The organism is Bacteroidota bacterium (genome assembly GCA_016720935.1).
Lineage (GTDB): Bacteria > Bacteroidota > Bacteroidia > AKYH767-A > 2013-40CM-41-45 > JADKJP01.
Genome location: JADKJP010000007.1, coordinates 922,745 through 980,415 on the forward strand (window position 1 = coordinate 922,745; position 57,671 = coordinate 980,415).

57 protein-coding genes, 2 tRNA genes and 2 pseudogenes (2 of these 61 running past the window's edge) are annotated in these 57,671 nt (G+C 39.9%); 21 read left to right on the forward strand and 40 right to left on the reverse strand.

Features of this window, described 5'->3' with window-relative positions; all coding sequences use genetic code 11:
* Nucleotides 1-12, reverse strand: the beginning of a protein-coding gene (locus tag IPP86_17840; protein MBL0140364.1) for a hypothetical protein. Its footprint begins 585 nt before the window's first position; only the first 12 of its 597 coding nucleotides appear in the window; it begins with the start codon at nt 10-12; its stop codon lies off the left edge, out of view.
* A gap of 675 nt (nt 13-687) precedes the next feature.
* On the opposite strand from IPP86_17840, the gene IPP86_17845 reads away from it, so the two are divergent.
* The 3 genes from IPP86_17845 (at nt 688) to IPP86_17855 (ending at nt 2,796) form a co-directional block, all read left to right on the forward strand.
* Nucleotides 688-1,065 carry a hypothetical protein gene (locus IPP86_17845; protein MBL0140365.1) on the forward strand — a complete coding sequence of 126 codons (378 nt, stop codon included), beginning with the start codon at nt 688-690 and terminating at the stop codon, nt 1,063-1,065.
* A gap of 411 nt (nt 1,066-1,476) precedes the next feature.
* Complete coding sequence (locus IPP86_17850) at nt 1,477-1,875, forward strand: hypothetical protein (GenBank protein ID MBL0140366.1); 399 nt, start codon at nt 1,477-1,479, stop codon at nt 1,873-1,875.
* A 15-nt stretch (nt 1,876-1,890) separates the two neighbouring features.
* Nucleotides 1,891-2,796 carry a WYL domain-containing protein gene (locus tag IPP86_17855; GenBank protein ID MBL0140367.1) on the forward strand — a complete coding sequence of 302 codons (906 nt, stop codon included), beginning with the start codon at nt 1,891-1,893 and terminating at the stop codon, nt 2,794-2,796.
* A gap of 18 nt (nt 2,797-2,814) precedes the next feature.
* Here IPP86_17855 and IPP86_17860 read toward each other — a convergent pair whose 3' ends face one another.
* From IPP86_17860 to IPP86_17940, 17 genes are all read right to left on the reverse strand, one after another.
* On the reverse strand, nt 2,815-3,957 hold the full coding sequence (locus IPP86_17860; GenBank protein ID MBL0140368.1) for an AAA family ATPase: 1,143 nt from the start codon (nt 3,955-3,957) through the stop codon (nt 2,815-2,817).
* A gap of 526 nt (nt 3,958-4,483) precedes the next feature.
* Nucleotides 4,484-4,645: a hypothetical protein gene (locus IPP86_17865; protein ID MBL0140369.1), complete on the reverse strand. Its 162-nt coding sequence runs from the start codon at nt 4,643-4,645 to the stop codon at nt 4,484-4,486.
* Nucleotides 4,646-4,895: 250 nt separating this feature from the next.
* Nucleotides 4,896-5,291 (reverse strand): hypothetical protein, encoded by a 396-nt coding sequence (locus IPP86_17870; protein MBL0140370.1) that lies wholly within the window; start codon nt 5,289-5,291, stop codon nt 4,896-4,898.
* Nucleotides 5,292-5,440: 149 nt separating this feature from the next.
* Entirely contained in the window at nt 5,441-5,704 is a 264-nt protein-coding gene (locus IPP86_17875; protein ID MBL0140371.1) for a hypothetical protein, read from the reverse strand.
* A gap of 99 nt (nt 5,705-5,803) precedes the next feature.
* Nucleotides 5,804-6,688 carry a DUF11 domain-containing protein gene (locus IPP86_17880; GenBank protein MBL0140372.1) on the reverse strand — a complete coding sequence of 295 codons (885 nt, stop codon included), beginning with the start codon at nt 6,686-6,688 and terminating at the stop codon, nt 5,804-5,806.
* A gap of 32 nt (nt 6,689-6,720) precedes the next feature.
* On the reverse strand, nt 6,721-7,329 hold the full coding sequence (locus IPP86_17885; protein ID MBL0140373.1) for a hypothetical protein: 609 nt from the start codon (nt 7,327-7,329) through the stop codon (nt 6,721-6,723).
* A 349-nt stretch (nt 7,330-7,678) separates the two neighbouring features.
* A complete protein-coding gene (locus IPP86_17890) occupies nt 7,679-8,407 on the reverse strand; it encodes a hypothetical protein (protein ID MBL0140374.1) in 729 nt (242 codons plus the stop codon).
* A 717-nt stretch (nt 8,408-9,124) separates the two neighbouring features.
* Nucleotides 9,125-9,484 (reverse strand): response regulator, encoded by a 360-nt coding sequence (locus IPP86_17895; GenBank protein ID MBL0140375.1) that lies wholly within the window; start codon nt 9,482-9,484, stop codon nt 9,125-9,127.
* A gap of 105 nt (nt 9,485-9,589) precedes the next feature.
* The gene (locus IPP86_17900; GenBank protein MBL0140376.1) at nt 9,590-10,324 is read right to left on the reverse strand and encodes a hypothetical protein; all 735 of its coding nucleotides are present in this window, start codon (nt 10,322-10,324) and stop codon (nt 9,590-9,592) included.
* A 134-nt stretch (nt 10,325-10,458) separates the two neighbouring features.
* The gene (locus IPP86_17905) at nt 10,459-10,731 is read right to left on the reverse strand and encodes an agmatine deiminase family protein (GenBank protein MBL0140377.1); all 273 of its coding nucleotides are present in this window, start codon (nt 10,729-10,731) and stop codon (nt 10,459-10,461) included.
* The gene (locus IPP86_17910) at nt 10,704-11,327 is read right to left on the reverse strand and encodes an agmatine deiminase family protein (GenBank protein MBL0140378.1); all 624 of its coding nucleotides are present in this window, start codon (nt 11,325-11,327) and stop codon (nt 10,704-10,706) included. Before IPP86_17910 ends, IPP86_17905 begins: the two co-directional genes overlap by 28 nt.
* A gap of 29 nt (nt 11,328-11,356) precedes the next feature.
* Complete coding sequence (locus IPP86_17915) at nt 11,357-11,566, reverse strand: hypothetical protein (protein ID MBL0140379.1); 210 nt, start codon at nt 11,564-11,566, stop codon at nt 11,357-11,359.
* Nucleotides 11,567-11,652: 86 nt separating this feature from the next.
* Nucleotides 11,653-12,231, reverse strand: a complete 579-nt coding sequence (locus tag IPP86_17920) for a hypothetical protein (GenBank protein ID MBL0140380.1) — start codon at nt 12,229-12,231, stop codon at nt 11,653-11,655.
* A 381-nt stretch (nt 12,232-12,612) separates the two neighbouring features.
* The gene (locus tag IPP86_17925) at nt 12,613-12,921 is read right to left on the reverse strand and encodes a hypothetical protein (GenBank protein MBL0140381.1); all 309 of its coding nucleotides are present in this window, start codon (nt 12,919-12,921) and stop codon (nt 12,613-12,615) included.
* Nucleotides 12,922-13,068: 147 nt separating this feature from the next.
* Nucleotides 13,069-13,632: a hypothetical protein gene (locus IPP86_17930; GenBank protein ID MBL0140382.1), complete on the reverse strand. Its 564-nt coding sequence runs from the start codon at nt 13,630-13,632 to the stop codon at nt 13,069-13,071.
* Nucleotides 13,633-13,763: 131 nt separating this feature from the next.
* Nucleotides 13,764-14,171: a hypothetical protein gene (locus IPP86_17935; protein MBL0140383.1), complete on the reverse strand. Its 408-nt coding sequence runs from the start codon at nt 14,169-14,171 to the stop codon at nt 13,764-13,766.
* A gap of 22 nt (nt 14,172-14,193) precedes the next feature.
* The gene (locus IPP86_17940; GenBank protein MBL0140384.1) at nt 14,194-14,886 is read right to left on the reverse strand and encodes a WYL domain-containing protein; all 693 of its coding nucleotides are present in this window, start codon (nt 14,884-14,886) and stop codon (nt 14,194-14,196) included.
* Nucleotides 14,887-15,592: 706 nt separating this feature from the next.
* On the opposite strand from IPP86_17940, the gene IPP86_17945 reads away from it, so the two are divergent.
* Complete coding sequence (locus IPP86_17945; protein MBL0140385.1) at nt 15,593-17,761, forward strand: DUF2779 domain-containing protein; 2,169 nt, start codon at nt 15,593-15,595, stop codon at nt 17,759-17,761.
* A gap of 353 nt (nt 17,762-18,114) precedes the next feature.
* On the opposite strand, the gene IPP86_17950 is transcribed toward IPP86_17945, so the two are convergent.
* The 11 genes from IPP86_17950 to IPP86_18000 all read right to left on the reverse strand — a co-directional run bounded on the left by IPP86_17950 (nt 18,115) and on the right by IPP86_18000 (nt 27,596).
* Nucleotides 18,115-18,582: a hypothetical protein gene (locus tag IPP86_17950; protein MBL0140386.1), complete on the reverse strand. Its 468-nt coding sequence runs from the start codon at nt 18,580-18,582 to the stop codon at nt 18,115-18,117.
* Between the two features lie 47 nt (nt 18,583-18,629).
* Nucleotides 18,630-19,610: a hypothetical protein gene (locus tag IPP86_17955; GenBank protein MBL0140387.1), complete on the reverse strand. Its 981-nt coding sequence runs from the start codon at nt 19,608-19,610 to the stop codon at nt 18,630-18,632.
* Nucleotides 19,607-19,960, reverse strand: coding sequence for a hypothetical protein (locus IPP86_17960; protein ID MBL0140388.1), 354 nt, complete (start codon nt 19,958-19,960; stop codon nt 19,607-19,609). Before IPP86_17960 ends, IPP86_17955 begins: the two co-directional genes overlap by 4 nt.
* A 504-nt stretch (nt 19,961-20,464) precedes the next feature.
* Nucleotides 20,465-20,977, reverse strand: a complete 513-nt coding sequence (locus IPP86_17965) for a hypothetical protein (GenBank protein ID MBL0140389.1) — start codon at nt 20,975-20,977, stop codon at nt 20,465-20,467.
* 62 nt (nt 20,978-21,039) lie between these two features.
* The gene (locus tag IPP86_17970; GenBank protein ID MBL0140390.1) at nt 21,040-21,846 is read right to left on the reverse strand and encodes a hypothetical protein; all 807 of its coding nucleotides are present in this window, start codon (nt 21,844-21,846) and stop codon (nt 21,040-21,042) included.
* A 12-nt stretch (nt 21,847-21,858) separates the two neighbouring features.
* Complete coding sequence (locus tag IPP86_17975; GenBank protein ID MBL0140391.1) at nt 21,859-22,836, reverse strand: hypothetical protein; 978 nt, start codon at nt 22,834-22,836, stop codon at nt 21,859-21,861.
* 5 nt (nt 22,837-22,841) lie between these two features.
* Nucleotides 22,842-23,048 (reverse strand): hypothetical protein, encoded by a 207-nt coding sequence (locus IPP86_17980; protein MBL0140392.1) that lies wholly within the window; start codon nt 23,046-23,048, stop codon nt 22,842-22,844.
* Nucleotides 23,049-23,055: 7 nt separating this feature from the next.
* Nucleotides 23,056-25,494, reverse strand: coding sequence for an Hsp70 family protein (locus tag IPP86_17985; GenBank protein ID MBL0140393.1), 2,439 nt, complete (start codon nt 25,492-25,494; stop codon nt 23,056-23,058).
* Between the two features lie 240 nt (nt 25,495-25,734).
* Nucleotides 25,735-26,214: a hypothetical protein gene (locus tag IPP86_17990; protein ID MBL0140394.1), complete on the reverse strand. Its 480-nt coding sequence runs from the start codon at nt 26,212-26,214 to the stop codon at nt 25,735-25,737.
* A gap of 44 nt (nt 26,215-26,258) precedes the next feature.
* Nucleotides 26,259-26,627: a response regulator gene (locus tag IPP86_17995; protein ID MBL0140395.1), complete on the reverse strand. Its 369-nt coding sequence runs from the start codon at nt 26,625-26,627 to the stop codon at nt 26,259-26,261.
* Between the two features lie 183 nt (nt 26,628-26,810).
* Nucleotides 26,811-27,596 (reverse strand): hypothetical protein, encoded by a 786-nt coding sequence (locus tag IPP86_18000; GenBank protein MBL0140396.1) that lies wholly within the window; start codon nt 27,594-27,596, stop codon nt 26,811-26,813.
* A 1,225-nt stretch (nt 27,597-28,821) separates the two neighbouring features.
* Here IPP86_18000 and IPP86_18005 point away from each other — a divergent pair.
* The 3 genes from IPP86_18005 (at nt 28,822) to IPP86_18015 (ending at nt 31,508) form a co-directional block, all read left to right on the forward strand.
* Entirely contained in the window at nt 28,822-29,715 is an 894-nt protein-coding gene (locus tag IPP86_18005; GenBank protein MBL0140397.1) for a MerR family transcriptional regulator, read from the forward strand.
* 7 nt (nt 29,716-29,722) lie between these two features.
* Nucleotides 29,723-29,914, forward strand: coding sequence for a hypothetical protein (locus IPP86_18010; GenBank protein ID MBL0140398.1), 192 nt, complete (start codon nt 29,723-29,725; stop codon nt 29,912-29,914).
* Between the two features lie 400 nt (nt 29,915-30,314).
* Nucleotides 30,315-31,508 (forward strand): recombinase family protein, encoded by a 1,194-nt coding sequence (locus IPP86_18015; GenBank protein ID MBL0140399.1) that lies wholly within the window; start codon nt 30,315-30,317, stop codon nt 31,506-31,508.
* Here the strand turns inward: IPP86_18015 and IPP86_18020 are convergent.
* The 3 genes from IPP86_18020 to IPP86_18030 all read right to left on the reverse strand — a co-directional run bounded on the left by IPP86_18020 (nt 31,471) and on the right by IPP86_18030 (nt 33,798).
* Nucleotides 31,471-31,542, reverse strand: a tRNA-Glu gene (locus IPP86_18020). The two genes, IPP86_18015 and IPP86_18020, sit on opposite strands and share 38 nt — an antisense overlap.
* Before the next feature lie 70 nt (nt 31,543-31,612).
* Complete coding sequence (locus IPP86_18025) at nt 31,613-32,308, reverse strand: hypothetical protein (protein ID MBL0140400.1); 696 nt, start codon at nt 32,306-32,308, stop codon at nt 31,613-31,615.
* A 17-nt stretch (nt 32,309-32,325) separates the two neighbouring features.
* The gene (locus tag IPP86_18030; protein ID MBL0140401.1) at nt 32,326-33,798 is read right to left on the reverse strand and encodes a proline--tRNA ligase; all 1,473 of its coding nucleotides are present in this window, start codon (nt 33,796-33,798) and stop codon (nt 32,326-32,328) included.
* A 123-nt stretch (nt 33,799-33,921) separates the two neighbouring features.
* Between IPP86_18030 and IPP86_18035 the strand changes: the two genes are divergently transcribed.
* Nucleotides 33,922-35,694, forward strand: coding sequence for a hypothetical protein (locus IPP86_18035; GenBank protein MBL0140402.1), 1,773 nt, complete (start codon nt 33,922-33,924; stop codon nt 35,692-35,694).
* A 109-nt stretch (nt 35,695-35,803) separates the two neighbouring features.
* Nucleotides 35,804-37,258: an outer membrane protein transport protein gene (locus IPP86_18040; GenBank protein MBL0140403.1), complete on the forward strand. Its 1,455-nt coding sequence runs from the start codon at nt 35,804-35,806 to the stop codon at nt 37,256-37,258.
* 72 nt (nt 37,259-37,330) lie between these two features.
* On the opposite strand, the gene IPP86_18045 is transcribed toward IPP86_18040, so the two are convergent.
* From IPP86_18045 to IPP86_18060, 4 genes and pseudogenes are all read right to left on the reverse strand, one after another.
* Complete coding sequence (locus IPP86_18045) at nt 37,331-37,717, reverse strand: four helix bundle protein (protein MBL0140404.1); 387 nt, start codon at nt 37,715-37,717, stop codon at nt 37,331-37,333.
* 168 nt (nt 37,718-37,885) lie between these two features.
* Complete coding sequence (locus IPP86_18050) at nt 37,886-39,379, reverse strand: tetratricopeptide repeat protein (GenBank protein MBL0140405.1); 1,494 nt, start codon at nt 39,377-39,379, stop codon at nt 37,886-37,888.
* A gap of 63 nt (nt 39,380-39,442) precedes the next feature.
* Nucleotides 39,443-40,202: pseudogene (locus IPP86_18055) on the reverse strand (hypothetical protein).
* A gap of 315 nt (nt 40,203-40,517) precedes the next feature.
* Complete coding sequence (locus IPP86_18060; protein MBL0140406.1) at nt 40,518-41,612, reverse strand: Nif3-like dinuclear metal center hexameric protein; 1,095 nt, start codon at nt 41,610-41,612, stop codon at nt 40,518-40,520.
* A gap of 83 nt (nt 41,613-41,695) precedes the next feature.
* On the opposite strand from IPP86_18060, the gene lpxK reads away from it, so the two are divergent.
* From lpxK to IPP86_18120, 12 genes and pseudogenes are all read left to right on the forward strand, one after another.
* Nucleotides 41,696-42,799 (forward strand): tetraacyldisaccharide 4'-kinase, encoded by a 1,104-nt coding sequence (gene lpxK / locus IPP86_18065; GenBank protein ID MBL0140407.1) that lies wholly within the window; start codon nt 41,696-41,698, stop codon nt 42,797-42,799.
* Nucleotides 42,800-42,879: 80 nt separating this feature from the next.
* A complete protein-coding gene (locus IPP86_18070) occupies nt 42,880-44,277 on the forward strand; it encodes a choice-of-anchor B family protein (GenBank protein ID MBL0140408.1) in 1,398 nt (465 codons plus the stop codon).
* Between the two features lie 70 nt (nt 44,278-44,347).
* Entirely contained in the window at nt 44,348-45,454 is a 1,107-nt protein-coding gene (locus IPP86_18075) for an AhpC/TSA family protein (protein ID MBL0140409.1), read from the forward strand.
* A gap of 111 nt (nt 45,455-45,565) precedes the next feature.
* Nucleotides 45,566-47,344, forward strand: coding sequence for a M1 family metallopeptidase (locus IPP86_18080; GenBank protein ID MBL0140410.1), 1,779 nt, complete (start codon nt 45,566-45,568; stop codon nt 47,342-47,344).
* Nucleotides 47,322-48,626, forward strand: a complete 1,305-nt coding sequence (locus IPP86_18085; GenBank protein ID MBL0140411.1) for a hypothetical protein — start codon at nt 47,322-47,324, stop codon at nt 48,624-48,626. The genes IPP86_18080 and IPP86_18085 overlap by 23 nt, the downstream gene beginning before the upstream one ends.
* Nucleotides 48,627-49,381: pseudogene (locus IPP86_18090) on the forward strand (UDP-2,3-diacylglucosamine diphosphatase).
* A 128-nt stretch (nt 49,382-49,509) separates the two neighbouring features.
* A complete protein-coding gene (locus tag IPP86_18095) occupies nt 49,510-49,959 on the forward strand; it encodes a hypothetical protein (protein ID MBL0140412.1) in 450 nt (149 codons plus the stop codon).
* Nucleotides 49,960-50,270: 311 nt separating this feature from the next.
* Nucleotides 50,271-50,344: transfer RNA gene (locus tag IPP86_18100), tRNA-Asp, on the forward strand.
* A gap of 49 nt (nt 50,345-50,393) precedes the next feature.
* The gene (locus IPP86_18105) at nt 50,394-50,645 is read left to right on the forward strand and encodes a GIY-YIG nuclease family protein (GenBank protein ID MBL0140413.1); all 252 of its coding nucleotides are present in this window, start codon (nt 50,394-50,396) and stop codon (nt 50,643-50,645) included.
* A gap of 186 nt (nt 50,646-50,831) precedes the next feature.
* The gene (locus tag IPP86_18110; GenBank protein ID MBL0140414.1) at nt 50,832-51,080 is read left to right on the forward strand and encodes a GIY-YIG nuclease family protein; all 249 of its coding nucleotides are present in this window, start codon (nt 50,832-50,834) and stop codon (nt 51,078-51,080) included.
* A gap of 294 nt (nt 51,081-51,374) precedes the next feature.
* Nucleotides 51,375-51,626 (forward strand): GIY-YIG nuclease family protein, encoded by a 252-nt coding sequence (locus tag IPP86_18115; GenBank protein MBL0140415.1) that lies wholly within the window; start codon nt 51,375-51,377, stop codon nt 51,624-51,626.
* Between the two features lie 106 nt (nt 51,627-51,732).
* Nucleotides 51,733-51,984, forward strand: a complete 252-nt coding sequence (locus IPP86_18120; GenBank protein MBL0140416.1) for a GIY-YIG nuclease family protein — start codon at nt 51,733-51,735, stop codon at nt 51,982-51,984.
* A gap of 220 nt (nt 51,985-52,204) precedes the next feature.
* Here the strand turns inward: IPP86_18120 and IPP86_18125 are convergent, their stop codons facing one another.
* From IPP86_18125 to IPP86_18140, 4 genes are all read right to left on the reverse strand, one after another.
* Nucleotides 52,205-53,206 (reverse strand): hypothetical protein, encoded by a 1,002-nt coding sequence (locus tag IPP86_18125; GenBank protein ID MBL0140417.1) that lies wholly within the window; start codon nt 53,204-53,206, stop codon nt 52,205-52,207.
* A 489-nt stretch (nt 53,207-53,695) separates the two neighbouring features.
* A complete protein-coding gene (locus IPP86_18130; protein MBL0140418.1) occupies nt 53,696-54,706 on the reverse strand; it encodes a hypothetical protein in 1,011 nt (336 codons plus the stop codon).
* Nucleotides 54,707-55,015: 309 nt separating this feature from the next.
* Nucleotides 55,016-55,927 (reverse strand): metallophosphoesterase, encoded by a 912-nt coding sequence (locus IPP86_18135; protein ID MBL0140419.1) that lies wholly within the window; start codon nt 55,925-55,927, stop codon nt 55,016-55,018.
* Between the two features lie 46 nt (nt 55,928-55,973).
* Nucleotides 55,974-57,671, reverse strand: the 3' portion of a protein-coding gene (locus IPP86_18140) for a 3-hydroxyacyl-CoA dehydrogenase/enoyl-CoA hydratase family protein (GenBank protein ID MBL0140420.1). 372 nt of this gene lie beyond the right edge of the window; the window shows 1,698 of its 2,070 coding nt (coding positions 373-2,070); the start codon falls outside the window, past its right edge; the stop codon is at nt 55,974-55,976.

The following is a 57,671-nucleotide window of genomic DNA, read 5'->3' on the forward strand; positions in this document are numbered from 1 at the left end:
AGTGTTTTTCATAGGCACGTATTTTTAACATCACTTTTTTCAGGTTATTTACCTGTAGTAAAGCATAAAATAGACTAATGAACAAAGGTATATATATTTTCAGGAAGTCAATTTTCATACTACATATTTTTCCACACTACGACACCTTTTGTCGCTCACTTACCTACTTTTGTATTCGTATTTAATAACCCTCGTTCAATTGAACCATTCATACTGATTCTACCTCTAAAATAGAACGCAATGGGTACCACGAACCATTTGGAAAATCAACCGAGGGACAAGCTGCTCGGAGAGCTAAAGAAGGCAGGAAAGGATTATGAAGATGCCCACTTCCACAACTTACTGCTGTTAAAGAAGTACGGACCGAACCTATTTGAAGACGACGGGACAATCGTCACGTTCTGTAATAGCAAAGAGTACCGTCGGCCCGGTCGAACTTTCATCCTGAATACCATTAAGCACTTTGAGTCGAAGGACGAACCGGCATGGTACAGGGTCTGCGCCAAACTAAAGCTCGTACTGGATTGTTACGATGAAAAGTTTGTAAATAAAAAGTCACAGGAAAATTCCTGAGACTTTTTATTTACATCATCGATTTCTTTGCGACATATTTTGTCGTCAGGAAAGAGTATATTTGTGTTGCCAATTATTTCACCTATTTGAATAACTAATCTAATTCCTAAAACTGTGCTCGATCTGAAAAAATACCAAAACATCCTTGATGCAAATAAAAAAAGAAATGATATAGAGTATGCTCCAGACCATAAATCTCCTGATGATAATGAAGGCATAGGATTTGCACTTGACAGACCAATTGTTCCTGAAATATGGAATCAGTTAAGTTTAAAAATTCTATTCATACTTAAAGAGACTTATGGCATGGACGGATGTGACACTTGCAAAATAATGGGGAATCCCGACAAATTTAACGACTCCAAAACTAACCTGCAGATTTCTAAAGTCTCCTATTGCATTCACGAAACGATAGCAAATGGAGTTGTCCCGTCTGTTGAAAATACAAATAACTTGAGCCTCGGCACCTTAAAAGAATCATTTTCAAAATAGCGATAGTTGAAGTTAAAAAAACATCTGGCGAAACCACAAGTAACGATAGTATAATTCGAGATCATTCGCGATTCAATAAGGAATTTCTTTCTCAACAAATACAACTTATAAATCCGCAAATAATTATTTGTGGTGGCTTGGTAACTTGGCATGCTCTAACTCTCGACTCTGGTTTGTTTGATCGGCAAATATTTAATCTTACTGACGATCGTAAGGCATATAAGTGCAGAGAACAAGTTATTTATAATGGTTACCACCCATCCTTTTACAAATTCAAGCCTGTTGAAGTGGCAACCACAATATATAATCTCTGGAAAATAGTTAACTGAAATTTTCTTTAGATTAATGATTATTACCTAAGTCGATTATGGTTATTTAACGCTGACGCTAGTTTTCAATTTTTAAAAGCAAATGTCAACTTTCAAAACAACCCTCGAACAAAGAGTTCAGCAAATTCTTCCTGATCTGTTGGAACGGGAAAAAGAGGTACGGATAAATACCAAAAGTTTCGTTTATTCCGGGTTGAGTGAAGTGGATTTGTCGGCTTATCAGGTTGCATTCCTGGAGTTATTTTTCGAGAACCGTGACGAACTATTCAAGGACATAAACAAAGAACTCGATGCCTTTTTCCTGAACCATGAAGAATCGAAAGGAGCAACATTTGAAGGTCTAATCCTTCCGTCTGACAATTCGAGTGAATGGAGCTACAGGATCGGGCTGATGAACGGTTCGGACACAAGGTCTTTTCTGAACTTTCATTTTATGGAATGGACATTCGTAAACCACGATTATATTTGTGAACCCGCTTGAAAATACAAACAACACATGTCCAATACCAAACGTCGCTTCTTCCTTCGCTACATCGCCATCATACAGAAACTCCGTTCCGGGGAGGCGTCTTTCGAAGATATAAAAAAGATGGTTTCAAATCAGAACGAGATCAGCGGGGAGGAATTCGAACTCTCCAAGCGCACCTTCCAGCGTGACCTGAACGATATCCGTACCATTTTCAACATTGACATCCGTACCAACAACCGCAACAATTATTACATCACGGAAGAGGAAGGTGACACCCTCCGTTCCCGCATGCTGGAGACCTTCGATCATTTCGATCTGCTCTACAGGGCAAAACACAAGTCGAAGTATATCTTCTATGAAAAAAGGACACCTGCCGGTACAGGCAACTTTTACCTATTCCTCCATGCCATCCACAATCGCCTCCTCGTTCGTTTCAAACACGAGAAATTCTGGCAAGACGGCTTCACGGAAAGAGTGGTGGAGCCTTATGCCCTGAAGGAAAGCCACCACCGCTGGTACCTGCTGGCCCTGGACAGGAAAGACGGAAAAGTAAAAACCTTCGGCATGGACAGGATCTCTGACGCAGAGACGACCCGTGAAAAATTCAGGTATCCCAAAGAACTCAATGTAGAGGAGATGTTCAGGTATTCATTCGGGATCATGACCGATGAAAAGAGCAAACCCGTCGAGATCGTCCTTTCCTTTGATCCCGAAGAGGGCAAATACGTCCGCTCCCTTCGCCTCCACGACTCCCAGGAAGTCCTCGTGGATTCCAAAGAAGAATACCGTATTCGTCTTACCATGTACATCACTTTTGACCTGGTCAAGGAATTACTTTCCTTTGGCAGTACGCTCACTGTTCTGTCGCCCAATAAACTGAGGACCGAAATGACGGAACAATTCGAAAAAGCATTGGTGAATTACAAGAGCTGAGTTTTTCCGTTTCTGATTTCAGGCCGCTGCATCCTGACCCACCTGGAAGCCAATGGGCCTTTTGACCTCCACCAGGTTATTCGTAAAATTCTCTCGGGTATTGTAGATCTCGGCCAATGTCATCGCGCCGGACACCGGATGATCTGCCACACCCAGCCTTTCAAGCAAGCGCCCCGACTTCATCGCATCCAGCGCATTGAACTCGTACGCCGCGATGAGCCTGCCTTTGCGCAACAGGGCGCTATCGACATTGCTGATTTTCGTATTGAACGTACAGATCACCTGTATGCCCAGGCTCTCGCCGAGGATGCCATCCGTAAGGTTCAGCAGCATGGAGATCCCGGATTCATTGTGACTGTCGCGGGACTTGATCAAATCCTCTGCGTCCTCAATAACAAGGATTGAATCCTTATTATCGATAAGGAAACCCATCATGGAAGGTGAATCCAGGTTGCCGGCTACTCTTGAAGGCAGAAAGATCACCCGCTTGCGTACACAATGCACAAGGAAACGGATATAGGTGGATTTTCCCGTCCCTGGCGTACCGTGGAAGAGGACGAGGCCGCTCCCCTCCTTCTTGTTCAACTGCTTAACGATCTCGCGATGCAAGGGCGCCAGGTCGTCGTTGTAATTGAGTTCAAGGCTGAGTTTAGGCTTCTTGTTCCTGATGTCCACACAGCGGAAGCCCATGCCGTCATCGATGAGGACGCTGACATCGTGGGTGGTATTCCGCCTCTTGCAGAACTGGCGCAAATGCGTGCAAAGTTCTTGCGCTGCCTGTTCCTTTTCTCCGCTGAAAAGCACGGCCACCGAGCCGTCATTTTCCGTGTCGAGAAGGAGGCCGTCATTAAAAAGATATATGAAATTAATTGGAATAACTTTGCCGCTGCGCTTATCAAACTTTTCCTTGGTGTGTCTCGCCGTGATCCTTCCTTTGTAAGTACTTTCGACCCATGCTATCAATTTTTTATGATCAGCGCCGTGCATGTATTTAATGCTCGGAATCACCCCAAAATAGGAATAGAAGACACGGTAACAGCTGATAAATGTTGACCGGTCATCGAAGACATTCATCGCTTGTACCTTGATCGACAAGAATTCGGAGCCTGGGGCAGCATTGCCCTCCACCTCATTGAGGGGCTTTATTGTTGATACTTGCATGTAAGGGAGAAGATTATTTGTCGTACAAAGATAGCGAGCCACGGCGCCAAAATGTGTCGCCGAGTACCAGATGTTGGTAAATCGCAAAAACATTTAGAATCAGGTTTTAAAATTTTCTGACAAAGGGCTGCAATTCAAACCTGAATTTTTGTCGTTTTAATGAGGCCTATATAAACTCCGGATGCTTCAATTACACCATGAAATTTTGAACAAGTGCCTTCTAAATAGATGCTTAAAATATAAGTGAATGCTATCAGAAATTGTGTTTCAAAACAAACAAAAAATGAGCTCAAACCGTCCTACGTATTATATTTACATTACCTAAAGTCCAATTGATACATCCCAAATATGGCAAAGTTGTCAACCTACTTTTTGACCCTTTTCTTCTTTTTCCCACTTTATCTATGGTCACAAAATAAAGTGAGTAGAATTAACGTCGCTGAAGATAATCGAACCAAGGAGGTGATGGATAGTTTTCAGGCAAGAGCTAAATACAAATTAGATAGCATTTGTATTTACGCATTTACTAATGAGATAGTAGTACATGACTAAAAGCTTCTTCTCTTGCAATTATCGGATTCTCATTTTCAAACAGTTTTTCGTCAACAATAAAATCGATCTTGTCCTTTGTTTCGTAACGAATCATTTTAACCTTGATTGCATAGTGCAAGGCTGCTGAAACACTCATGGATTTTACTATTTAACAATGGGTTATGAACAAAAACTCGTCGGTCGACATCTAAAACCGAAAGATAGGATAAAGGGGAAAAGTAACAAGAATTGGAAATTGTAGGCAACCAATAAATTCATTAGTTTCTCCTATAACAACTGGAATTTTTCAGATTTAATAACGTTCTGCAAAAGGCTGTAAGCAGCTGCCGGTGGCGTTCTCGAAGAAGGATGATAATAATCAATCACCTTCGGTTTTTGGAAGTTCCCTATTTCAATCGCACATCCAGAGCTTGACGATTTTGCATCTGGAAAAGCTTATCTCTTAAATCCGTCCAAAAGGACATGCCGAGAATTATTATTTCGGGGTCTGTGATTTCTATCTGTTCCTTCAAATAATCATGGCATTTGATGAGATGTGAGTCAATCTCTGAGTATTTTGAACTTCCGGCACCACCAATTTTCTTGATATTCATTAATGATGTATGCAACAGCGCTTGATGGGTAGCTTTTACATCAGTCCAGACATCATCATAGGGTGGAAAATTATTAAGGATGCCATAACTCCATTCAGCCAGGCGATATGTGAATTGATACCCAATTTCATCCTTCCACCATTCACGAAAATCTCCCGGCTTTTGTTCAGGATTGTTCGGCTCTTTCATCAGGTAAAGGATCTTTACCGGAGCCCGGTCATAAAGGGACTCGTTCAGGATTCCGTCTTTAACAAATTTACCCTTGTATCCTGGAATTGAACGTTCCCATCTTTCGAAGAGGTTTTCTAGCTTTTCAGTTTTAGTTGTCTGCCCCCATATTAACCAATCCGATTTTGAAGTTTATGTGACTTATTCTTCCATCCCGCGGAACTCTTTGAATTCACGTACTGAATTTTGACATCAGGGAAGCTTGTTACGAATTTCACCTTTTTCTTTGGAAATGAGTTATCAAAATACCAGATACAGTCGCTGTGATCAGCCTCTGATTTCATTTTAGTAACATAAACACAAAGGTCGGGTGAAGATGTTACAATCTGGACTTTGAAGTCCTGGAATGATGTTACTTCTTTTAGAATTGCCATGTTTCAATTATTTAATATTATCGGCTACCATCAAGATGACACAATTCAACTTTCAATAAATAGACAAAGATTGAACATTAACCTTGCTAAATTCAATAATTATTCCTTCAAAATTTTTATCTGAGATACATTTAAACCCGAAGTGATTTCAATTATATACACTCCTACAATATATTCATTAAGAGGTATTAATATTCGTTCATTCCGATATAAATATCGATTCAATTCTTGTCCATAAATATTTCTAACCACCAACAATCTAGACTCACACTTCTGATCAGAAGTGATATTAACAAAACCGGAAGCCGGATTCGGGGAAATTGCAAATCCCGAATTCAAATAATCATTTTTAATTCCAACCGTAGTTACATTGATCTGATCGCATGACACATCCCGTTCACAATCACTATTTGAAACAAGGCAAACATCGTATGTTCCATTCTGAAAGTACTGATGTACGGGGTTAATTGCAGTATCTGCCGAACCGTCTCCGAAATTCCAATAGTAAATGTGTGCATTGGAACTTGCATTGAAGAATTGGACTTGACCTCCATTATCCACATAAGTGAAGTCAGATACTACAGTATCACAGACTGTGTTTTCAGTTGTGTTTGTAACTACCGGTTCGTTGAAATCAAAATATATTTGAGAAGTATTAGAAATAACTGAACCAGGCAAATTCCCTACTTTTTGATTTATCCTGAACGTAACGTAACCATGACTATCAGGCTCATTTGTAGTGCTGTCAGGTAAAACAATGTCGTTGAAAACCCATTCTGCAATTCCTGACCCATACATATTGAACGAGCATGGATGAGACGACTGTCCGTTTCTAAAAGAAGTTATATCAAGCTTATCAGAAAGCGTATCTCTTATCATTACAGTGTAAGCTGGTGCATTTCCGGTATTTTGAAATCTTATCGTATACTCTAATTCATCAGATCTTGATGTCAGATGATTTGAACCTAATCCACTTGGAGACACTCTCTTGTCATTTGGATCAAGTGAGGAACTGATTACCGAACAAACCTCCGAAAAGTTAAGCTGACCAGTGTTATTTGAAATTGCCCAACCTGACCATAAACAGGATTGGTTCCGCACCCTTCAATAGTCACTTCAGCACCTTCAAACATATTCGTATTTGGGAACCGCATGTAGAATAGGTGTAAACGAATCGTACTGCCATTGGATGGATAATGGATCAACATACTATCACTGGAAGCCACCCTAAATGTATCGATGAGAACCAAGACATTATTTTCGTAGAGGTAATAAAGCCCCTCCTGATAATAAGCAGAAGGGTGAGTATTTTTTATAGTAAAGAGCAATGAATCACCCAGACATTCACCGATGAGTAGAACTTGTCGATAGTCAAATGATGAATCTGGTTGAATACAAGATGTATCCGGTAATATTCTGGATGTAACACAACAGCTCGAGCCGAATGCCGCTTGACAATCAACAAGTGCGCTAACATTAAATTGGCCACATTCTCTGAAACTCAGGGTTCCAACTGCGAAATAGTATTTACTTCCAATATTTGCATACCAGGGAAGGGTACTCGTATTGGGTACTAAATGGGGACCGAAGTCAACCTCAATCCAGACACTGTCCTGAGGTAGCATTCCCCAGATTACAATAATCTACTGTGAATGTAGAATAGCTACATTTTCTTGTTCCCACTGTTGAGATAGCGTTCCAAAGCTTTGGACAATAGTAGTTAGCAACAAAATTGAAATTCTTATTGACGGAACTGTCAGTGTGGTTAACAAACACAATGTTATAGGTTTGCTGACATGAAATATCCCAAATTAAATCTGGGGAAAACAGCTTACAGAAAAGCTACCGGAATCAAGATAAATCAAATAATTACCTGCGCTGTCACTCATTGCGTAATACGGTCCGGGATCAGCTTTAACCAGTACATTTTTCAAGAGTAAATCACCTGTATTGTATGAGCAGGAGTTATCGAGATCAACATAAGTCTTCCGCGAACAATATTCTGTCTATTTCTATATTTCTGAACCGACGTATAAATTGTGTTTGAAACAGTATCAACAGAAAAGCCCGATACAACCAATTGCCCGTCCAAAGATTCTTGTATAGACTGAAATTCGTTTTACCTAATCCATAATCCCTTACACTCCAAAGTGTGTCCCCGTTTCGATTTAACTTGATTAAGATTCCGTATTCCTGATTTATATCCACTACTCCACCAACAACTGCGACTCCACTATCGCTTGTAATTACAAAATCACCACCGCTTCCACTGCCAATATTTTGAAAATCCCGAATCCATAAGCTGTCACCTTGACCATTCGCCTTGAAAATTGATGTGATTATTCCAGATCCACAAATACCGAAAATACTACCGTCCTTTCCGACCTGAATGTTGTGTAGACTGGCAATCGAATACTGTTTTGACCAGAGAGAATCTCCACTAAAATTCACTTCCATCAATATGCTTGGCCCTGAAATTCCAGATGTTCCGATTGACAGCACATATCCCGTATCAGAACTTTGAGCAATTCCAAACGTCGCGCCACGGAAATTGTATGTTTTATTCCAAATTGTATTTCCAGATGGAGCCAATTTCAATAATCCAACAAAAGCACTTGAATCCACTTGAGAAGTAGAACTATCACAAGCACTGTATGCCAATATAAATCCCCCATCATTTGCCTCAATTGCATACCCTGCCAATCATGTATCGTATCTCCAAGAATACGAGTCCACAGAGTATCACCCAAATTGTTCGTCTTAACTAAATAAATAAATTCTGAATTGCTTTGAAGTGAATTTAATTGACCCAAAATAATTGCGCCACCATCACGACAAGATTCAATGTTTCCTAAAAAATGTAGGCGAAATAGTGTCTCCGATTAATTTGTAAGCTACACTATCTCCTCTTGAATTGACTTTTAGGAAAGATGAACGATATGATTGTCCAGTACCAAACTGTTGCATTGCAGAACTTGCAACAAGGTAACATCCAGAAGATAATCGTGCTATCGAATTAATATCCGAATACCCACTCGTTCCATAATATCTATTGAAAGTATTATAAGTTTGCCCTGATGAATAAGAATAGCAAAAAAGGCTAACTATAATAAATAATAACTTAATTATATGTTTCATGGAGTTATAAAAACTGTTAAATATTACAAACTATACGATCGGATAATATTCTACACAAAAGTATCATTAACATCTCTCAATTTCACAAACCCACAAAATATAGAGAATGTTCACCAATCGCAGTTGCATCACGTTTTTATTCATCTATACAAGATATCTTGACACTTCCATCACCATTAGCTCATGCTGAAATGCTCTAGACAATACCGGTTTTTCATCTTTTATTTTCGTGATTTCAGATATGTCTCGGCACTAATTGATTTAGAAACCTCAAAAATAAGTTCAAAGTCCCGCAATTGCATTCTCAAGTACAGCAGGCGAAAAATGGCTCTTAGAGATGAGATCCGTTGCACCGGCCTTCATGAACTTCACGACGGAAGTATTTTCGACACCAATCGAATTAAGAATGATCGGAATTTTCTCTCGCATAATCCTGACCGAATGAATCGTTCTCAGCACATCTTGTTCATTTCCTACATTGGCGCTGATAAAGACAATGTCGCCACCGCTTTCTCTTAACGCTTTAATCAACTCGGTCTCATTTTTTGCGAATTGCACTTCATGGTCCTTGTTGATGGATATGGCTGAGCGCAAGAAAATCATTCGATCAAGGTCGTCTTCTTCTAAGACAAGAAATTTCATGGTTTTTTGAAATTAGATATGCAATATTATTGATTAAATAAAACTAAGAATCAGACATCATCAGACTTCACGTATTTAAATATGCATCATAATGAATATACTGAATTAAATTCCTACTGTACCGGCTCTAAAAAGATTTGGATCAACACCGCATTCTATTAACCATTCGTGATCAAAATGAACATAACCATCCCATTGAACATCTGGCTTAGCAGGGTTATTGACCCAAATCCAATATCTGGCAATAGTTGCCGCTCTGTGCATTTCTGGAAAATTCTGAAAGCCACCCTGCCCACTCGGAGTCACTATTGACCCAAAATTCACATCCCTGTTTACACCATTTTGAACTTGTGTCCAAAGATTCCATATCCAAGCAAGCTGTGGACATTTTGTAGTGAAGTACACGTGCTGAATGGTTTCTTTTAAATTAATGTATTTAACAATATTATTTACATTATCCTCTAGCTGCCCATCCAAACCAAAATCATTCAAAGTCGCATCTTCAAAATCATCAATCTGTAAATTATCATTCCCAAGAATCAAGTCCGCAAAGGATAATTTCATCTGTTTACAAATTTCTATTATCCTGGGTAATGTCGGTATCATATCATGATCATCTCGTCTTCCATTGAGAAGGGCATTTCCATTAACGAGATTTTCGAATACGCGCCAGAAGTAATTTCTCCCATAGAAAAAATCAGCGACGTTGTTTTCACTCGCAGGATTAAAGGTACCAATAATCAATACTTTTGGGTTATAAGGCAATTGTTCTAGAATTGCATGATGTGTATGCATTCTACCTTCGTCAAATGGAACGTGTTCAAATTTGTGTCTCGGCATAATAATTTGGTTAAAGAATAAAATAATTAATTTTATGATATGCTGGTGAATAACAACTCAATACAAAGTTCACAAAAATCAAATTTAGTAAATTTATTTCACGTTTTCAATCTCCACTTTTAAACCTTGTCCAACTAATACAATTCAACACCCCCTCCCTCCTCCGCAATTTCATTACAATCGAGGGTTTCAATCTTTTGACCCTTGAAGAGTTGTTCAAACAGACAAACTGCCTGCTCGTCTTCCGGTAAGCCATAAACAGGAATGATCAGCGTATTTTGCATTTGAAGGTAATTGATGTAAATACCATTTGCCTGGTCATTGATTTTGTTTCCGTATGGGTTGTATGGAATTTTAATAGTATCCAGCCCGGTGGATTCTATAGCAGAATCAAAGACTTTTGAAATGCTTTAGATTCCCAGGAGTAATCATTGATCAACAGAGTATTTTTATCCAGGAAACGGACCATACCGTCGGCATGACCGGTGAAATCTCCTGGCTGATGCGGAAGAAACCAAAGCTTCTCTACTTCGAAGAGCTCTCTTAACATTTGCTCAAGTATTTTGCGTTCAAAACGAGGATTTTCAGAAAAGACTTTATCACACATCAGTACTGCATCCTCAGTCCTTACCACATTGCCTCCGTCAAGGATTAGGTTGCTTTTACTTCTTTCAATTTGAAATGCATCGCAAATACTATCCACATCCGAAATGGTTTTCAATCCTTTTTTCGTCCTCAGGTAATCAGGTTTATATTTGAATTGAATAAATGTATTTTCACTTATTTGAACCGGCATGTAATCTCGGGCCCAGATATCCTTGCAGTTTGGAAGAAGAGTAAATTCCAATTCACATTTTTGGAGCACTGCTGACAAACCATCAAAAAAATCGGGAAACTTTTCCGGTAGACAATCTGCCAGTAATAGCCTATTTGTTAAATCGTCAGTAATCAATTGAGTTGAAGCTTTGTTCAAAACAGATGAGTTTTGATGTTTTATTTTCATTTTCCCATTTCTCAATCATATTCATTATTTCATAAACCATCCAAAAAACTTGTCAGGGCATTGCCACCACGTGCCACAGCAATTCCAAGACGATTTCGTGTTACTTTTTCCTTGGGATTGTATTTACCCAGCAGGATTCCATTTTGATTCCGGATACATTGTGTACCATCGGAATCTTCATAAATTGTTCCAATGAGTTTTCCAGTGGATTTGCGGATTTCTTCGATTCGTTTTGACATGTTTTAAAAGGTATTAGGTATGATGTATAAGGTATCGGTTAGGGTTTTTAAATTCTTGAGATAATTGAATTTTGATTCTGTAAATATTACCCAATTCCATTCCATTCCTTTTTAGCGTATTCTCTCCAGTCAGAGATACCATCTTTTCCGGTAAATTGCGAGAAGTGCGGTAGGTATATTTTGTTAGGATATTGGAAATCCGTGAACAGATCAAAATAATCATGAACAATACTTCCAAGCAAAATAAAAGTTGTTTCATTTTTGACTTTGATAAAACTCAACTCTGAAACAAATTCATCTCTTCTGGCTTTCAAAGCATTTGCCTCATCAGAATTCCTGATTTTTAAATATTGCTTGAATATTTCATTTGAATTTGCACCGGCAGCATTGCACAGAAGATCAGTCATATATGCCCCATGATACTTTTTATCACTTTCATTAAATACACTCATTAATCGTTTATCACCGGTACTTCCTGAATGAAAATTCGACCAGCACTCCTTATCATGAATGCCCTTAGAAATATTCAGCCCAACGATGACAAAATCTGTTTTTAAATGCAGTCGAATTGTATCATTTATCTCGATCACAGAAGTATCTGTCGGATCGATGGGATTCCAAACAGCCCAGCTTGCCTTGGGACCGTACTTATTCTTAATTTCCATATAAAACGAAAGATCCATATTCAATCCTTTAAAATTGAATTACAAATATACTCCTGAACTTCCTCTCCGCTTTTAAATAATCCGAAATCTGTGAACGGAAACTTTTCCTTCGTCTGAGGACAAAATATTTCACTCCTCAATTCCATATCAGCGTAATCAGGTCTGCGGCGGTACTTTGCTGAACCGCGAAAATTCAGGATGGTGGCAAGTAAAACCGGGAACTGCAAGGATAATCTGTAAACGACAGGACTCACATTCAAAGAAATCGCTTGAATTGAGACGCATTCTTCCCTGATGTTGTCTCAATGCACACTGAGGACAAAATCCTGTCCAGAACACACTCAGTTTATTTTCCCTCTAAAAGTTGAGCCATGACCTGAATCAAATAGAATTCGTTGTTTTATTCGTATTCACTACTTCAATCGCTACTCCGCCAAACCTTACTTCTTCTACTTTACACAATATACCGCTGATGTAACAAACTTTTAAGGGATAACTTTCATTGGTATCTGTATAAACTCCAACCAAACCACCATCAGAATCCGAATTTTCGAAGCAGACAGGTCGACCAGTTATGTCAGTGGTGTGGGTTGTACACTCCTCACAAACACGATTAGGATATCGCGTTGAAGGCGGAACAGGTTTATTGCAAATTTTACAACACTGAGTGGGGTCGAGGGTTGAGGGCATGGGGAGGAATTGAGGATTGAGGATTGTAGATTGTAGATTGTAGATTGTAGATTGTGATTGATGATTGATGATTGATGATTGATGAATTTGGATTGGATGTGTTGGGTATGAATAGAGAATTCATGGAGGGTGTACAAATACTTGTTTTTAAGAAGCAATACCGAAACCAATGGTCCTGCTTCCATTGGAGGAAAAATCTTCTTCTTCGCTGTGGAAGATTTCTGCCAGTGAAACTGGATGCGTATAGGATTTCGTTCTGCCTGTTGAGGCAATCAGTCGGTTTGCTTTCAATGTTTCGAGGGCTTTGAATTCGTAATTCGCGATGATACGTCCTTTACGGAGCAAGGCAGGATCAATACGGGTTAATGGCGCATTGAACGTACAGATGACCTGGATCTTTAAGCAGTCGCTGAGGAGTCCATCTCCGAGATTTAACAAATTCCCTATAGCGGAATTTCCTTTTCCACTACGTGGGGCAAGAATTTCTTCTGCATCCTCAATCAATAAAACAGAGTCAGGATACCCGGAAATGAAATTGAGGAACGAAGGTTCAGCAATAAGATGCGCAAGCTCGGAAGGCATATAGATAAACCGACGTTCTGTATTCACAATAAGATGACGCAAATAGGTGGTTTTCCTGAACCCGGAATCCCATGCAAAAGAATTAGTCCTTTTGTCTCTGAATCGTAAGTCCATTGAGAATAATTTCATGAACCTTATTGAAATCGTCATTGTAATGAAGCTCAAAATCAATTTTAGGATTTTGTATCGAAAAATCATCCAATACCAGGGAACTTCCATTTTGTGTTACCAGATAAACATTTCCATAATTCGGCTTATTTTCAAATTGAATGAGGAAACCCATCAAGTCCCGGAGAACTTTCTCGCTTACACCCGGATGATATAAAATTTCTACATCCTCTCTTCTGGACGAAAATGCACAACCAGATTTCTTTTATCGGAATATAAGCCTGGATAATGTATGTAAAATCACTTCCATAGGAATCATGACGAATGACAGTGCTTAAATCAATTTTGTACTCACGAATCAATGCCTCAAACAACTCATCACGACCAACACCGTAAATAATCTTCTTCGAAGGAACTACTGAATTACTCAGGTAATAGTAAGTAGCGGCATGAAAATTTGTTCTGCCGGAAAAAACTGGAAGAAAATGGCCAGAAACTGGAAATGCAGAAGCGTGTTGGCTCCACGGACTACCGGAGAAATGAATCTTTTCATCTACCAAAGATCCAAACCTGAAACGTAGCCTATTTACGTCGGGAGCTGTTGCTGTATTTTTTAAGGGTGTTCTGCAAGGAGGAACGAATTGATTTCACCAGTGATGCAGGCTTGAGGACAGTCACTTCACCGGCATAACCAAGAATAGCATTAATTAATTCGTAGGTGATTTGAACCTTTAATTCAATTCTGAATTCCTTGTCATCATCCTTCAGTATCTTTTGGGATTTATGCATAGGTTTAGATCGAATGTAATTTCCCTGCATAGGAGAAAAGGAAAGTACTACAGTCTCAGGTTTTCCATCATTGATAGCTGTTATTCCAATACTATAGCGAAAATATTCTTCTGCGTTAAAATCGGCAGGACGGCGAAACTTCCCTTTTCTAAGGATGATATCGCTCATCCTGTCCAGTCCGAATAAAAGCACTTCGTCTTGCGCCGGAACCCAGGAGACAACATACCATCGATTTCTGTATTCCCGAAGTAACAAAGGATGAATCAAATGTTCACGGCTACCATCTGCAACATAACGATGATAGCGGAATTGTACGGGGATTCGCTCAAGGACCGCATGTAGTAGCAAGGGCAGATTATCTTCCTGTCCAATCACAGGCTCCGCCTCGAATTGAACGAACTGATCAAAATTGGAATGTCCCGGATCAGTTCCGAAGGAAACCTTGCTGAAAATTTTTTGTATCGCCGACTGAAACTCCCGAAACAAAGGTGAATCCTAAATTGATGCAAAATTTGTGAAGCGAAGCGGATGGCTCTGAGTTCCTCATCATTCAAGGGTAATACTGAAATAGAATAGTCAGCATTTTCATAAAAATATCCACCCTTGATCTTGTCAAATTTAATTGGCGCTAAATAGCCCAAGACTTCATCCTCCCGCATCGCACGAAGGTCTTTTCTATAGTTGACCGGGAAACATGTTCACCGGTACTGTTGAACAATTCATCTTCACATGCCTGGCGGAGATCTTCGACACCAGGAAATGGTTTATATTTATTCCGAATCCTTCGGTCGATGATCTTATATCGAAGTAAGGCTGATTTATTTGAGGGCATTTGAGGTAAGTTATTGGGTTATTAGGTTATTGGGTTATTAGGAGTTAGTCACAGATAAAAATCTGTGATACTTTGTGCGGAACTCGGCACCTTGGTGTTTAAATATACTAACCTTGTGGATAACCTAACAATTGTCAAGCTTAATATTAAATTATACGCATCATTCATTATTTTTCTTCGAAATTTATCAAATAATCGTGGTAAATTGTATTCAAGAGAAATAAATAAATTTGCTCTAAAACTGTAGATATAGTAGGAGTATTTAGATGACAACGGTAATTTATTTACATCCTCATTTATTTATTTTTACCGGGAAATCCTTATATTCATATTTTAAATTTTAGTTAAAATCTTTCTTCAATGACCCTCCCACCCCGTCACATTTTATCCAAATCAACATTTCTATATGGTAGTCAATGTCCGAAAAGATTGTACCTCTACAAATTCCGGCCGGATCTGAAAGAAGAAGTCAGCATCGGTCAACAAGCAATCTTTGACCGTGGTACAAATGTTGGCATACTTGCCCGCGACCTCTTCCCCGGCGGAGTTGATGCCAGTCCGGAAAGCGTTTATGAATACCAGAAAGCAGTGGTAAAAACCGCCGAACTAATTGCTTCCGGCACTAAGGTCATATACGAAGCCGTATTCCAATTCGATGGAGTGCTTGCAGCGATTGATATCCTGGTAAAGGATCGGGGTAAATGGAAAGCCTATGAAGTAAAAAGCACTACACAGGTCAAGGACATTCATATTACGGATGCGGCATTGCAATACCATGTAATTACGAATTCCGGGATACCGCTTACCGACATTTCAATTGTTCATCTGAACACTGAATACATCCGGAAAGGAAAATTGAAGATCGAAGAATTGTTCGATCAGGAATCGGTAAAAACAGAAGTAATAGAAATGCAAGCGTCTATTCGCAAGACGATTTCCGAATTGAAAGCCATGCTTGCAAAAAAGCAAGAGCCAAAAGTTGATATTGGTCCACATTGTTCGGACCCTTACGAATGTGATTTCATGGATTACTGCTGGTCACACATTCCGGAAGTATCCGTCTTTTCAATAGCCCGACTGAGAAGTAACAAGAAATTTGAACTCTACAACAAAGGCATTATTCACTACAAGGAAGTCAGCGAAGAAATCGAATTGACCACCTACCAACAACTTCAGGTCGACGGCCATCTCAATAAAAAGGGGCACATAGACAAAGAATCCATTCGTGCATTTATTGCAACAATACCCTTCCCATTATACTTCCTGGATTTCGAAACTTTCCAGTCGGCAATACCTTTATACGACCAGTCGAGATCTTACCAGCAGATCCCCTTCCAATACTCTCTACACTATCAGAAATCTCACGATTCCACAATACAACACTTCGAATTCTTAGCAGATGCGAAGGGTGGCGACCCTCGACTTCCCTTCATCGAACAACTCCTGGCTGAAACCCAAAATCCCGGCCTCATCCTAACCTATAATAAAAGTTTTGAAAAAAGCATCCTCACTGCCCTTGCCAGGGACTTCCCAAAACACAGCATAGCCCTTGAAAACCTTATCGAACGGCTCCGTGACCTCATGGTTCCATTTCAGCAAGGCATGTACTATTTGCCCGAAATGAACGGCTCCTACTCCATCAAAAATGTCCTCCCTGCCTTGATTCCGGCACTTAGCTATGATGATCTAGAAATTGGAGATGGTAGTTCGGCAAGCCTGGCGTTTGAAGAGATGATGTATAATCCGGATGCGGATATTCCGGGGATAAGGAAGAATTTGTTGGGGTATTGTGGGTTGGATACGTTGGCGATGGTGAGGATTCTTCAACAAATAAAGAGTAAATCAACAATGAATTCAAAAGAGATAATGTCTGAAATTTTTAAAGATTGGACAGCAGTTAAAAAAAGTATTAACAGGCTCGCAAACACATACAACAATCAGAGAAGAAAAGGAAATGTAAGTAAACCAAGCAATTACAGTAAATCATTTGAAATAAAAACAGCGAGAAAAAACACATGGCTATTGATTCTTAGCAAAGCACCATCCGATGATAAATACAAAGGAATGAGCTCAATCAATATTTGCAGTCTCATCTATTTCTACGGACGGCTAGGCTTAAGAGTATACAGGGTAGAGGAAGAAGGGCACTTGACTATATATAATGGTCACTTATTTACCCGGTATAAGGAACGGATGGATTTAAATCTTGTTGAGCCTCTTGATATTGTAAAACACTTTTTCATTAATAACGGCTATTCCATTGGCAAAATTGTTATCCGCGAAGGTAGAGAATATAATTTGGCAATAAGTAAAGATGGCTTGATTTTAGGTGAGCTACAAGAAGATAGAACATGGCTAGTTTGTAAAACATTTATTACAAAAGAACTTATGAAATCAGACCAACAAGTTGAAGAGAGACAATTATTAAATGACTTGCATAAGGATATTCATCAATTGCTTACAGATCCTAATTTTAATCGAAGTAGTTACAATCACAAAGCGGATATACTTAAAGCAATACTATCATAACTAAAAAAGATGGCCTTACTGCAATGAAGCATACTGGATTTGGCCTCCTTGTACTGAAAAAAGGCAATTTGTAATGTTGCGACTGTTCAATCTTTGAAGCTCCATGATTCCAAAGGTCTTCTTATTGGTGATTGAATTTTTGAAATTCTCAATATGGTTAGTGTCCTGAAAAGCCCAACCTGGAAACAGGATTAGGTCTGCCTTACTTTGATTAAAAAGTTGGCAGTTTAACTCATCTTGGATTTGCCATGGCAGATTGCTTTTGTACGAAACAATTTGAAATTTCATCTATATTGTTGTCTGGTTTTGATTAATCAAATTGATCATTAAGAATCTAACTAAGTGAATCGCTCCTATTTTCTAACGCGTAAAAAGTTCATAAGCAATTTCTCTCTCTCCTTGATCCAAGCTCCCTTGTTGTTCGGCGACACTTCGTACATTATGGAGCTTATATCTTCGGTTGGTACCTCATTGATTCTTTCGTTTGTGTCAACCAAGCGTCCATTCTCGAAACCAAGAAATATATCCTTTTCATAAACAGAAAAATAGCCAGCGTGTTCGTAGTGGAGCAACTCACCTACTTGGAGCCTCACCGTCCCCGTGAACCAGTACGCGAATACTTTTGACTTTTCGGGGAAGAGATATTCGACGCCAGCGATAACGTACCCATCCAAATACGCCTGCAACCCAATCAGGTGCAGCTTGTCCCCAATAATTTCCCAGTTCCCGTAGTAACCACGCCAGCATGCTGACGTGGGTGGAAGAAATTTTACCGGCTCCTTCAATGAGTTAAGATAAATACTCAGTGGTTCTGATGCCATGAAGTGCTAATCGCCATGGTAGATTAGAGTTTCACGGGTCTGGGAGGTCATACAGGATCTATTTTATCTATTTCCTTTAATATACTCCCCAAATTGGATGCATTAATTTTGTCCTTAAATAAAGCATCCCATATTTTTTTAAAGTGCACACTTGAGTAAATGCAACCTAATGATAATTTATTTTTATTGTTTATGAAATATTTTTTCGTCCAATTGATATTAGGATTTCTACTCAAATATTTCCAATTCCATTTTTCAGAGCAATGTTCAATGAAATCAAGTGGCAAAGATTGAATTAAGCCACTATCAACACCATAGTAAATCATTGTAAATCCCCTTCTTTCCTCTAATTTTTCAATTGTACTCCACCGAAGCTTTTTTCCAAATTCTTCAAGAATTTCAACAGTCCAAACGATAGATTCATTTCCTGACAATTGGTCAAATTTAATTCGCTTTTTATATTTTCTAATTAATTCTATTGTCCATGGAACAGCGGGATTAAAACATAATACATCCCAATTCCAATGATTTTCAAATCTTTTAATTAATTCCGGACTCCATTTTAGGTTTTTATTAGCACTAAAACCACTCCATAAGGAAATGGAATAAGATGATTCAAGAAGCATTTCAAATGCGTCATGACTTAAATTTATATCGATACCAGGGACGTTATCAAAAAAATCGGAAATGAATGGCACTTTGTCTTTAAACCGATTGTACAGTTCAATGTCCCATATTACACCTGGGTTTGTTGCTAATGCACGCCAATTAATATCTTTCTTAAACTTATCTATCAATTTCAAACTCCATGGCACGTGCTTATTTCTACTTAAATAATTCCAATCAACTAAACCTTGATTTTTTTTAATAAATTCAACAGACCAATTTAAGTGTTGTGAAAGGCTAAAACTACTTTTATTAATATTCGGTTTTAACATTAAAAATAATTCATCCGACCATTTTATAGATTCGAAATCAAATACTTTCAGTTGTAAATCCTTAAAATCGAAATAATCTTTAAATTTCAAGATTTTCCTATAGTCCCAAATATTTTTTTATTTTCAAGGAAATCATTAAAATTAATTTTATGCGAATATTGTTCAATTAGTAAATCACTCCATTCTATATTTTCATTAGATGACAAACCAGGCGATTTTTGATATTCAATAATTTCACTTCCCCATTGCAATTTGTCCGAATAGGACTCAAGTTCATATTCTACAAATGGATAATGGATTTGTAATAATTTTATGAATAATCTATGATTCTCAAGAATGAAATTAATATCTATAGACTTATCCCCAACATTGTTCCCACAATATTTGCAGTATTTAGAATCTTCTTCAATTTGTTCGTTACAATTTTTGCAAATTCTCATTTCAAATTATCTTTAATTTTGATGATTCTGAATCCATTTTAAAGTATGAATTATTGCTTCAGGCGAGGAAAGATAATCGTCATTAAGTTTCGACATTTCAATTTTAAGTGTACTTGACTGATTGAAGGAAAGTTTAATTTTGCTAATATTTTCCTCGAGTGGCCTGTCAGTCATTGGAATCATAACAGCGAAAGGTCGCTCAATTTTATTGTTTTTTAAGGGAAAAACCGAGAGGAATGATTCTAATCCTCTTTGAGTAATAATAGGGACACCATATTCAAGCTTTCCAAGTGGTGGTTGAAACCAAAAAGCTCATTGGGTAAATTCTTGTTTCCGGACTTAATAATTGATTTCTAATTCTTTGTTTTTGGGAATCGAAAATAAAAGCATACCCATACTTTTTGAACATAAGGAGATATCCAATTTCTTTCAAGCAATCAAGAAATCTCCTCCAGAAGTTACAGGATAACGATGTTTGGTTAATAAATTGTAACGCAAAATGATTTATATTGATTGAATTGCATCTATAATCTTGTCAACTATTTCTGTTGTAAGTGAATTTTTCTTGCTCTGGTTCTTTTTGTCGTTTACAATCGTGTTTAAGCAATTGATGAAATATGTTTTTTTATCAGAAGTCAATTCATTTTGGGGTTGCAATGCTTCATCAAATGCTTTCGTGATTTTTGTTTTCAAAGTTTTATGTAAACTTCCGATTACTACATTTATTTTAAAAATAGTATTTTCATCAAAAGTTTCAGAGCCATTGTCAGAAACTTTAGTTTCTGGTTTTGATTTTTGTGTTTGCTCTTTCTTTTCTAATAGTTTCGGTTGTATTAGTGGTGTTTCAAAAGTGTAGCTTGAAACATCACTGATTGTAAATATTTTACTTGTGTAATAAAGTTCTTTGAGTTTTAAAGATCCAAACATTAGTCCGCACATCAATAAAGAAATGGTTGCTTCTTCTTTTGAACCTCTGATAAATCTTTCTACCTGAGAAGTGAATTTACTATCGGTCAAATCATGAGTGTCCCTTATCAGTTTTCTAAATTTGAAAAAGAAAGCATAAAGTAGAATGTGATTCAGCGTTTCGGGGATTTCTTTTGATGAAGTTCTTTGTTGAATACTTTCAGCAGTTCAGAAGTTTCATAAAATTTAAGGAATGAAGAAAATGGACTTTCTTGATTTGCCGTTTGCAAATATTTTGAAAGTTCCACAATATGAGAAATGAGATCATACTTGTCAGGGTCTTGCGTTTTCAGAAGCTCACGATTGGCAATATCATCATCGGTGATGTTAAACCGTTCTCTGTAAATAGCTCCAACATCATAGAGAAAACCAATGTCTGCAACTGGATATGGTTTGGCTCTTTCGTAGGAAATAAGAAAATCAAACCAACTGTCTTTGTCATTTGAGGTTTCAAAAAATATTTTTGCTTTGGCTTCAATTAGTGACTGAAAAATATTTTGATTTTCAGGAGTTGCAAAAAGCGTAAAGGATTCTTGGATGCAATTCAGTCCGTCAAACGAAATTTTTTTTAGTTTCTCACTATGAAGGTTGTCATAAAGAACTTTGTCAATAGGAGTGGAGATTTTGAAATCCCCTAACTTCTGTTTAAGAATTGGAATAACCTTTTCGGATAAAGGTTTTATCTCTGTGATTTGATAAACTGTAACAGGAAAAATAGTGTCGGTTAGATAAAGAAATGTTTCGTTTAAAACACAAAAGAAAATTTCAAAATCCTCCTCAAACAAACCTACTTTCTCTAAAAGGGTTTCGCTTTTTTGGTTTCTATCAGATAGCTCAATTAGCATTTCCTTTGAAACGGTTCTTGTTCCGTATTTCAGCCAATTTGTAAAATCGTATATGTTAGTTGCTATGGCAATCATTCTTTTTGTTATTTATATTACTACAACATCGTCACCGTTGTTGACACCGCCCAACGGGTTTTGAATTCTGTTTATTTCTTCAATCGCATTTTTTGTTTGGCATTCGTTTACGAATGCTTGCGAAAGAAATGGGTGTTTTGTATTTCCCGAATAAGAAAGAAGTAATTGCTCTCTGCTTCGTGTCAACGCAACAAAAAATAAAGTTCTTGCTCTTGAAATTGGGTCTCTCCAAATTTCATATCCTGGATTTAGAAAGGGAATGAAAACAGTTTTGTAGTCAAGTCCTTTGGAACTGTGAAATGTCATTATAGTAACTAAGTTTCTTGAGTGTGCTTCTTCAAATGAACCGAACTTGTTTCCTAAATACTGAACATTGATATTGTTATTTCTGAAGTGAGAATTTATCGGACTGTAATTTTTATCTCTCGGGTTTGCCATTTCATTAGACAAAGGTGGCTTGTTCTCCAACCTAAGAATTGCATTGAAGAAAGGAACAATGTATTCATGTTTTGCGATTAGGATTGATGGAACATAACCTGCTTGTGCGTATTGCTTGGCTGCTAACCATAACCATTTATGCTCTTGCTCCATATTGTCAGCTTTTACAAGTGTCACTGGAACATTCGTGTTGAAGTCCATTACTTGTGCTGCTAAATACGCTTGCCTGTCCTCGCAAAAATCAGCAGTGATAGTTCTGATTCTTCTGCTCAATCTGTAAATTCTATTTAAGTTGTATTGAGTAGAATTGATTGTAGTGATTATCGTTTCACTTGGTGTTGAATGGTCCCAAATTGATTGGTTAATGTCACCAGCAACGATTACTCTACCATTAACAGAACGCTTTGAGTTTATCTCAATTAAATCATGCTCTGGAATATCTTGTATCTCGTCAACCAAAATCAAATCAAAAGTTTGGTGCATCTGCCTGAACTTGTAAAAAGTAACTACTGGAGTGTTTCCATACTCTTGCGGAATACCTTCTTCAATCATGTCAATCAAAGAATGTGTGTAAAGAACAATGATTGCGTTTGTGCTTGGGTTTCTCCTTTTTCATCAATTAAACAATGGAGTAGTAAAACTGATTTACCACTACCCGCAAAACCTTTCAACCAATAATTTCTATTGGGATTATTTTCTACTTGCTGCAAAAACGGAATTTGTTCAACCGTATCCAACTGTGTTCGTGGAATAAACCAAGGCATATATTTTTCAGTTTAAAAGGTTAATGTTTTTGTTTTCTAATTGCTCCCTTCCGTCTGTTGCTGTGTTGTCAGGGTTATACCAACTTATTCCTTTTTCATTCTTCAAATTGTCTTTTGCTTTTTGAACTTGGTCTGCAATTTGAATTTTACCTAATTGTTTTGCTGCACGAATTAATCTTGAAAAATCATTCTTGCTAAGATTGTTTCCTTCAAATTCTTTATACCACTTGTCAAATGCTTTTTGAATAAGTTCCTCTGCCTTTTCTTTTTCTTTGTTCAATAGGTATTCACCATAAGTCAACATTGCAGCATTGCTTCCCAAAGAAACGGATTCTTCCATTAGCCTTTTATACTCGTCTGTTTTACCCTGCGCACTTTTAACTAATGCAAGGTTGTAGGCGTTTGATTCTGTCGGACTTTTTTGATACGCAATTTCTGCCCAATTATCTGATAATTTTTTTCTTCCTGCTTCTGAATAATGGTAACAGATAGAAGTTTCATATCGTCTGTTCGGGTCTAACTGTTGAATGTTCTCAAATGTCTCTGCTGCTTTTAAATGTCTTTCTGTTTTTACATAGAACTGCGAAAGTGCTTTGAGTTTATCAAGCGGTGGTTTCCCTCCGTTTTCTTTTGTTGCTTTATAAAGGAGTTTCAAAAGTTGTTTCTCCGCAATATCCTCTGTTGAAAGTGCCGAATTCGCAAAAGGGTTTAATGGCTCTGTTGAGATTTCAAGGTTTTGAATAAATGCTCTGAATGTAATTAGCTTGTCATGTGAGATGTCACACTTCAAAGTAATTTTATCAGTCGTGCTAAAACCTTTTTCGCATTTCAGTTTTAGAATTGTCAGGATTTTATCCTTTGTTGAAACGCAAATAGGAATTTCAATTTCCTTTTGGTCGTTTCGCTGCGGTCTTAAATGTTCAATCAATATTTCTTTGCATGGTATTTCAGTTCCCTCGTAAACAACGGTCTTCTTCACTTCATTTTGAAGGATAATAAAAATCGGTTCACTGACAATTGGTTTGATAATATCAACACCTAAACCATTTGCCATGAAAGAATTTATTGCAGTTCCTTTTGAAACATGGCTCTGTAAATCTTGTGGTATTTCAATATCACTATTATCAAAGTGTCGGTATAAAGCAGTTTGAATGTATGGGTTGTATGAACTGCCTCCGATTAGTAGAATTAAATCAATATCGCCTTTCTCAATGTTCGCTTTAAGCAAAGCAGAATTTATTACAGTGAAAATACTTTTCAAACTTTCAACATCATCTTGAAAATTGAAAGCAAGAGTTTCACTAGTGAATTTTTTCATGATGTCCGTAAACTCTTTCGGACTGATTGAAGGGTTTTCAAACTTCATTACTTGCTTCGGCAAAATGAAATCAATCGTTTGAAGAAAATTTATTCTCTCTGTTGAATTAATAAGGTTAGGTAATTCTTGCCCAACCTTATTTGAGGCAACGGCTTTACAAACTTTTATTTTCAGTTGCTCCGCAACTGCTTGTAGTTTTGGGAGCAATATTTTTTTGTAATTGTTCTCTCTAATCTCTTCGACTGAAATGTTGTTTTGTTTTGCCAACTGTGGCAAAAGAATTTCTTTGACAATGGCTCGGTCGATGTCGTCTCCTCCAAGTTGTTCAAATTGCGAAATAGCAATGTTCTTTGAATATAGTTTTCCGCTTTTTCTTCCAATCTCAATTATTGAAATATCGCAAGTGCCAGCCCCAAAATCAAAAACTAAAATGTGCAGAGGACTGTCAACGGGAATATTGTAATTCTGAAATCCGTTGTTGTTGGCTTGAACTAAGTAACTTAAAAATGCTGCGTTGGGTTCGTCAATAAAGAGAGTTTCATTTATTGGAATGTTTGCAAACTCCAATGCATTTATTAAGTCTGCTCTTTGATTGGCTTCAAATGATGCAGGGATGCTTACAGAATAAAAAAGGTTTCGTGGTAAGTTTTGTTCTTGAATGTAATTGTCAATTTCCTTTTTCAATTCTTTGAAGAAAAGTTTTGTTGCATCTAAAGTGTTTTCAATTTTACCATGTGGATTTCCTTCTCTTAGTTCTGTTCTTGTAAATTCAGGGCCATTGTCTTTCCCCAAATTCATTTTGAATGAGAACCAAATATTTTGTTCGGGTTGCAATTTGCTTTTCAACATTTTTGCTCCTTGTCCAAAAAAAAGTTGATTGTTTTGAAAGGCAATACAAGAAGGAACAAGATGGTGTGTAAGTGTGTTGCCGTCAAAGTTTAATTGTCTGATGGGAATTGCACTTGTCTTGATTGGCGTGTTGCTGTCACCTACAATGGCATAACTCACAACAGTTGTTGAAGTGCCAAAGTCAATTCCGATAAAAGTGCTGCCTTGAATTTTATTTTCAACTACAGTCCTGTCATTGATTTCAGGTAATAGTTGCTGTATGGAAAGTTCATTTGGCATATGGAGTAAAAAATAATGAGTAAGTTTAAATATCGTAGGTTGCTGAGGTGTGGGGGTAAAAGCAAATATACTGCGAGTGCATAAGATTTTGCGAAGGTTTCAGCTCTTTGAATTTGCTAAAGCATTGGATTGTCCGTTCATTATTTTTTTAGTGATGCACTGTCATGTTTTAAGACGAGGGGCTATAAATCGATTTCCATTGACATGCGACAGATAACGCGTCTTGCTACAGCAATTTATTCAGAAAGGATATCCCAATTTCTCATTCCTCTCCATTAATTCCGCCTCTGCCTTAATTTTACGATCAGCTCTTCGATAATTATGGCTAAATCTTTTACTCGCCAAGCACCCCTTTTCAATTTTAAGAATGAAATCAAATTCGAAAATTGATTCAAATCCTTGGTGGGCGTAATATAGACAATCTCCAATCGGTACTCTGAGTTTCCCTGTGTACCAATTTGCAAACACCACTGGCTCTCCAGGAAATAAGTATTCGATACCAACTTCCTTGTTGTCCAAAATAAACGCTTGCAAATCTGTCAGAAACAAGCGCTTGTTTTCAAATTTCCACGTTCCAATGTAACCTCGCCAAAAAGTGGAAGAGGGGGAACGAAATTCAATGGGTTCTTTCAAAGAGGCCAGATACGGCGCCAGTGGCTCTGTGACCATTGTATAATATTCATCTTCATACAGTATCCTCTCACCACTTTGAGCTGTCATGATTACAACAATATTTTTAGTGGTAATCTATATTGGATAATCGGTTAAATATTTTTCAGTCCTGCAATTGTATTTTCCAGTGTGGCCGGTGAAAAATGGTTCTTCGGTATCAGATCAGTTGCACCAGCCTTCATGAACTTCACGACGGAAATATTTTCGACGCCAATTGAATTAAGGATAATCGGAATTTTCTCCCGCATTATCCGAACCGAGTGAATCGTCCTCAGAACATCTTGTTCATTCCCTGCATTTGCACTGAGGAAGACGATGTCTCCATTATCTTCCCTTAACGCCTTCACCAATTCGTACTCATTTTTTACAAATTGGACTTCATGGTCGTTATCGATGGATTTTACAGCTCGTTTGAAAATCATTCGATCCAGTTCGTCTTCTTCGAGGACAAGAAATTTCATGAGGTGCGTATGAGTTTAGAGATTACTTAGACTGAATTAAAAAATTAAACCATCGAATAATATTCAAAAATATCATTTGCGGCCAGAACTCCAAAGATGAAATTGATCATGTCGAAGAAATCTACATGGCCAAAGCCTCTTCAAAACCAACTTTTTAGTAATATTTTGAAGTTCTAACAACTATTATCCAACTCCATTTCCTTTCTCAACCCAGCGATCGTGCAACTTTCCCCATTTTGAGCTCGAAGCTCCCAACTTGCCAGCCTGTCGTGGATGGCAAAGAGGAATAACTGAATACAATTTGTTGTTGATTTGCACGTCATGCTTTCTGCCGTATAACTCATCTGTCTCACCAAAATCTGACAGCTTAGAATATCGCCTATCATGGAACCTCAAAAACCACTTGATGGGCAGATCACCCAACAGGATTATCGTACCCGCTTTTGATTCTTCCAACTCATGTAATATTTCTTCCCGCCTTTCAAGTGAATCAAGTTCAGAGATATCAAAATCAGGCACGGTAGATTCAGAGAGGTTGTACTTCTTAACTATGGGCTTATAGAATTTATCGATTTTTGCCCGCTGGTTCTCATTTACCCTCGACTCTGGCAGCAAGTCGCAGAGCCAAGATTGCTCTCGTGTAAATCCGAGTGGTTCCAGGTATTTTTGATCAAGAACGTTACCAGATGGCCCATTTAGATGGGCCGCCGCTGGCTTCAACTGTCCAACTTCCTCTGGAACATGTATTCCAGATATTATCTTCTCAGCTCCATCTCCTCTCCAAAATATTTCAGGTTCACTGGCTACAGCAAGGGCAGCAACGATCTGCTTACCTCTTCTATCCACCCACCTGGCGTGAACCGCGCTGGCATAGACACCCAGTACGAACACATCTTTTTTGGTGCGGCTCTTCTGCTTCACCTGCCTTAGAGGCTGTCCGAATGGGAATGTAAATTGCTTGTTTTCCATTAAGTGTGTGTATTTAAAAAGTCACATCAATCATTCGAAATTAATTAAAAAACAATTTAGGTTTTTCTGAATCTAATTTGTATCGGCACAAGTTAGACAATTATTGTAGAAAGATTTGCATGGTCTCTTTATAAGCACCTCTTTGCTTAATTTAACATTATTTTAAACCATCAAGGGAAAGTGAAATTTACAAAAGAATCAAAAAAAATCTTTTTTATCGAATGGTATTTACAAAGTGTTTCAAAAAAATGTTTTTCAGCAATTTTTAAAAAACCAAATCGCATAATTCATGTGTGTCAAAAACACTTTTTTCTCACGCAAGAAATAGTTCTAAACTTATACGAGAAAATTTATTCCTATGCGGCGTGTTTGACGAGAAAAGAGATGCATTAAAGAATTTCAAAACGAAAAGAAGAGATCCGAATAAGTACTCAAGGCGATCTATGTAAGATAAGGGTAAATTTAATGTAAAAGCATTGAGTAAATCTTCAATTTCAGAGATTGGTTCCGGCCTTAAATCCCCTACGGGTCATGACACCTTATCAATAATTAAAAACCATCCTAATTGATCCATACTTTTATCACTGCTTCATTCTATTTGAACGGGTAGCTTACTAAACGGCCCCCTCCTATTCTAATTGGAATTTTTTATATGGGTGAGATAATATATCGATTCGGAAAAAAAATTCTTTTTCATTTAAAAAAACTTTTTTATGGCCTTTTACGGGAAAATTTAACATCACTTGAATTTACCTTCACCTTCCAATCGATGATTGAATCAATTACAAATACACAGCACATTTAACCGCTGCTTAATTACCCTCCAGGCTACTAATTTATTTGCGCTCTATTCATCCCGGATAGTTTTCATTTCAATACCCGGAACTATGGTAAAGTAAACCAGAACATTTTCACCGTATCGAATGGATGCAAGTAATCCACACTCCGACGTTTAACATCGCACAATTTTATACCGGTATAATGGGTGATCGATTCAATTTCCTCTGTAGTTTTTGTTACGGACCCGTGCTTAATAAGGTAGAATTAACCCCTACGGTTCCTCTACACTTAAGACCTTTTCAAAATAGGTTGGATATTAACGATACTTTTTATGCCGTCCATATTGATATATTTCAAAGCATGTAAAAACACATAAAAAATGAGTTTTTCGACAAATATTTGCATGTTTTCTTAATAATGAACATATTTGTTCATTATTAAAAAAATGAAACAGATCGAGAATCTTCGAACCCTGAAATCGAAATATTTCGACGGCCGGCCTTTTAGTTTGCAAGACTGCGGAGTTACCCACCGCGAGCTTACGTATTGGGATACGAAGGGTCTTTTACCCATTCAAGTAGAAGCAATGAAATGGAGACGTTTTAACCTGACGGAATTGGTGTGGCTTCGACTTATTGCGCGACTCCGGCAATTTAATGTTGGATTGAATGTAATTGCAATTGTGAAGGCTGAACTTTTTTTCGAAAGTGCTTTTACTGAATTGCTCACTGATCAGGTAAAAGCCAAAGCAATTGAATTTTTAGAACCACTACCAGAAGGTATTTCAAAAGATTCTGCCTTTAATGAAGATTTTCTTTTAAGCGTGAAAAATATTTCTTTCTCCACATTTGAATTACTCTTAATGCAAATTCTACTTACAGGAGAAAATATTTCAATCATAATTTCTATCGAAGAAAATCCAAAAGGCGGATCCAAAGAGGGTTATGAAATTCATGTCCTTCCTCTACTCCTTGATCAATTACAAATCCAGGTAAATAATCATGAAATTCAATCAATACTTCGTAAGAACTACATTTCAATTTCGTTAAATCACCTTTTCGAAGAAGTAATCTGCTTAGGAAGGGTTGAAAAAGTTGGCAAATTGTTTGAACTTTCTGAAAAGGAAGAAAAAGTGCTCGAATATCTTCGGGAAAATCGCTACAAATCAATTGAAGTCACTTTTAATGATGGACAGCCTAAACTTCTTCTCGCTACGGAAGAGCTGAAAGCAAGCCCTAACGTAAAACTGATTGACCTTATCATCAAAGGTGTTTACGCAGACATTAAAGTGATTACTGAAAACGGATCAATAGTTCACTTGGAAAAAAATCAAAAATAAAATTGTAATGAAAACTCAGGCACTGGAAAAACCAGGCTTAACATTTACCTGGATTTTGGACCGGAAAAACCGGCAGAAATTCATCATGGGTAAATCACATGATCTCATTAGAAGAGGCAAAAAAATTCTTTCTAAAGCAAAAGAAAATATTCAGACAAAGAAGTATTGCAAGTATTATCAGCCATTGAAGCGCTTGTGAAAATTGAACTAGAACTTAATAAGAACCCATCAAAAACAATGATTTCATGGAAGAAGTAGTTATCTATACACGGGTATCGACCGATGAGCAGGCCGACAAGGGGTACAGCTTACGCGACCAGACAGCCCGGTTGAAGAATTATTGTTCTTTGTATGACCTAAACATTGTTGGACACTTCCAGGACGACTTCTCCGCTAAAACATTTGAACGTCCAGAGTTTATCAAGCTGTTGAATTTCATCCGAGAGAAAAAATCGGTGCGCAAGGTTCTCTTTCTAAAATGGGATCGATTCTCAAGAAACCTGAATGATGCCATGAATATGCTTGGGAAGCTTCGTAAAATGAATGTCGAAGCAAATGCAATTGAGCAAATCATTGATTTCTCCATCCCAGAGCAAAAGATGATGTTGGCAATCTATTTAACTGCTCCGGAGATCGAAAATACCAGAAGAGCAATGAATACAACCCAAGGAATGCGACGAGCTAAAAAAGAAGGCAGATGGGTTTCTACACCACCATTAGGATATAGTTATAGCAGGGATGAAAAAAATAAACCCATCATCATTCCCAATGAAAAAGCGTATTTCGTTTTGAAAGCATTTGAATTGTACGCAAGCGGACGATATCATGTTGAGGAGGTGAGAAGGATATTAAACAAGAAAGGAATGAAATGCGGAAGGAACAATATCTGGCTATTGTTAAGAAACCCTTTGTACTGTGGCAAAATTCTTATTAAAGCTTACTTGAAAGAACCAGAAGAAATTGTTACCGGTTTACATAAACCAATTGTTTCAGAAGAACTTTTCCTAAAGGTTCAGCAAATGCTTTTACAAAAGAGTAAGATCAAATCGAAACCAAAGAAAGTAAACGAAACATTTCCGTTGAGAGGTTATCTGATATGTCCCAGGTGCGGTAGAAATTTGAGTGGAAGCTACTCCGTAGGAAAAGTTGGAGGTCGTTATGCCTATTATCATTGCATGCTTGGTTGCAAAGAGAGACAAAAAGCAGAAGTCCTGAATGAGCAAATCAAAACATGGATGAAAAAGCTACAATTGAAACCAGAAATAAAAGAACTGTTTCTTCATTTATTTGAAAAACAAATGACGCTCCATAGTCAGAATGATAGAACAGATAGAAAACTATTACAACAAAAACTCAATCATGCGAAATTTACATTAGAAAAAATAGACGAGAAATATTTGAAAGATGATATTGATAAAGTATCATACAATCGATTGATCTCAAAACAAAATCAAATCATTGGAGAATTGCAGCTTGAGCTTTCAAATACTTCAACAAGTAAATTACCTGTGAAGAAAGATTTTGAGAAGGGATTAAATATTCTGACAAGTCTCGGATCACTATATGAAACATCATCAGTAGACCAAAAGAGATATTTATTGAGTTCGATATTCTCAGAAAAACTGATTTTTGAAGAAAATGAATTTCGAACTCCCGAACCCAATGAGTTGATAGGCCTACTCTTCAATACTGGCGCGGGTTTCCAGAGGGGGAAAAGAAAAAAGACCGGTAAAAAAACCGATCTTTCCCTGAGGGTAGCCCGTAGGGGAATCGAACCCCTGTTTCATCCGTGAAAGGGACGCGTCCTAACCCCTAGACGAACGGGCCATTTGTTCAATGGGCTGCAAAGGTAATTTTTTTTTCAAAAACTCAAATTTGTTGGGAAATTTTTTCTTTTTCAGGGCATCCCGAGGGGATTCGCATCTGACTGAAAACGAAAGCCTAAGCGTTTGCCGGTGGCGATTTTGGACTGAATTGAGCTTTCCATCACTTCCTGGACGGAAATCTGCGTCATTTGCTCATAAGGTGGAATGTAGGGATCAAAATCCAGACTGTACAGAATCGCCGATTCTACCACCTTTCGGAGGTTTTCATTGTCTAAAACAGCGGAACTGAAGTCGTTGTAAAGGAAACCCAACTGCCTTTTTCCCTCTACAAAAAAATGACCGTCCTTATTCACGAAGATTCTTCCTATCAATAATCCAATATCATTGGTCCGGTTGTACTTGAAACTGTCGGAAAGGAAATTGTAGATATAGATCTTTCCGCAATACGAACGGTTCGGGTCTTCCTGCACATAAGAGGTCTTCCAGACTTCATGATCCCTGTCGAAGGTAAACACATTGGTATGCATCAGAAAGATCAGGGTATCATCCGCCAGGGTAAACTCCATCTCGTAGTCTCCCCTATCCTTGAACTCGAGCGCAATGTCCTTATCGATCTTTTTGATCTCCTTCTGCATCTCTGTATACAGCTTCTGCAGAATCTCTTTGAGCTGAAAAAAAATTGCCTGCGTACGCTCAAACACCTCCTGCTTGAGGACGACTTTCTCGCGAAGCAATTTGTAAATCAGTTCCTGTGAGTTGCCCGACATCCTTCAAAGATAGAAAATCAGTAAGCCCTTGCAAATATCACCCTGCGCGAAGAAGGTTTGCCGGTATAAATGCATTTGCCTTCCTCCGCTTTGGAATCCATCGGAATGCAACGGATTGTGGCTTTTGTCTCTTCTTTGATCTTCAATTCAGTCTCCGTAGTACCATCCCAATGCGCCATCACAAAACCACCTTCATCGAGCTGCTTTTTGAATTCATCGTATGTATCGGCTTTGTATGTATGCGTTTCGCGGAATGTCAGCGCTTTGTTGTACAGATTACTCTGGATTTGCTCGAGCAAATGTTCCACTTTCAAAGCGAGATCCGTGATCTGCATCACCGACTTTTCCTTGGTATCCCTTCTCGCCACTTCCACAGTACCATTCTCGAGATCGCGCGGACCGATAGCGATGCGCACAGGAACTCCCTTGAATTCATACTCTGAAAATTTCCATCCCGGTTTTTGTGTGTCACGATCATCGTATTTCACACTTACTCCTTTTGCGCGCAGATCCGATGAGATTTTATTCGCCACCGCACTGATCGCGGCGAGCTGTTCATCCGTCTTGTAAATCGGTACAATCACCACCTGAATCGGAGCCAGTTTTGGAGGAAGAACCAGTCCGTCGTCGTCACTGTGTGCCATCACCAATGCACCCATCAATCGCGTGGAGACGCCCCAGGAAGTTGCCCATACAAAATCCTGTTTGCCTTCACGGTTGGTGAATTTTACATCAAATGCTTTCGCGAAATTTTGTCCAAGGAAATGAGAGGTTCCTGCCTGCAGCGCTTTACCATCCTGCATCATCGCTTCGATGCAATAAGTATCCAATGCGCCGGCGAAACGTTCGTTAGCTGTCTTTACTCCTTTCACCACCGGAATCGCGAGTGTGTTTTCCGCGAATTCGGCATATACATCCAGCATCCGCAAAGTCTCTTCAACGGCTTCCTTGTCGGTAGCATGCGCCGTATGTCCTTCCTGCCAGAGAAATTCCGCGGTACGCAAAAACAAACGCGTCCGCATCTCCCAACGGACCACATTCGCCCACTGGTTCACCAGGATCGGAAGATCGCGGTAGGACTGGATCCAGCCACGGTAGGTATTCCAGATGATGGTCTCGGAGGTCGGACGGATGATCAGCTCTTCTTCGAGTTTCGCTTCCGGATCCACGATAATACCACTGCCATCCTCCGCGTTTTTCAGACGGTAATGGGTCACAACGGCACACTCTTTGGCAAAGCCTTCAACGTGAGAGGCTTCCTTGGTAAAGAATGACTTCGGTATAAATAGCGGGAAATAGGCGTTCTGATGCCCGGTGTCCTTGAACATTTTGTCCAGGGTCGCCTGCATCTTCTCCCAGATGGCATAGCCATAGGGTTTGATCACCATACATCCTCTAACTGCTGAATTCTCAGCAAGATCGGCCTTAACGACCAGGTCGTTATACCATTGTGAATAATTTTCCGCGCGGGTTGGAAAGTCTTTTCCCATATGAATTAATTTTCCGAAAATGAATTTTGGTACAGTGTTTGTAAATAAGGAAACAAAAGTAAGAATTTATCCCCCTGTTAATATTTCCGCCTCAATTATCATCTAAACGGAAAGGAACCAACAATGAAAAAGCTTCAACTCCTCCTCAGCTCCGCGACCCTGCTTTTTTTGGGTGCATGTTCATCCACCTATCATGCAGGCAACGATTCAGCGGATGATGTCTACTACTCCTCCAAAGACTATTCAAAACCGAAAGCAACGACCTATCCTGCGACGGCTCCCGCTTCGGAATATTCCCAGAACAATAACAACACTTCTACCGAACCTTCCAACGATCAGAGCAATTATTCCAATTCCAATGATCAGAACGGAACCTATCCTGCTGATGAACGCAGTCAGGATTATTCCAATTCCACTCAGACGCAGGACGGACAGGGAAATACCTATGTCACCAACAACTATTACAACGACGACGATTATTATGATTACGCCTACTCTGCCCGACTCCGCAGATTTTACAGTCCGGTTGTAGGCTATAGTTATTATGATCCTTATTACACCAATTCTTACTGGTACGATTACAACCCAAGTTCATGGGGCGTGAGTATTTACCTGGGTTACCACTGGTGGGCTCCTTCTTATTATTATACATCACCTTTCTGTTATGGCGGCGTGAGCATCGGTTGGGGTTACAGTCCGTGGTATTATGATCCATGGTACAGCAGTTATTATTCTCCTTACTCTTATGGTTATGGATACAATCACGGTTATAGTGATGGTTATTGGGCCGGTTATAATCACGGATATTATGATGGTTATTATGGCAATGGTAATCCATACTATTATAACAGTTACGACAACAACAGTTATTACGGTCCTCGCGGAACAGCCAGCGGAAATAGTCCGCGTCCTTCCGGTCGTCAGAACAGTGAATCACCAAGAACACTGGGAGAAAAATACCAGATGGCTCAACAGGAAGGCAGAATTCCTTCCATGCCTTCAAAAGGTTTGAACAATGGCGACTCTAAGGAAATGGTGAGACCTTCAGGTAAACCAAACGCCACACAACAGGAGAAAAATCCTGCGGTTGTAGGACGTCCGCAAATCGGAGACAGTCAAAATCAGAATGGAGACACTCGTCCGACTTCACCGGTGAAAGGCAACAACCAGAATCAGAATGGCGATACACGTCCTTCCAATAACAATGGTGATGTTCGTCCGGTTCAACCTTCCAAAGGTGGTGATATGAATGACAACGCGACTTCTCCCCGTCCTTCTAAAGGGGTGATCAGCGATAAAAACCAGAATGGAAATCCATCAGGTGGCGATGTGAGACCTAACCAGGGAACTGTACCAACAACGAAACCAAATCCTGCTGTTGTTACTCCTTCCAATCCTCAGGATGTAAAATCTCCTTCACAGCCTTCAAAAAGAAATGATCAGGCGCCAACTGTGCGTCCGAATTACACCAATCCTGCTCAGCAGAACAATCAACAGCCACGCAAAAATGATCAGCAACCGCGTCCAAAGAACAATTCATCCAATGCTGATTTCCAGAACCGTGGTGATGTAATGAATCAATCAGGCAATGGCGAACAGCAAAATAGCAATAACAATGGCTGGACCCCACGCAACGAGCAACAGCGCAATGGCGATGTACAAAGACCTGTGCAACAAAACAGACAGGAAGTAACACCGCCAAGACAGGAAAGAAGCAATATCGTTGTTCCAAGTCCGCGTCAGGAAACCCGTCCGTCAATGGTTCAGCCAAGAAATGAACCCAAACAATTCCGCCAGGAAAGTCCTGCTCCACAACGCAGCAATACTCAGCCTGCTCCTGCTCCACGTCAGAACAATTCCGGTGAGCAACGCAGCAATGGCGGAAGAAGAAAATAAGTTTAAAAATTTAATCAGTACAATTTACAATTCCATGTTTCCTGCCCGCATGCCTGACCTAGAGAGAACTAAAAGGTATGCGGGCTTTTTTATTCAATACTCCCGTATTATGAAAAAGATACTCCCATCATTCCTACTTCTGTTCATCAGCATCTCCTCATTTGCACAAACTGATCTGGATGCATTTCGTTATTCACAAAGCAACCTGAGCGGCACTTCCCGGTTCACAAGTATGGGCGGCGCATTCGGCGCGTTGGGCGGAGATTTCTCCTGTCTGGCCGCGAACCCTGCAGGTATTGCCATTTACCGTAAATCAGAAATTTCATTTACTCCTTCCGTTTTCATCGGATCAACGGAATCGAATTTTCTTGGAAAGACGAATACGGAGCGACGTTTCAATTTTAATTTTGGTAACGCGGGAGCGGTGTTCACACATAAGCTCACAGAAAACGATGAAGGTTCAGGATGGAAAAGCTGGAACTTTGGTTTTGGATACAACCGTATCAACAATTTTCACAACAGAAGCTTTTACGAGAATACCAACCCTAAGAATTCCCTCACAAATTATTTCGCTGAAAACGCGCAGGGTACCGGTTATGAAAACCTGGATCCATTTTACGAATACCTCGCCTATTACACTTACCTGATCAATCCTGATTCAGTAAACAATTACTCCTCCGCTGTGCCGAACGGAAATATTGTACAAAGAAGAAGTTCGGAAACAAGAGGATCAATGGGAGAAACAAATATCTCTTTCGGCGGGAATTACAGCAATCGTTTGTTTCTCGGAGGAAGTATCGGCTTCGCGAACATTCGTTATCTGGAAGAAACAACTTTTGAAGAGATCGATAAAGAGAATGTGATCGACACACTCAATCAGTTTCAGTTCGATCAGAATCTGACAACACGTGGTTTTGGTTTTAATTTCAAATTCGGGATGATTTACCGTGCTGCCGACTGGGTCAGACTGGGCGCGACTATTCACACTCCAACCTGGTACAGTATGCATGATGACTATAACAGCACGATGAAAGCGAAATTTGACGGTGGTTATTCCGATACTAAAGATTCTCCTGACGGTTCTTACGATTACACGCTCACGACTCCTTTCAAAGCGATTGGAAGTCTGGCTTTCATCATCGGCAAATACGGACTCATCAGCGGCGACTATGAATTCAGTGATTACAGTGAAGCCCGCCTGGATGCTGTTGACGCGACATTCGCTGACGCGAACGATGTGATCCGGAACAAATACACTTCCACCAGCACGCTTCGTGTCGGTGCCGAGTACAGAATCGGCAATTACAGTTTGCGTGGAGGAACAGCATTCACTTCATCACCACTCAACACGCAATACATTGCCGGCGGCGCTGACTTCAAGAAAACCAGCTATGGCGGCGGAATCGGAATCCGTGATAAAGATTTGTTTGTGGATATCGGCTACATGTACACCGAAAGCAACGAGTACTTCCAACCCTACACCCTCCGCAACCAGGACGTCCCCGGCGTTAAGAACAAAGTGAGGACGAATAATGTGACGATTACCTTCGGCGTCCGTTTTTAGTGCTTAGTGGTTAGTGCTTAGTGCTTGGTGGTTAGTGCTTAGAGGTTAGAGGTTAGAGGTTAGTTGTGGTAGCTAAGACTTGCTATTTCTCGTTGCCTGTTTAATTGCACGCTCCTGATAATTTATAAATCCATTTAAAAGTCTTTTACATTCTTCGCATTTTTCTGTCAAATTCGATAAATCATTTTCTGATAGATATCCCAAATCAAGAGACAAGATTAATGCAGTTTCTAATTCATTCAAGGAACCTCTCGAGATATACATAAAGTGAATAGTTTCCTTACGATGAAATCTTCCACATCCTTCGGCAAAATTGAGTGGTATTGAAATTGCCGCCCTTCTGATCTGAGAAGTCAAACCAAAAATTTCTTCTTTTGGAAAAGCTCTTGTTGCTTCATAAATCATTTTGACTAATGCACGTGCTTGAACCCAAACATCCAGGTTTTTATAGGACTTCATCTGATTGAATTTAAAACCAAAGAAAGAATGAAGTTCCCTCAACCACAACTCAGTAAAAGGAGGATATTATATTGGCAAAAAACACTATGCACTAACCACCAAGCACTACCCTCCAAGCACTAACCACCAACCACTAAGCACTAACCTCTAAGCACTAACCACCAAAATCTACTCCCCTGCACTAATCCTATCCAGCCCCGCCTGCGCTTTCTGGTCGATGCTGTTTTGGTATTCGTGGTGATCGAGGGCGAGGCATTGGTTGTAGTAGGAGATGGCTTTTTCGGGTTCGTTACGTTCTTCGTAGATCATGCCGAGGAGCAGAGCACTGTTCGCGGCGAAATAATAGCGTGAGCTGGCGCCATTTTTTAATGTCTGCTGATAATACTCGATGGCTTTGTCGATTTGTTTCATGCGATGCAGAATTCTTCCGAAGCGATAGGTGACTTCCAACTGATCACGGTAGCGGGGAAAACTGTCGAGCGGCTGTCCGGCGATTTCAGAAAGAGATTCTTTGTAATAACCTCCGTCAAAAAGCAAACGCGAACGCAGCAACAATGCGTTTGGCGTTTCGGTACTGCTTGCTTCATTCATGGCTTCTTTATCTTCATCGACAAACTGTCCACCCGATTCCCTGCAATGCATCATGCATTCGTGATAATTTTTCTGATCGCCTTTTAGAAAAGAGATCCAGGCCAGTTTCTGCCAGGCCGCTTTAATATAATTCGTGCCTTTGAAATTCGTGATGAATTTCCGGATGTCGGCATCGCCAGTGTAATCAAGCTTGCGCAATTTCGCGAGTCCGGTTTTGTAGGAGAGAAAATGAAACTGAAAGACACCTTCCTGATTCATGGGAAGTGTGAGCACTTTCAAAGCATCTTCGTTTCTTCCCATTTTCATGGCCACATTCGCGTAGCAATAACGAATCAGGGGACTCTCCGCTGTCGACGGAAGCATCCATTCTAGCAATTGTTGTCCGTGTGTTTCATTTTTCGCGAATGAATTGTGAATGTTGCCGAGGTAAAAAAGCAATTCATCACGATAACAGGCATAGGGCGAACCTTCGAGGTGATCGTAAAGACTAACGAGTTCAGCCGTGCCTTCAGGGACCGTTCCTTCAAGTCCGGCCATCTCTACCAGCCAGTGGTATTCACGGGGAATAGCGCCGACCAGCACGTGCAGGAAGCCCATCAGTTTCCGGTTGAGGATAAATGTCGGGAAGATGGCTTCGTTTCTCTCGACCATTCGATAGGCTTTACGGATATCGGTCGCGGCGGAAACATGCTCTTTGAATTTCACTTTCAGCATAGCTTCCTGCATAATCATTTCCGCGTTCACATAGAGGTGAAAAGGCGAAGAAGAATCATTTTTATCCTTTGAAATAATTTTCAATCGTTGCGCTACATTCTTTTTCAATAAAATGAAATCACTTTCTTCTTCCGTGATAAATCCGGTTAGAAAATCAATGTAATTTTCATACAACAAAGTGAGATGATTGCCGGGTTTTTCGAGATGCTCTTTTGCGAGAAGTTTTTTTCCTTCTTCCAGATGCAAATTCAGAATGCGGGAATAAGCCAGCCGGAGATTGTCATCAAATTCATAGTACGCGAAGGCCGGCATCACCGGCAGAAAAAGCAGTAAAAAACAAAAGAGCCTTTGTTTCACTTTACGAAAATAAAAAAAGGGATTCCGGTAAAGAAATCCCTTTAATATAATTTTAGAGAATGATTAATCCACTGTTTCTTCATCCGCGATTTTCGGATCCACGAGGATACGACCGCAATGTTCGCACACGATTACTTTTTTGTGCTGACGGATATCCAGTTGGCGCTGAGGCGGGATTTTGTTGAAGCAACCTCCGCAAGCATCACGCTGAATGGCGACAACACCAAGACCGTTACGGGCATTGGTACGTACACGTGAATATGCGGCGAACAAACGCTCGTCAACGATGGTCTGAGCTTTTGTAGAAATTTTACGCAGGTGATCCTCTTCTTTCTGAGTCTCTTCAACGATGCTTTCCAGTTCCGCTTTTTTCATTTTCAGAACGGTGTTCTTTTCATCGAGAACGGCTTGTGTTTCTTCGAGGATAGCATTTTTCGTTACCACTTCGATAGAAAATTCCTTCGCGCGTTTTTCTGCCAGTTGAATTTCCAGGTTCTGGAATTCGATTTCTTTGTTCAGAGAATCAAACTCACGATTGTTCTTCACTTTCGATTGTTGTGATTCGTATTTCTTGATGGCTTCTTTTGCATCTTTCACCGCTTGTTTCTTTTTTAGAAACCTGGTCGTTGAGATGAGCCATTTCTTCATTGATATTTGAAATCCTGGTGTTGAGACCAACGATTTCATCTTCGAGATCGCTCACTTCCATTGGAAGTTCACCACGAATCGTTCTGATCTTATCGATGTTTGAATCAATTTCCTGCAGAACGTAAAGTGCTTTCAGTTTTTCTTCCACGGTAAACTCGGAATGATCGAGCTCCATGATTTCGTTCAGCTTTTTCTCGAGCCGGTTTACGTCGATGATCTTTTCGATCTTACGTGGTTTGAACGTAACCTGTTCTTTCGTCTTGATCTTTGCTTTGGCTAATTTGGATAAGCTCACGTCTGATTTATTTTGGTTGATAGATGTTCGTTCTTCTTCTTTGCCTGAAGCACGCGAAGTCGCGGCTTTTGTTTTCGATGCTTTCTTCACAGAAGCATCTTCCTTTTTCGCCGTTTTAGCCAGGGACTTTTTCGTGGCCATACATTGAATGATTCAAGTATTTTATAAGTAATTCAATCAAATAAAGCGATTGAATCAGAAATAATGGACAGGATTCGTATTTACCCCGGTTAAGCGGACGGCAAAGGTAGAAAATTTTTTAAGAATCAGATCCCTAAACAGTTCGATGGTGAACTGTTCGCTCTCATAATGGCCAATATCGGTGATCAGGATGCGATTTTCGGCATCAAAAAACTGATGGTATTTGTAATCCGCTGTGATAAATGCCTGAGCACCAGCACGTATCGCATCTGAAAGCAGGAAGCTTCCAGAGCCTCCGCAAACCGCTACTTTTTCTATCTTCTTGTTAATCAATGATGTATGTCTAATGCAAGCTGTTTTCATCGTTTTCTTCACCATTTCAAGAAATTCTCTGGCTTCCAGAGGCTGTGAAAGGGTGCCAATCATGCCTGAACCGGTTTGTACATGATCATTTTCAAGCGAATACAAGTCGTAGGCGATTTCCTCGTAAGGATGTGAAGATCGGAGAGCCTTCAGAATGGCGGATTCCATCCATTTTTCATAGATCACTTCGATGCGGGTTTCCGCTTCCTCGTGCAGTTTGCCGGGACTGCCGACATAGGGTTTCGTCTGATCATTTCCCCGAAACGTTCCTGTTCCGGGAACATTGAAACTACAGGAATCATAATTTCCGATACCTCCCGCGCCTGCATCAAACAAGGCTGAACGAACGATTTCAGCTTTGTCATGCGGACAAAAAGTAACGAGTTTCCGGAGCAGATTTTTTTTCGGAGAAAGGATTTCCAGTCCGCTCAAGCCCAGTGTTTCCGCGATCTTGCGGTTGACACCGTTACGGACATTGTCGAGATTGGTATGGGCGGCGTAAATGGCGATGTTGTTTCGAATAGCGGAGATAACAGTGCGCTCGATGTAATTTTTCCCATTGAGCTTTTTCAATCCGCTAAAAATGATGGGATGATGGGCAATAACGAGGTTGCAGCCGGTCTGCACGGCCTCCGCGATGACCTCCTCCGTACTATCCAGGCAAAGCAGAACCCCGGTGATTTCCATGGACGGATCACCCACCAGTAAGCCGGCATTATCGTAGGATTCCTGCAGGGATAAGGGAGCAATTTGCTCCAGATAATCTGTCAATTCCTTGATCTTCATAGCATCTTCGAAAATTGATATGAAATTCAATACTACAAAAAATTGCTTCAGGGCAATCATGCTAATTTTTGTAATTTGCCACGGTGCAAACGTTACGCAGACTATTATGGCCATTTTCACTTCTCTACGGAGTGATCATGCAGGTGAGGAATTTTCTTTTCGACAGGGGAATCATCAAATCCGCTTCATTTCCGGTTCCGGTTATTGGAATTGGCAACCTGAGCACAGGTGGTACGGGCAAAACTCCGCATGTTGAATACCTCATTCGTTTGCTTCAAAAAGAGTACAAGATTGCCACGCTGAGTCGTGGTTATGGAAGGCATACCAAAGGCTTTTTACTTTTAAAATCACCGGCGAACACCTGGATGTATGGCGATGAGCCCATGCAATACTTTACCAAATTTCCGGGTGTACGCGTATCGGTAGGTGAAGACAGGACCGCGGCGATAGAAGAACTGATGCGTCTGAATCCGAAGATCGAAATCATTCTGATGGATGATGCCTTTCAGCACAGACATGTGAAACCCGGACATTCTATTTTGCTGATAGAATACGACAGCATCTTCAAAACAGATTTTATGTTGCCTGCCGGAAATTTACGGGAACCTTTCAGCGGTAAAAAACGTGCGGATACCATCATCATCACCAAGTCGCCAAATATTCTTGTGCCGATAGAACGTAAACGTATACTGGAGAGACTTGAACCACTGGAACACCAGCAGGTATTTTTCTCATTTTATAAATACGGAGAATTTAACCGTGTGACGGGCAAACAAACAGGCATGCTGATGGGAGCCAGTTATTACATGGAGAAACGATTCACCATTCTGATGGTGACAGGAATCGCGAATCCATCAGGGTTGTTGGAATACTTGCGGAGACATACTGATAAGCTGGAGACATTGATCTTCCCGGATCATCATGAATTTTCAACAAAAGACATCCGTAAGATTCAGGAGACCTTCGACAATATCGCCAATCAGAGCAAGATCATTGTGACCACAGAAAAAGACGCGATGCGATTGCAGAACCCGGAGTTGGAACCATTGATCAGCAATCTTCCTTTGTTTTATTTACCTATTGAAGTTGCTTTTCACCAGGATGAAACCGGTTTTAATAACCGGATCATGGATTATCTCAAAAAAAATCCGCCGGCCAACCGGATGATTCAATCCAGCACACGATAGTTTAACAGGTCAGCTATTTTTTCAGCTGCAGAATCAAGAAAAAATCTCCTTAACTTGTAGGCACATACAATAGCTAAAAAATGAAAAAGACAATTCTACTTTGCCTGATGGTATTCCTTGCAATGGCAGGTCATGCTCAGTATGATCATCAGAATATAAATTTGTTCAGCAATTTTGATGACCCGAATGTTACACCGGAACCAACCTATGGAATCCGTTATCAAAGTTGTTATGGATGGGCCAATCCAATTGATGGAAAAGAATATGGAATTATCGGATCTACATCCGGAACCTATATTATCGAAGTCACAGATCCAAGCAATATCGTACAACGGGATTATGTTCCGGGAAGACATACTGATTGCATCTGGCATGAATTCAAAACCTACGGAAACTATCTCTATATCATCAGTGATGATGCCGGTAACAATAGTTTACAAATTGCCGATATGAGTTACCTGCCGGATTCTGTGCATATCGTTTATGACGGAACCAGCGTATTTACGCATGCACATACTTTGTACATTGAAGGAGACAAACTATACGTAGCTTCAGTGGCTACTGGAAGTAATTATTCGTCCATGAATGTGTACACACTTGGAAATCCTGCTCTTCCGGTATTGCTTCGCCGACTTGATCAGGATTATCCGATCATCAACCAGGTGCACGACATGTATGTTGTGCATGATACTGTATTTGCCTCCTGTGGATATGATGGTCTGCACATATACAAATACGATGAAAGCCTGAATCAGTTTTTAGAAATCGGAAATCTGACCACTTATCCTGATCAGGGATATAATCACAGTAGTTTTCTTTCGAAGGATCACAGCATGTTGTACATGTGTGATGAAGTACCTGATGGTATGGCTATAAAAGTTGTGGATGTTACAGATGTAGCGAATCCGATTACCGTACATACCTTTTCTTCCAATCCTGGAAATACACCACACAATCCTTATGTAAAAGATGATATGCTGGTAATGGCGAATTACCAGGATGGAGTATACATCTATGACATTGGCACACCCTCTTTACCTGCACTGATGGGTTTCTTTGATACACATCCACAAAACACTCCGGGAACGTATCCGAGTCCGGCTTACGCCGGAGCATGGGCTGCCTACACCGATTTACCAAGCGGAGTAATACTGGCTAGTGATATGCAATTGGGTTTATTTGTGCTGGATATTTCACCCATTCTAAGTGTGAAAAACAATGCCGTAAAAGCTGAAGCACTTTCCATTTACCCAAATCCTGCCGCTGAATTTGTAAAAATAAAATTACCGGAAACGAGTCAGGCCATTACCGGTGCTCAGATCAGTGATCTTTCAGGAAGAATTATCAGAACAATCAATTTGTCAAATACAAGTTTATCCGAATGTAAAATAAAAGTGGATGATCTTGTCCCCGGAATATATTTTGTGGACATCAAAACATCTTCTAAAACATACACGGGAAAAATTTGTGTCCGGTAAGTTGATTATCCATTCAAAATCCCGGGAGGGAAAAGCTGCAAATACATAATTGTTAAATCAAGAACTGCGAATGAAAAAAATTATCGGAATAGCGACATTGGTGATGCTGTTCATGAATGCCTGTTCAAACAAGGAGTCTGAAAGCGGAACGATTCATGGAAAATTTAAAAACGCGAGTGGTATCACCGTGTATTTTCAGAAAATAGTTGAGAATGGAGAGGAAACACTCGACTCCGCCAAAACAGATGCTGACGGGAACTTCAGTCTGCGTAACCTGGCGACAGGATTGGACTACTACATGGTGCGTACCAACCCTGCCAATGTCATTTTTCTTGTGTTGAAAGGCGGTGAGAATATTGAATTGTCGGGCGACGCCAACAATGTAGAGCAAACCTATACAGTAAGTGGTTCGGATGATTCAGAATTGCTCAAGGAACTCAGACAATATGAGAAAAATCTTGGCGATTCATTGAATAAAGTATATGCGACTTTTCGTGAAGAGAACCCTTACAGAAAAGATTCTGCGGGAGCTGCTTTGCAAAAGCATTACACGGAAACGATGTCTTCTTTTTCAAAAAAATTCATCGACAAGCATTTGAATTCTATCGTTTCGCTTTCGGCTACAAAATTTTTGAATCAACAATCATCCATGGAATTGCTCGTGAAACTGGAATCCACATTGGCCAAGCAGTATCCGGAGAATAAATATGTGCAGGATTTCAAAGCGTTGATGAGTGATTTGCAAAAACTTCCTCCGGGAAGTGAAGCGCCGGAAATTAATCTTTCATCACCGGACGGAGAAAAAATCGCTTTATCCTCACTACGAGGAAAAGTAGTTCTCATAGATTTCTGGGCCAGCTGGTGCGGACCCTGCCGCAGGGAGAATCCAAATATTGTGAGGTTGTTTCAAAAGTATAAGGACCGTGGTTTTATGATTTACGGAGTTTCACTTGATGAAAATCTGGATTCCTGGAAAGCAGCCATTCAGAAGGATGGCATCACCTGGCCTCAGGTGAGTGAACTGAAGAAATGGGAAAGCAAAGTGGTGAAGGATTATAGCATCGAAGCCATTCCATACAGCGTTCTCATTGATCAGAATGGAAAGATCATCGCGAAAGGTCTGAAGAGTGAAGAACTTGACCTCAAACTGATGGAATTATTGGGGAAAAATTCCTGATCCCCTCCTCCGCTTTATTCAAATTTGCTCGTACTTTGCACAGGTATGTCCCGGCTGTTTACTTTAATCACACTTGTATTTATTTTTTTTAGGAAAAAGTTGCGCACAGCTGTGTTCCTGATATTATTTGTATTGATCATACCGCAGAAGAGTGATGCACAGGAATATTTTCAGCAGGATGTTCATTACAAAATTGATGTAAAGCTGGATGACAAAAAGCATCAGCTTTCCGCTTACGAAGAAATCATTTACAAAAACAACAGCAAGCAGACACTTACAGAGCTGTATTTTCATTTGTGGCCAAATGCTTATTCGAATGAGAATACGGCCTTGGGAAATGAATTCTATAAGAATGGAGACGAGAGTTACCGTCGGTTAAGAGAAAAATCCCGCGGATCCATTGACTCACTGGATTTTCGTGTGAATCAGGAAACAGTGAACTGGTCATTGCTCACGGATACAATTGATATTTGCAAAATAAAACTCAACCGTCCTTTATTGCCCGGTGATTCGATCAGCATCAGTACACCTTTCAGGGTCAAAATTCCCGACGCGAATTTATCGAGATTGGGGCATTCGGGTCAGGCTTATTTTATTTCACAGTGGTATCCCAAACCGGCGGTTTATGATGTGAATGGCTGGAATTATTTTTCTTATCTCGACAAAGGTGAATATTACAGTGAGTTCGGAACTTTTGATGTAACGCTGACGCTTCCGCAGAACTATGTTGTTGGCGCCACCGGAACTCTTGTGAATAATCCTTCCGAAGAAGAATGGTTGAACAGCAAAGCGAAAGAAACTTCAGGGATGGATGAATTTCCTGCTGATATGAGTTTCCCGCCGAGTAGTCAGGAAACAAAAACCTTGCATTATCACCAGGAAAATATTCACGACTTCGCCTGGTTTGCCGACAAGCGCTGGCATGTATTAAAAGGTGATGCGGAATTACCCGGTTCCGGAAAACGCGTCACCACCTGGGCATTTTTTACAAATGCGGAACCGGAGCGTTGGAAAAAAGCGCCTGAATATCTTAGACACAGCATTGAATACGGATCAAAATGGATGGGTGATTATCCTTACTCACAGGTGAGCGCGGTGGATGTAGGTTATGCCTCCGGAAGCGGAATGGAATACCCGATGATCACAGCGATTGGAACGGAAGGAAGTGATTTCGGTTTAGAAGATGTAATTGTGCATGAAGTTGGACACAACTGGTTCTATGGTATTCTTGGATCGAACGAACGTCTGCATCCCTGGATGGATGAAGGCCTGACCATGTTTTTTGAAACGAGATATATTTATACAAAATACACGGCCACTCCAAAATCACAGGAGCAGACTTTTTATCGTGCAGGCAAAATCGGGAAATATGTAGGCTTAGCTACTCTTAATTTACGAAGATCAAATTATCTGGCTTATCTGAGTGGAGCAAGAGAAAACAGTGATCAATCGCCGGATTTGTCTTCTGAAAAATATTCGTACGCGAGCTACCATGAAGATGTATACAGAAAAACAGCGCTTGGATTCGAACACCTCCTCTCCTATCTCGGCGACAGTTTGTTTGATGTGGCGATGCGTGCTTATTATTCAGAATGGAAGTTTAAACATCCGCAGCCTTCTGATATAAAAAAATCATTTGAATCGACGACAGGTAAAAACCTTGCCTGGTTGTTTGATGATTTTCTGGAGAATACAAAAAAATCAGATTACGCTATCACCTGTGTTCGTCTGAATTCAGCAGGTAATTACAAAGTGACGCTCAAAAACAAAGGCTGTGTAACAGCGCCGCTTACATTGAATGGAATTCACAATGGTGAGATTACGCAAACAATAAAGCTTGAAGGATTTTCCGGTAAAAAGACTGTTGATGTTTCCCTGCGATTCCTGTGAAGCATTTCGTATTGATGCTGCGCAAAGAGAACTGGAATTGAGAAGGAAGAACAACATTATCCGCACGACAGGAATTTTGCGTGGACTGGAACGCCTGAAGATTCAATTTCCGGCAGCAGTCGAAAATCCTGAACGCACACAGATCTTTCTCTCTCCGATTGCAGGGTGGAATGCTTACAACCAGGTGATGGCCGGAGCAGCGGTGTATAATATTTTTAGTCCGGAGAAAAAATTTGAGTATGTTCTTGCACCGATGTATTCATTCCGACTTCAGGAAATTGCAGGTGAAGGACAGATTCGTTATCATTTATATCCATACAATAATTTCATACAAAAGATCACTTTGCAGAGCGGTCTGAGCCGTTATGCGTATGCAGATGATGTTTACGACAACGATGTATACAACATTCACTACTCCTCCACTTTACATTTTACAAAGCTTGACAACCGTATTCAGTTTTTGTTCAGAAATAACGATCTAAAAGAACAGCTGACACAGACCATCACTTTGCGACATCTTTACATTGAAAGAATTATGCCTTACGGATTACAGCCTCCGTATACTGATTTTATGATTCATAAATTCTCCACTAAAAAGGAGAAACTGAATTATTTCCAGCTGGAAGCGGAATCTGTGAATAAAAATGAATTTTACTCGAATTCACAAAAGGTTTCATTCACGATCGGTAAAGAATTTCACAAGGTATTTCTGGAAACAAAAAATTTCCTTTCTTACGGTAAAGCCAACAAAGGACTGGACATTCGTTTGTTTGTAGGCGCGATGAAAATTTCGGAAAAGAGTACCAGCCGGATAGATTACAACATGCGTCTGAGCGGTACCGATGGTAGTCACGATTACTTCTTCGACGAAATTTTCCCGGGAAGAAATATGGATCATGGAATCTGGGCACAGCAGTTTTTACTGGCGGATGCAGGATTCAAAATGCCAACCTTGTTTTACCGTAAGGCAAATCAATGGATGGTTGGGGTGAATTTATCGACCACATTGCCGGGAATCCTGCCATTCAAGCTGTTCGCGGATGTGGGCTCATTTAACGACGCGTATAAAGGATATCCAAAAGCACGTTCAATTTCCTGGGAATGGGGTGTTGAATTGCCGGTAATAAAGGATATTTTTGTGCTCTATTTCCCGATTACCTATTCAGAGGACCTCAAATACATTGTTGACCAGCAGGAATTGCATTACGGAAACCTTGTGCGTTTTGAGTTACACCTGAAAAAATTAAACCCGCTGGAATTTTTCCGCAGTATTAAATTCTAATTGAAGACAGGAAAAAAAATATACTTCGCATCCGACTTCCATCTGGGAGTGCCTACGTATGAGAAGAGCCTTGAGCGCGAAAAACGTTTGGTTGCATTTCTTGATTCCATCAAAGGTGATGTGGAAGAATTGTATCTGCTGGGTGATGTTTTTGATTTCTGGTTTGAATACAAAACAGTTGTTCCTCGTGGCTATGTCAGGCTGCTGGGCAAACTGGCCGAGCTGAGTGATGCCGGCATTCCTATTCATTATTTTACGGGCAACCACGACATGTGGACATTTGATTATTTGCAAAAGAACTGAATGTAAAAATCTACAGAGCTCCGGTGGAAGCTAGTTATAATGGCAAATCTTTTTACATTGGTCATGGTGATGGATTGGGTCCGGGAGATCACGGTTATAAATTTCTGAAGAAAGTTTTTGCTTCACCATTGTGTCAGTGGTTGTTTGCGCGCTTGCATCCGAATTTCGGGATTGGCATCGCGAATTATTTTTCAAGAAAAAGCCGGATTGCTACCGGGACTGTTGATGAGAAATTTCTAGGGGAAGAAAAAGAGTGGCTGGTGATTCACAGCAAAGAATTGCTGGAGAAAAAACATTATGACTATCTGATTTTCGGGCATCGTCATTTGCCTTTGGATATGCTTATTAATGGCAAGAGCAGGTATATCAATCTGGGAGACTGGATCAAATACAATACGTATGGTGTTTTTGACGGGGAAAAGATGGAGTTGAAAGTATATGGGGAGTCCTGATGGATCGGAATCCTTTTAAGATCCCTGGCAATAGTTTTTAGTGGAGTTATTGCCACGAATGCACGAATTCAGAGCTTGTATTTTATTTGAGGGAGAATATCTGGAAACAAATCATTATTTTGGGGATCATGAAAAGTAAGTGGGCATTTTGTTTAAGTGGTTTTCTGCTTCTCTTTGCTGTGGAGCAAGGGATGGCTCAAAAGAAGAGTCCGATTCGCCCGCCGAAGCAGGTTGTTGATTCGTTTCACAAGTTTTATCCATATACCAAAAAGCCTGTCTGGTCAAAGACCAACACTGAAACATTTGAAGCACGTTTTCCCTGGCAGGGATCCACTGCATTGTTAGTTCTGGACAAAAAAGGCAACTGGCTTCAAAGAAAGATGGAAGTTGGCAGAAATGAAATGCCGGTATCAATCATGAATTTTGTGGATCAGAATTTCCCGGGCTCCATGCCGGATGCAGTGTATGTGACTTATCTTCCGGATGCCAAATCAACCTTTTACGAGTTGAAAATTGTGGGCAGGGTATTTCATTTCAATGACCACGGGAAGTTGATGGAGGAAGTGGAGGGGAAGTAGAGAGGAGTGTGGTGAGTGTGGGGTGTGAGTGTGGGTGGGTGTGAGTGTGGGGTGTGGGTGTGAGTGTGGGTGTGTGGTTTGGAGTTTTTCTTTTTGCTAATGAACTGGTAACTACAGGCTTCTATCTTTTGTTACATTTCTTTGTGAACCAAACCATTACATCCTGACCAGAAATCGAAAAGAAAATCGAAAAGAATTTTGTTTTTATGTGATTTTCGCTATTTTTGCAATCCCAAATTTGGAGGCATTGTTCGTAGGGATTGGGGAACAAGTTAGTTTCGAGTAGACGTTCATTTTATAGATTAAATATTGGTTCGGTAGTTCAGCTGGTTAGAATACATGCCTGTCACGCATGGGGTCGCGGGTTCGAGTCCCGTCCGGACCGCTTAATTTGAAAGTCACCTCAAAAAGGTGGCTTTTTTTTATGTCCATAAATTATGTTTTTTGTTTACATCATTTATAGTTCGTCACACGATGTGTACTACAAGGGTGTTTCGGAGGAACCACTTCGACGATTGGAAGAGCACAATTCAGATCGGTCGAGATACACAAGTGGAAAAGGTCCATGGGAATTGGTTTATACAGAGCAATTACCTACTAAGCGTGACGCATTGATTAGAGAGAAGCAGATTAAGAAGTGGAATCGAGAAACGATTGAACGAGCAATTAGTACACACAAGAGTTAGAATACATGCCTGTCATCTCGTCGATAGACGAGACGGGTTCGAGTCCCGTCCGGACCGCTTAATTTGAAAGTCACCTCAAAAAGGTGGCTTTTTTTATGTCCATAAATTATGTTTTTTGTTTACATCATTTATAGTTCGTCACACGATGTGTACTAAAAGGGTGTTTCGGAGGAACCACTTCGACGATTGGAAGAGCACAATTCAGATCGGTCGAGATACACAAGTGGAAAAGGTCCATGGGAATTGGTTTATACAGAGCAATTACCTACTAAGTGTGACGCATTGATTAGAGAGAAGCAGATTAAGAAGTGGAATCGAGAAACGATTGAACGAGCAATTACCCACTTAAGGTTCAGTCCCGTCCGGACGCTTAAATTGAAAGTCACCTCAAGGTGGCTTTTTTATGTCCATAAATGTTTTGTTTACATCATTTAAGTTCTGAGTGTATTCAGGGTGTTTGGAGACCACTTGATTGGAAGCACAATTCAGATGCCCACAATGGAAAAGGTCCATGGGAATGGTTTATACAGGCATTACCACTAAGCGTGAGCATTGATAGAGAACAGATTAAAAAGTGGAATCGAGAAACGATTGAACGAGCAATTAGTACACACAAGAGTTAGAATACATGCCTGTCATCTCGTCGATAGACGAGACGGGTTCGAGTCCCGTCCGGACCGCTTAATTTGAAAGTCACCTCAAAAAGGTGGCTTTTTTTTATGTCCATAAATTATGTTTTTTGTTTACATCATTTATAGTTCGTCGCATGATGTGTATTACAAGGGTGTTTCGGAAGAACCACTTCGACGATTGGAAGAACACAATTCAGATCGCTCCAGATACACAAGTGGAAAAGGTCCATGGGAATTGGTTTATACAGAGCAATTACCTTCTAAGCGTGATGCATTAATCAGAGAGAAACAGATTAAAAAGTGGAATCGGGAAACAATTGAGCGAGCAATTAATACACACAAGAGTTAGAATACATGCCTGTCATCTCGTCGAGAGACGAGACGGGTTCGAGTCCCGTCCGGACCGCTTAATTTGAAAGTCACCTCAAAAAGGTGGCTTTTTTTTATGTCCATAAATTATGTTTTTTGTTTACATCATTTATAGTTCGTCACACGATGTGTACTACAAGGGTGTTTCGGAGGAACCACTTCGACGATTGGAAGAGCACAATTCAGATCGGTCGAGATACACAAGTGGAAAAGGTCCATGGGAATTGGTTTATACAGAGCAATTACCTACTAAGCGTGACGCATTGATTAGAGAGAAGCAGATTAAGAAGTGGAATCGAGAAACGATTGAACGAGCAATTAGTACACACAAGAGTTAGAATACATGCCTGTCATCTCGTCGATAGACGAGACGGGTTCGAGTCCCGTCCGGACCGCCAAATAAAAAAAGCTCTCTTGCGAGGGCTTTTTTTATGCTTTTAAAATTCCAAGAATATCTGAAATTCTATCTTAGATTGACTATGCTCTTTGTGAGTAGCTTCGTGAGCACATAGGTTATTTCTACAACAAATAGACAGAAGTTTTACGCAGACCCTAAAATCAACTTGGCTGCGCTTGCAGCGCATACTTTTGATAAAATATACATTTTCCTTTTAGCGAAGTATACTTTAGAACATCCGAAGAGGAAAGATTGTAAAGCAATTTAGCTTCAGCATACAAGGTTCCAAAAAACTCGCGGTTATAAGCGGTGACCGTATACATGGGTAATAAGAATATTGGTTCAAGGGATTGCAACTCGATGATAGGAAAATCGAGCTTATTGAACTTTTTCGCAGCAACAGTAATTCCACCAAAGGAAGAAGCTCCCTGATCGATTCTGAATTTCATCCTGTTGTCCCACTTGCCATAGCCGGATGAAGTGGATAAAAAATCTCCCACCGACACATAATTTGATAAAAATACTCCGTCACAATAATACACCATCGAATCTACAGCGCGTTGCGGGTAGGCGTAATTCGCTCCCATCCAGCCTTCGTAAAAATAAAATTTTGCTCCATATCTGTTGCACATCGCTTTCGCTGTTCGCAACAGATTAAAGCATCCCGTATAATCAAGAGTGTTCCAGGGTTCTTTTTCGGTAAGTGGTGCGACTACTGCACGTAAATCAGGATAAGATGTATAGAAAGCATCCCACTTGGCAATTTCAGATGTTTCCCTGATATCACACGTAATTAATTTAACTCCGTATGAACTCACAGCTTTGCGACAAAAAGCAGCGAACATACTTCTGCCGGAAGCTGTAGACATCGAACTGCGGGCATAACAATTTAGCATGTTCCCGCCTTTGTTTCTTAAATATACAAGTACATTATTTTCGCTTGTGGCATTTCCTATAGTCAGATAATCCGGATGAGTATAAATTCCGAAAACATCCGGAAGTGCCGAACTATATAACTTTGCCTGACTCGAAGGCATTTCAGATACGACCGAAGGTTCCGGCAGGATCTCTTCTTTTGTACAGGAAGTAAAAAACAGCGAGAAGCTCACCAGCATTAATACCGGAATTAAATTCAGTCCCGAGGAATATTGTTTTTTTGTCATGTTAATTTTGTTTTAAACGGTATGAATAAAAATGAATCCAGCACAAAACAATCTTAGATTATTAATCTGGAAATAATAAAATCGTTGTTAACCTGAGGAGTATTTCCTCAATGACCATCAAAATAAATCTATTCTAAGATTCTCATTCTTGTTGCATTTCTGTACGTTTCCACGTGCACAAAAACACTTTCATCAGCAGGGCACTACACGAATTGCAGAACGTCCTGTTCTAAAGTAAACGAGAACAGAACTCATATATTCTGGATTATTTGTTTCCTGAGACAAACAATCCAAATGTTCATACTATGCACCTTATTGATGCGAGTCGTGAGTCATCATCAAATCAATCTGCTCATGACCATTATAAATTACTGAGGGTCTAACAAAGCGAATATTGGGCATTTATAATCCTTTGCGGACCGCCAAATAAAAAAGCTCCCTTGCGGGAGCTTTTCATCATGCTTTTATAATTCGAAAAATATCGGCAAATCAATTCGGTTGAGCCAGCAAAACATATTTCTGGTAAAATAAACTTTTACCTCTGAGCTCTGTGTATTTTAATACGTCAGCAGACGACAAATTATACAGGGCCTTGGCATCGTTATACAAGCTGCCATAAAAAGAACGGTAAGAACCCGTTGTTGAATAGATATTGAATAAGAAAGAAGGTTCCAGAGATTGCAGCTCAATAAGAGGATAATCGAGTTTATTAAATTTTTTCGCAGCAACGGTAATTCCTCCATATGCAGAAGTGCCCTGATCAATTCTGAATTTTATCCTGTTATCCCACTTGCCATAACCGCTTGCAGTAGACAGATAATCAGTTTGACTTACATAATTTGATAAAAATATTCCATCACAATAGTAAACCATGGAATCAACAGCACGTTGCGGATTTGAGTAATTCTTTCCCATCCAGCCTTCGTAAAAATAAAATTTTGCTCCATAACGATTGCACATCGCTTTCGTTAATCGAAGCAAAGTGAAACATCCGGCATAATCATTAGTAACCCAAGGTTCTTTTTCAGTCAGAGGAGCGACGACTGCACGCAAATCAGGATAGGAAGTATATAAGGCATCCCATGTTGCAATTTCAGTGGTTTCCCTGATATCACACGTAATCAATTTCACACCGTACGTAGTTATCGCTTTGCGGCAAAAAGCAGCGAACTGACTTCTTCCGGCAGCCGTTGTCATGGAATTACGGGCATAACAGTTAACCATATTTCCGCCCTTGTTTCTTAAATAGTCAAGAAGATTATTTTCGCTGGTGGTATTCCCAATTGTCAGATAAGATGGATGAGTAATAAATCCAAATAGTTCAGGGAGCACTTGATTATTTAACTGGATTGGCGCCTCCCGAATGTCAGATGTCACCGATGATTCCGATGATTCCGGCTGGATTTCTTCCTTTGAACAGGAAGTGAAATAAAGTGAAAAGCAAACCAATACTATCGCCGGAATGAAATTCAATCTATGGGAGTAATTCCTTTTAGCCATTTGTGTTTTGTAATAATGAGGGTATAATTATCATAAAATTGAGATGCAGAACAACTCAATCCACATAAACTTGCACTAATAATATTCTGGTGTAAAACGGAATCAGCTTTTTGTCAGTCAATAACTCTATTCTACTGACGGCTGGTACTATCCCTATCCCTTTCCGCGGTCGCAATATTAAGTACAGAATTAGTGTTTAACATGAACTACCGAAATACAAGACAGAAGAAAACGTGAATTAAACGCTAATAATCTTCATTTGATTTCAAATGGACAAAATGTTAATAAGTATTCTCAGTTTTAATTGAATTAATAAACCAACTTCAATCTCATGTCCTCCCCTGCTTTTTCAATTCTTGCGGCAACGAGAATTCCTCCTTTGGCTACGCTGTAATCGAGGCAAATCGCGGAAGGGTTTTCGATGACAGGTAATCCTTTGAGCCAGTAGTGGCCGAAAAAAACGGGTTTCTTATCCGGATAAAAATAAAATGCTTCAGATTCTCCGGCACGTTGATCTGTCAGCTGTGGCGGGCAATTCAATAATACGTCTCCATACCTTGGTGAGGACTGATGCTTTATCCACCATTTTATCCTGCATTCGTTTCGAACGGCCCCATCTTTGTCCATGACAGTAACACCTTCCGGCAAAATCATCTCTTTTCCTTTCAGTGTGCTCTCGATGATTTCATACACCTTGCCAGGGTTTTCCTTGTTTGTCGCAATGCCCAGAAATTCGGGAGAAATGCCATGATAGTGTTGACGAATCCAATCGATGTGTTGATTGTCCCAGCAGGCATGCACCACGCGAAAATCATCAAGTTCCAAAAACAGTGGTAATTCCTGGAACCATTCCAAAAACATCTTCCACTCCTGCTCATGTCCTTTGAACTGCCGGAGTGTTTCGAGATGCTGTTCAATTTCTTTCAAATCATGACTCCGGAAAAAACCTCCTCGTTCGATGTGCGGAGTGTGAAAACAGATCGCGTTGAATTCATGATTTCCCATCACCGCAAGAGCGGTACCCGCATCACACATATTTTTTACAAGATGCAGGGCTTCGCGGATTTTTGGTCCACGGTCGATAAAATCCCCGACAAAAATTACTTTCCTGTTTTCAGGATGCGAATAAACTTCTCCTTTATTTGTGTAACCCAGCTTAAATAGAAGGTTCACCAGTTCATGGGCATGTCCATGAATATCGCCGATGATATCGTAGTTCATAAAGTCACCAAATCAGGAATTGGTGAATTTATAAATTATTCCGAAATCAATGCCCTGTGTATTCTATTTGTTTGCCAATAGAACTAAGTCCCAGCATCGCATCTGTGGTAGAAAATACCTCACGGATATGGCCGAGTTCATTATCATTTTCATCTTCCGAAACACCTTCTATCAGGTGATCCGCGATACGAAGCGCTATCGGAGCTTTTCGCTTTATTGTTTTACAAATTTTCTCCGCATCTTCCTTCCTGATTCCGTTGTCTGTAAACTTATTCTCCAGGATTTCTTCCAGTGAATATTTCTCAAAGAAAAATGAAAGGTTGCGCCACTTTTCAGTCAGTTCATTCTTTGGAGTCAGATGTATATCCAATTGATCATTGAACATCGCGGTCATCTCATCGACAGTAATTAGTTTATCGACCAGCCCGATTTCGCATGCATCGTTGGCATTGAGCATTACACCTGTATGAATAAGGTATTTACTCAATGGCACTCCTATTCTACGACTACTTCTGAAAGTACCGCCAAGACCCGGATAAATTCCGATCCCTGTTTCAGGAAAAGCCATACGAACTTTTGGCAACGACAAAATTACATCAGCACATAAAGCAAGTTCCAGACCGCCACCAAGTGCCATGCCATTAAGAACCGCAACGACTTTTTTTGGTGATTCATCGATTTTACGGAATACCTCCTGACCATACCCGGTGAACGATTCAATATCACAAATCCTGTCGCCTTTGATTTTATTTACGAAGAATTTTATATCCGCTCCGGCAACAAATGTTTTTCCCGAACCAGTAAGGTAAATTGTACGAATGGCCCGGTCATGGCTCGCATCGCTGAATTTTTCATCCAGTTGATGAATTACTTCTTCGTTTAATGCATTGAGATCTTCCGGGCGATTCATGGTAATCACCGCCACACTTCCATTTTTTTCAAGCTCCACAAAATTCATCGTCCAGAATTTTTCCCCGATCGAATGCGGCATCGCGGAATGATATCTACTTATTATTTCAGAAACCAATTGCTTCACTTGTTCTTCGCCGACCTGCTTCATTAGTTCTATCGGTCCTTTTTCCCAACGCAAACCAATCCTGGCACCACGATTGATATCAGCAGCGGAGCAAACCTTTTCATCTAACAATTGAGCGCAGACATAGAATATCAAACCCATCAGACGATTCGCGACAGCCTTCCGGGTTTGTTCATTTGTGGAAACTTCACCGTTTAGATTCCAATTTGAACCCGAACCTGCTTGTGTTGAAAGACGTTTACTGACTTTGTAGAGTTCTCCAAACACTTCCAGTGTTTTCTCCGCATGACAAGCCACCAGTACACCGGTAGCATTCATAAGCGCAAAAGGTCCCATACCAATGCCAAATACTTTTCTACAGACATCATCGATCGTTGGAATATCGGCGACGCCTTCATCGTAAATCTTCACGGCTTCATTCAACCAGGGTACAAAAAAACGATTCACTACGAAACCATATGAATCAGCACAATAAATCGGGTCCTTTCCACTGCGAATGGAAAATAACTTCACCGCGTCAAGTGTTGAAGCGGAAGTATACTTTCCGGGGATGATTTCAACCAGACGGTTTTTGGCGGCATGGTAGAAATAATGCAAGCCAATGAAACGCTCCGGGTATTTAACAAAACGAGAGAGTTCATCGACAGAAAAAGAAGAAGTATTGGTAGCAACAATTGTATCCTGCTCGAGAATCCGGCTCAGTTTAAT

Excerpts from the sequence above, each read along its gene's own strand:
- IPP86_17850 (MBL0140366.1), top strand. The coding sequence starts at position 1,477 with ATGTCAACTTTCAAAACAACCCTCGAACAAAGAGTTCAGCAAATTCTT.
- IPP86_17855 (MBL0140367.1), top strand. The coding sequence starts at position 1,891 with ATGTCCAATACCAAACGTCGCTTCTTCCTTCGCTACATCGCCATCATA.
- IPP86_17860 (MBL0140368.1), bottom strand. The coding sequence starts at position 3,957 with ATGCAAGTATCAACAATAAAGCCCCTCAATGAGGTGGAGGGCAATGCT.
- IPP86_17865 (MBL0140369.1), bottom strand. The coding sequence starts at position 4,645 with ATGAGTGTTTCAGCAGCCTTGCACTATGCAATCAAGGTTAAAATGATT.
- IPP86_17870 (MBL0140370.1), bottom strand. The coding sequence starts at position 5,291 with ATGAAAGAGCCGAACAATCCTGAACAAAAGCCGGGAGATTTTCGTGAA.
- IPP86_17875 (MBL0140371.1), bottom strand. The coding sequence starts at position 5,704 with ATGGCAATTCTAAAAGAAGTAACATCATTCCAGGACTTCAAAGTCCAG.
- IPP86_17885 (MBL0140373.1), bottom strand. The coding sequence starts at position 7,329 with ATGCTACCTCAGGACAGTGTCTGGATTGAGGTTGACTTCGGTCCCCAT.
- IPP86_17895 (MBL0140375.1), bottom strand. The coding sequence starts at position 9,484 with ATGAAATTTCTTGTCTTAGAAGAAGACGACCTTGATCGAATGATTTTC.
- IPP86_17900 (MBL0140376.1), bottom strand. The coding sequence starts at position 10,324 with ATGCCGAGACACAAATTTGAACACGTTCCATTTGACGAAGGTAGAATG.
- IPP86_17910 (MBL0140378.1), bottom strand. The coding sequence starts at position 11,327 with ATGAAAATAAAACATCAAAACTCATCTGTTTTGAACAAAGCTTCAACT.
- IPP86_17915 (MBL0140379.1), bottom strand. The coding sequence starts at position 11,566 with ATGTCAAAACGAATCGAAGAAATCCGCAAATCCACTGGAAAACTCATT.
- IPP86_17920 (MBL0140380.1), bottom strand. The coding sequence starts at position 12,231 with ATGGAAATTAAGAATAAGTACGGTCCCAAGGCAAGCTGGGCTGTTTGG.
- IPP86_17925 (MBL0140381.1), bottom strand. The coding sequence starts at position 12,921 with ATGCCCTCAACCCTCGACCCCACTCAGTGTTGTAAAATTTGCAATAAA.
- IPP86_17930 (MBL0140382.1), bottom strand. The coding sequence starts at position 13,632 with ATGAAATTATTCTCAATGGACTTACGATTCAGAGACAAAAGGACTAAT.
- IPP86_17945 (MBL0140385.1), top strand. The coding sequence starts at position 15,593 with ATGACCCTCCCACCCCGTCACATTTTATCCAAATCAACATTTCTATAT.
- IPP86_17950 (MBL0140386.1), bottom strand. The coding sequence starts at position 18,582 with ATGGCATCAGAACCACTGAGTATTTATCTTAACTCATTGAAGGAGCCG.
- IPP86_17960 (MBL0140388.1), bottom strand. The coding sequence starts at position 19,960 with ATGAGAATTTGCAAAAATTGTAACGAACAAATTGAAGAAGATTCTAAA.
- IPP86_17970 (MBL0140390.1), bottom strand. The coding sequence starts at position 21,846 with ATGATTGCCATAGCAACTAACATATACGATTTTACAAATTGGCTGAAA.
- IPP86_17975 (MBL0140391.1), bottom strand. The coding sequence starts at position 22,836 with ATGATTGAAGAAGGTATTCCGCAAGAGTATGGAAACACTCCAGTAGTT.
- IPP86_17980 (MBL0140392.1), bottom strand. The coding sequence starts at position 23,048 with ATGCCTTGGTTTATTCCACGAACACAGTTGGATACGGTTGAACAAATT.
- IPP86_17985 (MBL0140393.1), bottom strand. The coding sequence starts at position 25,494 with ATGCCAAATGAACTTTCCATACAGCAACTATTACCTGAAATCAATGAC.
- IPP86_17990 (MBL0140394.1), bottom strand. The coding sequence starts at position 26,214 with ATGACAGCTCAAAGTGGTGAGAGGATACTGTATGAAGATGAATATTAT.
- IPP86_17995 (MBL0140395.1), bottom strand. The coding sequence starts at position 26,627 with ATGAAATTTCTTGTCCTCGAAGAAGACGAACTGGATCGAATGATTTTC.
- IPP86_18000 (MBL0140396.1), bottom strand. The coding sequence starts at position 27,596 with ATGGAAAACAAGCAATTTACATTCCCATTCGGACAGCCTCTAAGGCAG.
- IPP86_18005 (MBL0140397.1), top strand. The coding sequence starts at position 28,822 with ATGAAACAGATCGAGAATCTTCGAACCCTGAAATCGAAATATTTCGAC.
- IPP86_18010 (MBL0140398.1), top strand. The coding sequence starts at position 29,723 with ATGAAAACTCAGGCACTGGAAAAACCAGGCTTAACATTTACCTGGATT.
- IPP86_18015 (MBL0140399.1), top strand. The coding sequence starts at position 30,315 with ATGATGTTGGCAATCTATTTAACTGCTCCGGAGATCGAAAATACCAGA.
- IPP86_18025 (MBL0140400.1), bottom strand. The coding sequence starts at position 32,308 with ATGTCGGGCAACTCACAGGAACTGATTTACAAATTGCTTCGCGAGAAA.
- IPP86_18030 (MBL0140401.1), bottom strand. The coding sequence starts at position 33,798 with ATGGGAAAAGACTTTCCAACCCGCGCGGAAAATTATTCACAATGGTAT.
- IPP86_18035 (MBL0140402.1), top strand. The coding sequence starts at position 33,922 with ATGAAAAAGCTTCAACTCCTCCTCAGCTCCGCGACCCTGCTTTTTTTG.
- IPP86_18040 (MBL0140403.1), top strand. The coding sequence starts at position 35,804 with ATGAAAAAGATACTCCCATCATTCCTACTTCTGTTCATCAGCATCTCC.
- IPP86_18045 (MBL0140404.1), bottom strand. The coding sequence starts at position 37,717 with ATGAAGTCCTATAAAAACCTGGATGTTTGGGTTCAAGCACGTGCATTA.
- IPP86_18060 (MBL0140406.1), bottom strand. The coding sequence starts at position 41,612 with ATGAAGATCAAGGAATTGACAGATTATCTGGAGCAAATTGCTCCCTTA.
- IPP86_18070 (MBL0140408.1), top strand. The coding sequence starts at position 42,880 with ATGAAAAAGACAATTCTACTTTGCCTGATGGTATTCCTTGCAATGGCA.
- IPP86_18075 (MBL0140409.1), top strand. The coding sequence starts at position 44,348 with ATGAAAAAAATTATCGGAATAGCGACATTGGTGATGCTGTTCATGAAT.
- IPP86_18085 (MBL0140411.1), top strand. The coding sequence starts at position 47,322 with ATGTTTCCCTGCGATTCCTGTGAAGCATTTCGTATTGATGCTGCGCAA.
- IPP86_18095 (MBL0140412.1), top strand. The coding sequence starts at position 49,510 with ATGAAAAGTAAGTGGGCATTTTGTTTAAGTGGTTTTCTGCTTCTCTTT.
- IPP86_18125 (MBL0140417.1), bottom strand. The coding sequence starts at position 53,206 with ATGACAAAAAAACAATATTCCTCGGGACTGAATTTAATTCCGGTATTA.
- IPP86_18130 (MBL0140418.1), bottom strand. The coding sequence starts at position 54,706 with ATGGCTAAAAGGAATTACTCCCATAGATTGAATTTCATTCCGGCGATA.
- IPP86_18135 (MBL0140419.1), bottom strand. The coding sequence starts at position 55,927 with ATGAACTACGATATCATCGGCGATATTCATGGACATGCCCATGAACTG.